This window comes from Mesorhizobium sp. WSM4976, from assembly GCF_029625685.1.
GTDB lineage: Bacteria > Pseudomonadota > Alphaproteobacteria > Rhizobiales > Rhizobiaceae > Mesorhizobium.
Genome location: NZ_JARTVT010000029.1, coordinates 1 through 56,397, shown reverse-complemented (window position 1 = coordinate 56,397; position 56,397 = coordinate 1). Strand labels below are relative to the sequence as shown.

The window sequence follows — 56,397 nt, the reverse complement described above, 5'->3', positions numbered from 1 at the left end:
GTCGGACGCAGGAAGGATGGATCGACTTTTCCGATGAAGCTGTCTGTCGGCGAGATGAAATCCGCCGCGGGGAGGTTCTTCACCGGCTTCATTCAAGACCTCACTGAACGTGAGGAATCTGAAGCGCGGTTGCAGGAACTCCAAAGCGAACTGGCCCGCCTCGCCCGCCTGAACGAACTCGGCGAAATGGCCTCGACGCTCGCCCACGAGCTCAACCAGCCTCTGTCGGCCATCGCCAACTATTCGCAAGGCTGCGTTCGCCTGCTGAAGGCATTAGATGACAAGACGGCCGAGCCTTTAGGGGATGCACTTGAGGAGATTGCAAAGCAGTCGCTTAGAGCCGGAGGTATTATCCGCCACCTGCGCGAATTCGTCACGCGCGGCGAGACGGAGAGGTCGCCCGAGGATCTGCACAAGCTGATCGAGGAGGCAGGTGCTTTGGCGCTCGTCGGATCTCGCGAGCAAGGCGTGCGCTCGGTGTTCGAATTCGCTCCTGATACCGGTGAGGTTCTGGTCGACCGGGTGCAAATCCAACAGGTCTTGATCAACTTGATGCGCAATGCCATGGAGGCGATGCGCGACAGCGCCAAGCGCGAGTTGATCGTCCGCACAACGCGCGACGACGGACATATGTTGATCGAAGTCGCGGACACCGGGCCGGGAATCTCGAACGACATCGCGGCTAATCTGTTCCAGCCTTTCGTCACCAGCAAGGCCAGCGGCATGGGAATCGGGCTTTCAATCTCCAAGCGCATCGTCGAGGCGCATGGCGGCGAGATAGGGGCTCGCAGAAACGGAAACGGCGGCGCGACGTTCCGGTTGTCCCTACCTATCGCGACGGAAGAGGCGCCAAGTGCAAACTGACACCTATGTGGTCCACATCGTGGACGATGAGGAGCCGGTCCGCAGGTCCCTCGGATTCCTGCTGAGTGTGATGGGTTTCAACGTGCGTGTTCACGATTCAGCAACGAGCTTCCTTGCTGCCGCCCCCAGCGCCGGCAACGCATGTCTCGTCACCGATCTGGGCATGCCCGACATGAACGGTGTTGAACTCCTGGAGCGGCTTAACGAGATGGGGGCAATGATGCCCTCAATCGTCGTGACAGGTCGCGGCGATGTACCGATGGCCGTTGCAGCGATGAGAGCAGGTGCCATCGACTTCATCGAAAAACCGTTCGAGGACGATGTGCTGGTCGATGCCATCAAACGCGCGGCAAGCAGTTTCGACGGAACTGCCAAGGACGGTGATGACACTTCAGCACTTCTGTCCCGACTCGAGCAATTGTCGGAGCGGGAGCGTGAAGTCCTGTCGGGCCTAGTCGGGGGACTGTCGAACAAGACCATTGCCTATGATCTCGACATCAACCCGCGAACTGTCGAGATTCATCGCGCCAACGTCATGTCGAAGATGCAGGCCAAGAGCCTCCCAGAACTTATAAGGATGGCGATCGCCATGGATTTGCCCGATGAGCGCGGGTGACTTCGTCGAATTCTCAATCCCCGCTTCGCTGTAGGACCGTTTCTCTTTTCTGGTGATCGATGTGATCGCGCGAGCAGAACAACCGATTGCCTGCGGCAGTCGCTAAGTCTGCGTTTCCCAGTTTGCACTCGTTCAGTGCGACACCAACACCGGCAGCGAGAATTGCTGGAGCAAGGATTTGGTCATTCCGCCGAACAAGGCTTCGCGGAACCGAGAATGACTGTAGGCCCCAGCCACGATAAGATCTGCCTCCTCCAATGCAGGAGAGGCAAACAGTGCCTCGATCGGCGACAGGTCGCCAGCGTTAGACCACTTGTCGATATCGATCTTGACCCCATGAGCAAGCAGATGCTCACGAAGCATCTCAAGGTCCGCGTCCTCCCTGTCGGCGGGCGGGTCGAATGCAAACGCCGTCACTTTCTGCGCGCTGGCGAGGATCGGCATGGCATCGTGCACCACGCGCGTGGCCTGAGCGCTGGGCGACCACGCGATTACGATTTCCTTGCCGATGGGTCGAGGCTTCCACCCTTGCGGCAGCACGATCATCGGCACCCCCGCCGACATCAGGACCTGCTCGGGCACTCCGGAGAGGACTCTGCCAAAAGCCTCCTGGTTGGGCTGCGTTGCGATCAGCAGATCCGCATAGTGCGCGTAGAAGTCCTTCCATCCCGCCGCATCCCGATCCGCGATCTTGTATCGGACGCGCACGTCCGAGCGATTGGCGCTGACATGGAACGTCTCTGCAAGCGATTTCGCGCGCTCGGCCCACTCACCCTCAAAGGCAGCAGCCGCATCGACGTCGACACCCGTTAGCCTTGCGCCATGAACTCGTGCCAGCGAAAAGGCAAACTCCATTCGCGCGTTGTTGTCGGTGGAACCGTCGAGAAAGACCAGAATATCCTTGTAGCTCATCACTAGCTCCCATCCCGCCTTTAGACGTCTCAGAGGCATCCGGCATTGAACCGCCAGACTACCGGAAGCGCTTTGAGTTGGATCAAACCGCCACATCCGTGCATACGACGCGCTACTTCAGGTAGGTACTGAACCAGCCCGTCGGCGATCAGACTGACATAGCGTCTTGCACATTCGGAGGGTTCGGTGCTTGCGCCCCATCCGCCATTGCAACCAAGAAAAATGATTTGGATCAAGGCGCGACTCCGCGTCGATCGTCATCGATTGCGGCAAACTACTCTCAGAATTCCCTGGCCCGAAGGATTGCCGTCGTGCGCCTGTCCGCATTCGTGCTTGCTTTGATGGTTGCGGTGTGGTGCCCTCGCGCCGCTCACGCGGCACAACTCGGCATCCTGATCGATCTCTCCGAGCAAACCATGACCGTGAAAGTCGACGGTCGCTCTACCTACAGATGGTTGGTGTCCACCGCCCGGCGCGGGTATCGGACCCCGATCGGGCGATTCCATCCCATCCGGCTTGAGCGGGTCTGGTATTCAAGCAAATACGACAGTGCTCCGATGCCCTACTCGATCTTCTTTTACGGCGGGTATGCAATTCACGGCACTTGGGAGATCAGACGACTGGGCCGCCCGGTTTCACACGGATGCGTCCGGCTTCATCCAGACAATGCCCGAATCCTGTTTGGTCTGGTGAGATCGTATGGCCGGAGATCAACCGTGATAACGATCAGGCGCTGACAGTATGCACAGCACGAATGGCCTTTGATATGAATCAAGGTGGCGCTGTGTGCCTGTATTAGCGTTTCATCCGGTATGGTCTAGTCTTGGCGAAACGCGCCCGCCAGCATGATCGTACCGTAATCTTGGATCGAGCACGGCAATCATGGCTTCCACCATCAAATCCCGCACTGCCCTTGTGGCCGACATAGGCGGCACCAACGCGCGGTTTGCGATCGCGGATATCGACGAACTCACGATCGACCATTTCGCCGCCTTTCGGTGCGACATGTTTCCTTCGCTCCAAGCCGCCATCAAAGCCTATCTGGATTGCATCCCGCACCGGCCATCCCTTGCCGGCTTCGCGATTGCCGGCCCTGTGTCGGGCGAGACCATTCGGATGACCAACCTGCCCTGGTCTTTCTCGCGCAAGGATCTGTGCCTGGCGACAGGCGCGAAATACGTCCATGCGGTCAATGATTTCGAAGCGCTCGCGCTTGTCCTGCCCTTTCTGGGCCCACACGATCTTCTCAAGATCGGAGGCGAAGACCCGGTTGATCACGCGCCCAAGGTGGTGCTCGGACCAGGCACTGGCCTTGGAGTTGCCGGCCTTGTCTTCTCTCCATCGGGGTGGATCGCCGTTCCCAGCGAAGGCGGCCACATTTCCTTCGCAGCCGAAGATGCGGATGAACTTTCACTCATCAAGCTCATCGCGAAGGACGAGACACACATCTCGGCGGAACGTCTGATTTCCGGTCCGGCACTTGTCAGGATTTACACGGCATTGGCGGAGACGCGGGGTGTCGCGGCGGAACTGACGTCAGCGCCTGAGATCGTGGAACAGGCGCTGCACGGCGAGGATCGTCTCGCGCTTGAGTCCCTTGGCTACCTCGAGAAATGGCTGGGCCGCTTTGCCGGGGACATGGCCCTTGCCTATAGCGCGCGCGGCGGCGTCTATCTCGGCGGTGGCATCCCCGCAAGAGTGTTCGACCCGTCGGAAGCTACGGCTTTCCGTCTGGCATTCTTCCACAGGGAGTATCAATCAAAGGGCCGCCTTTCGTCCTTCCTGGCACCGATACCGATATATGTGATCAAGGCGCTTGACGCGGGCCTGCGTGGGGCAGCCGTCGCATTGTCCCGGGCAGAATTCTTGTCGTGAAGATTCGGGCGGCGTCCTGCACGCCCGCTCAGTGCGTTTGGCTCCTGGCGACGGCGGATAAGGCGGCCGCGTTGAGAGCCAGGACTTCCTCCCGGCGGCAAAGCTCAAAGCCCGGTTTCATGACGGCGGCGGCTCCAGCCGCAATGCCCAAGCGGAATGCCTCCTCCGGAGTCCGCCCTTCTGAAAGCGCCCAGACCATCGCCCCCAAGAAGCTGTCGCCCGCGCCGAGGGCGGAGCGCATCCGCACATGAATTGCCGGTACGCGCAGGACCCCCAGTGCGCTCGCGAGTAGTGCGCCATCAACCCCCATGGTGATCGCAACCAGCTCGGCCGCGCCGCTGGCCACGATGTCGGATGCAGCCTGGCGAACGCCGGCCTCATCGAGCTTGCGGCCGACGAACTGCTCCAATTCCCCAAGGCTCGGTTTCACAAGGTACAGCCGCGACTGCTTCAGCGTCGTTTGAAGCCCCAGGCCGGAACTGTCGAGAACGAATTTCGCGCCGCGAGCAGATGCCAGCTTCGCCATTCGCGCGTAGATGTCGGGAGGCGCGTCCGTGGGGAGGCTGCCGCTCGCGATGACGTACTGTCCCTTATGGGATGCAACGATATCCAGACAGCGCTCCAGTTCCCGAGGCTGCACGGGAGGTCCTTCGGGGACAAAACGATATTCGAGGCCGGTGCTGTGCTCGCGAACCATGAAGCTGATCCTTGTCTGACCCTGGATCGGCATGAGGTGGCTGTCGATTCCTTGGGCTTGAAGCAGGCGGTTCAACAGTGAGCCCGTTTCTCCTCCCGCCAGAAAATAGGCTTCGGCCTCTCCTCCCAGAGCTGTGATCACGCGCGCGACGTTGACGCCGCCGCCGCCGGGATCATACCTGACATTGGAGGTTCTGACCTTGCGGACCGGGCGCACCGTCTCCGTCTCGCTCGAGACATCGACCGCAGGGTTGAGCGTTATGGTCAGAATTGGAGCAGGACGTGCAATGCTCATGAGCTTCTTGTCCCCTGCGGCTGCACGCTGCTGGTGAGATAGGCGACGACCCCGTCGATGGTGAACAGCTTGGGATAGTCTTCCTTGGGAATCGCAACGCCGGCGCGCTTGCTCATCGCGATGATGAAGTTAAGGAAGTCCATCGAATCGATGTCCAGCCCCTCGCGGATGTCCCTGCCGCCGGACAGCATGGCGGGGTCTGTTTCCGGTGCGATGTCGGATAGGATGTCGCAGACAAGCTGGCGGATTTCGGCTTCGGTCATAGGCCTTCAGGCTCCTGCAGGAAGCGGTCGACCGCGGAAAGGAAGAGACCGCCAAGATGGCCATCGCTTGCTCGGTGGTCGGCCGCGAGCGAGGCGATGATTAGGGAGCGTGCGGTGACTTGCCCATCCACTATCCACGGCCGCTCGATCACTCGCCCGAAGCCCATTATGGCTACCTGGGGCGGATAGATGACACCCAGCACCGACTCTGCCCCACGATCTCCGACGCTGGTGACAGTGAAGGTGGGATCCATCATTTCCGATCCGCGGATACCGCCGCTGCGGGCGCGGCCCACGAGATCGCGCAGTGCCCCCATAAGGCTTTGCAATGAATGCTTGTCGACCTCGTGTATGGCAGGCGCAATGAGGCCGCCACCGCGCAGCGAGATCGCCCAGCCGATATGGACGCCGTCCGCGGGCCGGAACCTGCCATCTTCCCAGAAACCATTGAGCTGCGGATACTCACGCAGCGCCAGCGCGGTTGCCTTGAGCAAGAGCGCGGCAGGCAGCAGCCGCTCCTCGGGTTTGCGCTGCCTGTTGAACGACTCCAGCCAGGCAAGCGGCCGACTCATGTCTATAGTGCTCGCGAGATAGTAGTGCGGGATTTCCCGCTTCGAGCGCGACATGGCCGCCGCGATGGCCAGCCGCATCTCGTTTGGATCGAACCCTCTGCGGCGTGTGGCAGGGGCCGCGGCAGAGGAAGGGGCCTTCGGCGGCGCACCTCCTGCTGCCGCCAATTCGACATCGGCAAGGGTTACGGATCCGTCGAAACCTGTGCCCTTCAGCGTGTTCAGGTCGATGCCGAGCTCACCTGCCCTGCGGCGCGCGGCCGGACTTGCCCTTGGCCGGGACGAAGGCTGTACGAACGAGGCTAAAGGTGCGGCCTGTGTTCCTGGGGCCCGCCCCACCTCGACGGCTAGTGGCACCGAGACCGGGATGGCTTCAGGCGCAGCTTTGGGAGCCTTCGGAACGGACTGCTCCCCCGGCCTTGTCAATCGCGCGAGAGGAGCGCCCACCGGAAGTTCCTCCCCTTCCCTGGCACATAGTTCGGAGACGACGCCTTCCTCGAATATCTCGATTTCGAACGCGCCCTTGTGCGTTTCGACGACGGCGACGACGTCGCCCTTCTTGACCACGCTGCCGGGCTTGACGAGCCATTGGACGAGCCTGCCGCTCTCCATGTCGGCGCCTAGCGACGGCATCGTGAAATCGCTCATCGCGGCTTCACCAGACTGCGCGCAGCATCGACGATCTGCGGGGTTTGCGGAAGTGCCGCCTCTTCCATATGCGCCGCGTATGGGACCGGGACCTCGCGGCTGCAGATGCGCCGGATGGGAGCGTCGAGTTCGAAGAACTGATCTTCTGAAAGTCGCGCCGCGATCTCGGCGGAGATCGACCCGCTCTTCCATCCCTCGTCGACGACGATGCAGCGCCGCGTGCGGGCGACGGATTCGAAAAGGGTCGCGTTGTCCAGAGGGCGCAGCACGCGCAGGTCGACGACCTCAACCTCAATACCTTCAGCGGCGAGCACCTCTGCAGCCGCCAAGGACTTCGGCAGGCTGTTGCCGTAGGTCAGGATGCTTATGTCGCGGCCATGCCTTCGAATCCTCGCCTTGGCGATGTCGACACTGGTCACGTCGGGATCCAAGTCACCCTCGGCGTTGTAGAGGACGATGTGCTCGAAGATGATGACTGGGTTCGGATCGGCCAATGCTGCCTTCAGCATGAAGCGTGCGTCCTCGATCGTGCCGGGTGCCAGGACCTTCAGGCCGGGGATATGGGCGAACCAGCCTTCCAGGCTGTGAGAGTGCTGGGCGGCAAGCTGCCGTCCGGCGCCCGTAGCCATACGGATCACCAACGGAACAGCGAACTGACCGCCCGACATGTGGGGGATCGTGGCGGCGTTGTTCATGATCTGGTCGAGCGCGAGCAGGCTGAAGTTGCAGGTCATGATCTCCACGATCGGCCGCAGGCCCGCCATCGCGGCGCCTATGCCCGCTCCAACGAAGGTCGCCTCGGCAAGCGGCGTGTCGCGGATACGCTGGGGCCCGAACTCGGCGAGCAGACCTTTGGAGACGGCATAGCAGCCGCCATAGAGCCCGACATCCTCGCCCATCAGAAGGGTGCGGGGGTCGTCAATGAGAGCTTCGCGGATGGCCTGACGGCAGGCCTCCCGATAGGTCATCCGGTTCGTGCTCGCATTCGCGGCTAACTCTTTCATTCGGGCACCTCGTCGACCAGCACGAAGCGTTCTAGCTCCTCGATCTTTTCCCATTGCCCCTGTTCCGCGAAGGCCACCGCCTTGCCGATCTCGGCCTCAACGTCCGCCTCGATCCCGCGCAGTTCCTGCGGCGAGAGCATATGGGTTTCCTCCAGCCACTTCTGCATGCGCGGAAGGGGGTCGCGTTCCTTCCACAGCTCGATCTCCTCGCGGGTGCGGTAGAGCTGCGCATCGAACATGGAGTGAGCACGGAAACGATAGGTGCGGCATTCCAGGAAGTAGGGACCGTTGCCGCCCCGAATCGAATCGACCGCCCTCCTGGCAGCAGCCTCCACGGCGATTGGGTTCATGCCGTCGACCGCCTCGTTCGGGGTGCGATAGGCAGCAGCCTTGCGCGAAATATTCGTTTCGGCTTCCGCCAATTCGAGCGGCATACCCATGGCATAGAGATTATTCTCGCAGACGAAGAGCACGGGCAAATCCCACAGCTCCGCGAGGTTGATGCTTTCGTGAAACGCGCCCTCACCGGCGGCACCTTCGCCAAAGAAACAGGCTGTCACGGCTCCAGGGCGAAGCTGTTTGTCGGCCATGGCAATGCCGATGGCGAGCGGCAGGCCGCCGCCGACGATCGCGTTACCGCCATAGAAGCGTCGGGCGCGATCAAAGAAGTGCATCGAGCCGCCACGTCCGCGCGAGCACCCTTCCATCTTGCCGTACATCTCCGCCATGAGCGTGGCCATGGGCAGGCCTCGAGCGATCGCGTGGCCGTGATCCCGATAGGTGGCCACGACCGCATCGCGATCCTCCAGCGCCTGCATGACGCCGACGGCAACCGCCTCCTCGCCGTCATAAAGATGCAGGAAGCCGCGGATTTTCTGGGCCTGATAGAGTTCGGCGCACTTGGCCTCGAACCGCCTGATCCGCAGCATCTGTTTGAACAAGTGCCGGCCGGACTCGCGGTCGATGTGCGGCTTCTGGCTCATTTCTCGTCGCTTTCGAGCGTCGACAGGTCCCCCTCGGGCAGACCGAGTTCGCGCGACCTCAAGAGCCGCCGCATGATCTTGCCGGAACGGGTCTTAGGCAGGTTGGCGCTGAAGTCGAGCTCCTTCGGTGCGACGGCGGGACCAAGCCGCTTGCGGCCATGACCCAGGAGTTCCTTGCGCAGGCTTTCGGAAGGCTCGTAACCGGGCTTCAGCGCCACAAATGCCTTGACGATTTCGCCGACAGTGGGGTCGGGTTTGCCGATCACGCCTGCTTCGGCGACAGCCGGGTGCTCCATCAGCGCACTTTCGACCTCGAATGGGCCGATCAGGTGCCCAGCCGACTTGATAACGTCGTCGGCGCGCCCGACGAACCAGTAGTAGCCGTCGGCGTCGCGCTTGGCGAGATCGCCCGTCAGGTACCAGTCCCCGACGAAGCATTTTTGATAGCGTTCCTCCTCGTTGAGATAACCGCGCATCATTGAGGGCCAACCCTTCCTCAGCGCCAGTTCGCCCTCGACCATCGGCTCCATGATAACCTCGACGTTGCGCCCTTTCTCATGACGCAGGATAGCGGCCTCTATGCCCGGCAATGGGACGCCCATGGAACCAGGTTTGATGTCGAGCGCGGCCAGATTGGCGATCATGATGCCACCGGTCTCGGTCTGCCACCAATTATCGTGAAAGGGCAGACCGAAGGCTTCCACTCCCCACACGACGGCCTCCGGATTGAGCGGTTCGCCAACGCTTGCTGCGAAGCGAAGGGCGGACAGATCATACCTTTTGGCGGCTTCCGCGCCGAGGCGCATCATCATGCGGATAGCGGTCGGCGCGCTGTACCAGACGGAGATCCGCTCGCGCTCAAGCGTCGAGTACCATGTCTGAGCGTCGAACTCGGCTTCGACGACGATGCTGGTCACGCCATTGGTCAGCGGCGCCAGGATGCCGTAGCTCGTGCCCGTCACCCAGCCCGGATCGGCGGTACACCAGTATATGTCGTCGTCGTGCAGGTCGAGCGCGTAGAGTCCCGTCACATGATGCGCCACCACAGCGGCGTGCACGTGGATTGCCCCCTTCGGCCGTCCCGTCGTGCCGCTGGTGAAATGCAACAGCGCCATATCCTCGGGATCGGTTGGGCCGATCCGGTAATCCGGCGAAGCCGCGTTCATGAGCACGGACCAGCGATGCAAGCCAGGACCGTCGACCTCGCCGTCGCCGACCAGGATGACATCCGACAGTGTCGGCATCCGGTCGCGGACTGGCTCGACCTTCAGACGATAAAGCTCTGGCGTCGTGACGAGGACGCGCCCCTCGCCGATATTGATCCGGGTCGCGATCGGCTCGGGTCCGAAGGCGGAAAAGAGCGGCGAGGCCACGCAGCGCGCCTTCAGCGTGCCCAGCACGGCCGTATAGAGCTCGGGGAGCCTCCCCATGAGGATGAAGACCCGTTCGCCGGGCTTGATGCCGAGGCTGGCCAGCACGTTGGCAAAGCGGCTCGTCTCGTGACGGAGGTCTCCGTAGGTGAACTCGCGCCGCTCACCCGTCTTGCCGATCCACCGGATCGCCACTTTCCCGGCGCGAGAGCCCGTGGCGTGGCGGTCGACGGCTTCATGGGCGATGTTGTAACCCTTGCCGGCGGGCAAGCCGTCGAGCAGCTTCCAGGCGTTGGCCCACTCGAAGTGCGATCTTTCCGCCTCATAGTCGAACAGGTTGGGGCGAGGAGAAAAGGCAAGGAGATCCTTTGCGATACGTCGCTCGGACATCTCGGATGCAGCGTTTCGGTTCATCGTGTGCCAGGCTTTCCCATCAGCAAGGCCGTGCTGGCCCAAATTGCCCTTTCGGGTTGCACCTCAACGAAGAAGACTTGAGTACCCGCCTGAGGTCGACCGACTGCCGATCCGAGATGCCGCTCCGGTGGAAGTGCATTTGCCCGCGCACCGCGGTCGCAGGAAATGCTAGCGAAACGTTGGTCACGTGAACGTCGACTTCCATCCGGATTTCCATGACACCCCCATCATGATAAAAATACCGTTCCGCGCCGAAGGGGGGTTTGACGCCGATCAAACCGGCATCCTTGCGCAAGGAATCGCTCAGCGTCACCGACCGCGCAGCGTCGAGATTCCTGTGTTCTCAAGAGCCAGCGAATGCACCCCTGGATAAATGGCTCGCCAGCTACGCCATACTTGCCTGCTGGGACCATCGCGGGTCGCCGGAATGGACAATCGACGGACTATTGCTACAGATGAAGACCTGTCGCCGGATCGAACATCTTGGCCCGGCTCATATCGACTTCGAAACGGAATTTGGTTCCCACTGACACCTTGTCCTGCGGGTCGACCCGTCCGATCGCCTCGATCCCGCCCAGCGTGAACACGAGCATAGTGTCTGGACCGGTCGGTTCGACGACGTCGATCATCCGGTCGAACGAGAATGTTTCCGATCCAGGTCGGTGCGCGCCCTCTCGAACCATGGCCTCCGGCCTTAGGCCGAGTATAAGCTCGCGGCCGAGAAAAGGCGATGCCGCATCCTGCAGGTTCTTCGGGATCGGAAAGTGGACTACTCCCGCCGGATCTTCCACTTGCAGTCGGAGGCCGCTCTGTTCGGTCACGCGTCCTTTGAACAGATTCATCGAAGGAGATCCGATGAAGCCGGCGACGAAAAGATCGACGGGCCTCTCATAGATATCCTCGGGCGACCCGAACTGGCGGATATGGCCGTTGTCCATCACGGCGATGCGTGAGGCCAGCGTCATCGCCTCGATCTGGTCATGGGTCACATAGACGATCGTCTTGCCGAGGCGCTGGTGGAGCCGCTTGATCTCGGTGCGCATTTCGATGCGCAGCTTGGCATCCAGGTTCGACAACGGCTCGTCGAACAAAAAGACCGCCGGCTTACGCACAAGGGCACGGCCCATCGCAACCCGCTGGCGCTGGCCGCCGGAAAGCTGGCCCGGCTTGCGGTCGAGCAAGGTTTCGATGTGGAGCAACTCCGCAACCTCAGCCAGCGCGGCTGCTTGCTCGCCTTGCGGCACATGGCGTGTCACCATGCCGAAGCTCATGTTGTCGCGCACGGACTTGGTCGGATAGAGCGCATAGGATTGGAACACCATCGCTATGTCCCTGTCCTTGGGCGGAATGTCGTTGACCAGATCGCCGCCGATGAATATCCCGCCGCCGCTCAGGGTTTCGAGGCCAGCGATCAGGTTGAGCAACGTGGACTTCCCACATCCCGAGGGGCCCACCAACACGATGAACTCGCCTTCGCGGATCGACATGTCGATGCCCTTGATCACCTCGGTCGTGCCGAATTTCTTCCACACCTTGTCGAGCCGGATGCTGGCCATGATCTATCCTTTGACGGCTCCCGCCGCCAATCCGCGAACGAAGTACTTCCCGGCCAATACGTAAACGAGCAAGGTCGGCAACGCAGTGATGATCGCGGCCGCCATGTCCACGTTGTATTCCTTCACGCCCGTTGAGGTATTGACGACGTTGTTGAGCGCGACAGTCACCGGATTGCTGTCTCCGACGGTGAAGGCCACGCCGAAAAGAAAGTCGTTCCATATCTGGGTGAACTGCCAGATGACCGTGACAACGATCGCCGGCAGGGCCATGGGCAGAACGATTCGGGAAAAAATACCGAAGAACCCGGCGCCGTCGATCTTGGCGGCCTGCACGATGCCGTCCGATACCCCCATGAAGAAGTTGCGGAAGAACAGTGTCGTGAACGCCAAGCCGTAGACGGTGTGAACGAGAATGAGCCCAGAGACCGAGCCGGCAAGCCCCAGCACGCCCAGCGTGCGGGCCATCGGCAGCAGCACCACCTGGAACGGGATGAAGGCTCCGAACAGCATCAGCGCAAAGATCGTGTTGGCGCCTGGGAAGCGCCATTTGGTCAGCGCGTATCCGTTGACGGCGCCTAGCGCGGTCGAAATCGCTACCGCGGGAACCACCATCAGGACGGAGTTCCAGATATAGGGCTTTAGCCCGTCGCACCGCACACCGACGCAGGCCGAGCCCCAGGCCTTCAGCCAGGCGTCGAAGGTGATTTGCCTGGGCAAGCTCACAAGTGTTCCGGTTCGAATTTCGTCGAGCGACTTCAGTGAGGTGGCCATCATGATGAACAGCGGCAGCAGATAATAGAGGCAGAAGACGCCGAGCACCGCGAACAGAAGGATTCGCATCAAGCGGTGACGCAATCCCTTCCGCCTCACGATTCCAGCAGGCGCTGTCTGGGTCATTTGTTGGCTCCCCGCAATTCGGAATAGAGGTAGGGGACAATGACCGCGAGGATCGTCGCCAGCATCATGACGGCACTTGCCGCGGCGGTGCCGAGCTCGCTGCGCTGAAACGCAAAGGAGTACATGAAGGTGGCCGGCATGTCGGTGGCGTATCCTGGTCCGCCGCCGGTTAGGGCGACGACAAGGTCGAAGCTCTTGATCGCCAGATGGGCCAGGATGATGAAGGATGACAGGAATACCGGCCGCATGATCGGCAGCACGACGCTGGCATAGGTGCGCAAAGGTCCGGCCCCGTCGATTGCCGCGGCCTTGATGATCTCGTCGTCGACCGAGCGAAGGCCGGCCAGAAACAGCGCCATCACGTAGCCCGATGACTGCCAGACGCCGGCGATGACGACCGTGTAGATCGCCATTTTCGGATTGACCAGCCAGTCGAAACGGAAACCGGCAAATCCCATGCTGTGCATCAGCCGCTCGATGCCCAATCCGGGATTGAGTATCCATTTCCACGCAGTGCCTGTGACGATGAAGGAGAGCGCCATGGGGTAGAGGTAGACCGTCCGGATGGCCCCCTCGATCCGGATGCGCTGGTCAAGCAGGATCGCGAGCAGCACCCCGATGGCGGTGCAGAGCGCGATGAACAAGGTGCAGAAGATGAAGAGGTTGCCGAGCGCCACTTGCCAGCGCGGCGTGGCCCAAAGGCGAATGTATTGGCTGAGCCCGTCAAGCGTGTAGCTGGGCAGCACTCCGGAGCGGGTGAAGGAGATGTAGACGGTCCACGCGATGAAGCCGTACACGAAGAACAGGCTTGCCGCGAAGAGCGGCGAGACGACGATCCTCGGCAACAGGCGCTCGAAGAGACGACGCGCGGCCAATCCCCGCTTGGCTGCCTGTGACATTCCTCAAATTCCCCGCTCGGTAGCTTTACGATCGGCGATTTTGCGGGATCGCCGGCGGTGTTGTTTCGATATCGTACCGCAGCCCATGAGGACCGGGCCGCGTCCGCGGCCCAGCCCTGCCTGTCATTACTCGGTCTGTGCCCGCTTGACGGCCGCCGCCAGTTCCTTGACCGCATCCGCCGAGCTCATGTCCGAGTTGAAGAATTTCGTCACGAGATCGAGGAACTCGCCGCGTACGCTGCGCGGCACCGCCATTTCATGCGCCATCGACGGAACAAGCGTGTTGTTCTTGATGGCCGCAAGCAGGTCCTCATGCGACTTCACGGCGCAAGCATCGAACTTGTCGAGGCTCACGTCCGTGCGAGCCGGGATGGAGCCCTTCGCGAGATTGAACGTCTCTTGGAAGCCGGGCGACATAATCAGGCTCGCCAGCACCTTTTGACCCTCCAACCGGTCTGCGCCGTGCACCTTGAAGAAGGTGAAGCTGTCGGCATTCAGGTTGAATGCGCCACCAGGGGTGGGAGCGCAGACGAAATCGACGCCCGGCTTCTTGCCCGCCGCCAGGAACTCGCCTTTGGCCCAATCGCCCATGATCTGGAACCCAGCCTCGCCTCGCATGACCATGGCAGTGGCGAGATTCCAGTCGCGGCCCGAGAAGTTCGCGTCGACATAGCCGCGCAGCTTGCGCAGTTGGTCGAACGACTTGACCATGGTATCGCTCGTCAGCGCGTTGGGATCGAGTTCGACCATTGCCTTGCGGTAGAAGTCGGCGCCGCCGACGCCGAGCACTACGTTCTCGAAGATAGTGGCGTCTTGCCAAGGCTGGCCACCGTGGGCCAGAGGTGTGATACCGGCAGCCTTCAACTTGTCAGCGTCGGCGTTGAATTCGTCCCATGTCTTGGGCATCTCGCTGATGCCGACCTTGGCCAGCACCGCCGGGTTGGCCCAGAACCAATCGACCCGATGGATATTCACGGGCGCGGCGACATACTTGCCGTCATATTTCATGATGGCCGCCAGAACTGGCGGCAGGACCTTGTCCCACTGCTCCTTTTGCGCGACCTCGTCAACGTCGTTGAGCACATCCTGCCGTGCCCATTCCTGAATGCCTGGCCCCTTCAGCTGGACGGCTGCAGGCGGATTGCCGGCGACCACGCGGGCGCGCAGCGCTGTCATCGCGGCATCGCCGCCGCCGCCGGCAATCGGCGAGTCGATCCAGGTTCCGCCTTGGCTCTCGAACGATTTCTTCAGTTCGCCGACGGCCTTCGCCTCGCCGCCGGACGTCCACCAGTGAAGCACCTCGACGGTGCCCCCCGCATACGCGGCCGCAGTTGTCATCAAGAGGCCGATCCCAAGCGTGATCGCCCTGGTCTGTTTGAGAAGACGCATTTATACCTCCCTTCAATTGGAGCCTTTACATTGCCCTTCTCAGGTACGTGTCGCTTTGATTTGAATCAGATTGGCGACAGCCGCCGCGAGGGACATTGCTCGGCGACTGCCGGACGGGATGGCGTGCGAAGGCGGAGCGATGAATCGCACCGAGCACGGCGGTACATGCGCGCGTTTCGCCTATCTACCCCACGCGCAGATTGCCGTTCTTCTCGCGCCACCTCGGCCCGGGGCCGCGCATATAGTGAAGCTCGGGCCGGTAGGGATCGAACAGGTCTCTCACGAGCTTGCGCAGAGCAGATGAAGCACGCTCGCGACCGCAGGATATGCTCGTGCCGATTGTCGTTACCATGCCTCGTGACGCGGAATGCAAGTAGAGGATCATCAACCCTCTCCTTAAGTATGCCGTTGCGATGACCGTTGCCGACGCTCGATTTCGATATCGGCAGGTCTCAAGTCTCGACGCAAAGAGGGCTTTCAAACAATCCGGTTTCTCCCCTAGGCAATTCTCCTAAGTAATCCCACGCACTGGAGAAGATATCGGCATGGCAGTGCCGAGGTATGGGTTGCGGGCCGCGCTTCGGCCGACGGGAGCGTTTCCGGGGGCCGGTTTTGCGGCTTGGACAGTCCGCAGCCGGGTAGGAGGGCCGCCCCGCAGGACTGATAGCCACTGGTTCAATTGTGGGAGACCGCATGACCAATGTGGGCCGAGCCACGCCGCCCGTAGGGGTTCGGCGTAAAGTGCTCGTGTGACGAAGGCTCAACCAAGCGCAGCGAGTTGCCGCTGTCCTCCGCTGTCTCCAGCTCGGCAACATCGGCATATAGGGTCCAGTTGCAGATTTTTTTTGCGCGTTCGTACCGTCGCTCAGCGGCCTGGAATGCGCGGTCCAGATTGCGCGCCCGCCGAATTTCCACTGTGCCTTGCGGGCACTTGAATTGATGGCCATTGGAATTGACGAGGTTCTTGAAGAACGTCACGCGATAGCTGGTCATGGGATTATCCCTAGTCGCTCACCGAACCGAAAACTGATCGACTGATAGCGAACTGCCGAGGGTCCGTTATTGATTTGAAGCAAATACTCTCGAGATAAGCTTCTGGCGCGAATGGGCAGCACATGCGAATTGTCCTTGGGCCGCGCCCTCAATCCAACAACGGCAAATTTCCGCGGAAGAATTCGCCACTTCTCGTATCCAGCGCGAGGTAGCCATCAATAACGCCGTGGTCGAACTGGTCTTTGTCCGCGGTCGTCACCACGACTTGGAATTCCCACGCCAGCGTGGCCAGGTCCTGGCAAGCCTTCACCGGGCTGCGGCCCGAGCTGAATGTCCTTGATGGCGCGTGCGACCTGCGCGCTGGTGCGGCCGTATGGATCGCCTTTCAGGAAAGCTACGGCCTTCGAGCGTGCGCGCTGCTCGCTCATTCAAAATAATCCAATTCTGCCTTTTGGCGGAGGATCTTGCATGATGCGATTTGTCGGACCGCAGCCCATCGACGCCTCTCGCACTGTCGCTATGGTTTTGATCCCGGTCAATTGCCGGGCACCCAGATCGTGAGAAAGTTCCGGGTCAATTCATCAGGTGTGTAATTGCCATGCAGATTGAGCCGCAGATACGGTTCCGCGGGATGGAACCTTCAGCTTCGATAGAAGAGGTAGTTCGCGAACGGATTGGCCGGCTGACCCGCTTCCATGATCGGATAACGTCGTGTGCGGTCCTGGTAGAGGCTCCGCACAGGCACGGCCATAAGGGGCGCATCTACCGCGTGCAGGTCGACGTCACTGTTCCGGGACTGGAAATCGTGACCGGGAGGGAACACGAGGAGAACCGCGCTCACGAAGATGTCTACGTCGCGATCAGGGACAGCTTCAACGCGGCACAACGCCAATTGGAAGATCACGTCCGCAAAAGCAGTGGCTATCGGGTCAAGTTCCATCCCGAAACGCTACGCGGCACGATTGCCCGGCTGGTGCCCGAAGAAGGCTATGGATTCATCGCGGCACAGGATGGACGGGAGTTCTTCTTTCGCCGCGAGAGCGTGGCGTCGGAAAAGCAATGGTCTGCGTTGACCAAGGGAGTGGAAGTTCGTTTTTCGGAGCACGCCGGCGCACAGGGTCCCCACGCGTCGGCTGTGACCATTGTATCGTAAAGCCGAGCCCGCCGGACAGGGGAGTTGAACGATGAAACCAACGATTACCTGGGTACTGATCGCTGATGGCGCTCGCGGTCGCATCGTGCGCGATCTGGAGGTAGCTGGCGACGCTGCAGATCGGTTGCATGATCTGATTTTCGATGCCCATCAGAAGCAATTGCGCGAGATCATGGCTGACCGACCGGGGCGCAGCTTCGCCTCCGAAGGGTCGCGCCGTTCCGCCATGGAATATCATTCAAATCCCGTTCGTGAGCAGGAGTCGGCCTTTGCCGACATGTTGATCGAACAACTGGAGCACCGCCATGCCGCCCATGAGTTCGACAGATTGGCGATCGTGGCAGAGCCGCGAATGCTAGGGGTGCTCCGTCAGAAGCTCTCTCCGAAGCTCAGCGTTGCGGTCATCAAGGAAGTTTCAAAGGATTGGACAAAGCTGTCCCCCGCAGGGTTGCGCAGGGCGATCGTCGATCTCGGCGTCGCTGGTCCCGCAGCATAGCGCGGCACCGCGAAGGGTCGGATCTTCGTTATCGGAGCATCGCTCAGCATCGACGCCTTGGCTGGTGTCCAAATTGTCCAGCGCGTTCTCGGCCCCTGTCGCTGAGCATGCCCAAGTTGCTGCTCGTCACCGCTCCTTGATCGGCAGCACAGACAGCGAGGGCGGCATCATGGCACGACAACGACAGTGCAAGGCGCCAAGCTCACCAATTTTTGCGAGACGCTCCCCATAAGCAATCCGGTCAGTCTGCCGCGGCCGCGCCGACCAACCACGATCGCATCCACCTTCTCCCGCTGTGCGAATTCAATGATCACCTCGGCGGGATCACCCCAGCCTGATTGGGTGTGAATGACCGAAACGCCCGCCTTTGCGGCGACAGTCCTTGCCTGCCGCAGCAGCCAATCCGAAAATCCTTCGATCGCGTCGGCGACGTTTCCTTCCGCTCGTGCGAACTGCTTCACGTCTTCGGATAGGGATTCGCCAACCGTGAGAATGGACAGCCTGCTCCCCATGGCTCGCGACAGATTCGCGGCCACGCTCGTTGCCCGGCCCGCGCTCTTCGAACCATCCGTCGCAAGCAGAATATGCTGCATCGATCGTCCTCCGACCTGCGCCCGATCAGCATTGCCGCTGGTCGGCATCCATTCCTTTGGCCGCATTTTCCGGGAAATTGCCGATCCGGCATTGATAAGCATCAAGTCGCAGATGGCCGGTGATCTTCATTGCCGAAGCGCAACCGACCGGCTGAGGCATGACATGAGTCCAGGGCTAACGCGTGCCTTGGCCTCCGTCACGCACACTGAGCACCGCAGGTTTGATTTCTGCCTTTCTTGACGCGCATCAATCAAGATGGCGACGAGTGCGGATATCCTTTTCAGCCTATTTTACGAAAGGGAAGGCGTGATGAGGTCCCTGTTCGCCCGCGCGGCACTTATCGCTGGCTTGGCCGGGATGAATATGCCGGTAGCTGTCGCTGGGACCATCGTGCCTGACGCCATCGGCTACACCTACAATCTTGACGAGACCGATGACGCAAAGATCTGCGAAATCATACTCGACATGCAAAATCCCGCGACGCCGGAATTGGTCGAGTTCACCGCATTCGCCGGCTACGACAAGTCGAACGAGTCCGTCGCAATCGGCTTCATAACGATGGCCGCGCACCAACCACTGTCGGGAGAGCTACAGCTCTTGGATCTCTCGGCTGCAACATTCACATCCCCCACTTTCCGGTCCGTGAACGATATGGACTACGAAGTCCACAAGGACGGTGGGATCATGGCAGCGACACTCGACCGGGTCGCAGCCAGCAACTTCCTGCAAGCGTTCATCGGCGGCGACTTCGAGCTGACATTGGCGACCGCGGGGCCGCAAAGCACCAACTTTTTCTACAAAATCTACACGGCTCCACCAGCCGAGGTACAGAATGGCTTTGCAAGATGTCTGGAGGATCTGCTGCGGCCATCCTTGTCGCTCCTGCATGGAGCGGAGGATCTCACCGCCCTGTGACACACCACCGAACGGCAGACTGCAGCATTGGCGAATGCTCCACGCATTCGGCAAGCCGCCGCTGATCATGGGGCCGCTCCGGAAAGCAGAGCCGAGGGGGTGTAGGACCGCGTGAAAATGCGACGCTCGGTGCGTCCGTTTCCCGTGTTCCAAATCCGTATCGCGGTTTTGATCTTGGACAAAGAAACCCTGGGCAACTTATGGTAAATGATTGATTAAGCTGCTTTTTTGTAAATTGGGAAGGGCGTAGCCATGTCAAGTGTAAGTCTTGTCCCCATGGGCGGGAAATTGGTTGCCTCGCTCGTTTTGCTCGTGACGGTTGCCGGGTGTTCGCAGACCACGGGCTCTATTGGAACCTCCAGCAACTCGCACACAGGCGTACCTCAATGTCATCGCTCGGTTCCACTGGGCGAATTCGACCCAAACTGCGACGAGCCGCGAGTTGGGTTCAAGAACTTCTCGCCGCCTCCGATCGTCACCGGCTTTCAGATGCAAACCTATGCCTCGCCCTCTAGGGCTGGGCGCCCTTGAGCGGGGAAACTTCCCTCCAGCATCGACAGGACGCAGCCCAGCCTCCCAAAGGAGAAGGACAGGTCATCCATCCCGAATCCATGCCTGGCCTTCCCGACGTCGAGCTTCCGGGCATCGGCATTGCGGTCGGCTGGCTGTCCGGCCTGCTTCTCTTGGGTGTGATTGTTAGCTTTACACTTCACTTCGGCGACCTTCAGGTTTTCCTTTCCACCCTGAAATCCGCCGATCCCCTCTGGCTTGCCGCAGCGGTTGCATTTCAGATGTCCACCTATGCCTGCGCCGCTGCCGTCTGGTTCAGGATTCTTTCCCGTGCCGGAATCCGGCAGTCGTTTGCTGGCCTGTTCAAGCTCGCGGTCGTTCAGCTTTTTGCAAATCAGGCGCTCCCCTCCAGCGGCTTGAGCGGCACTATGATCGTCGCGAAAGGGCTGGCGCGGCGGGGAGTGGCCCCGTCGCTGGTCATGACAGCGCTCCTGGTCGACGGGTTCTCGTACTATGCGAGTTACCTGATGGTCGGCCTTTTGGCCTTCGTGGTCTTGTGGCACAGCGGCGACTTGGGCACGGCCTGGCTCCCGCTTGCGATCGCTTTTGTCATCGTTCTACTGGCGCTGGTCCTCGCCACCTTCCTCTTGATCCGGCGACAAGGGCGAATTATCCCGAAGGCCGCGCTTCGCTGGGCGCCGGCGGCAAGTATGGCTGCGATCCTCGCCAGCGCGCACACAGACATGCTGCGCGACGGGAAACTCATCCTTGAAGCGTTCCTTCTGCAGATTGGCGTCTTTCTACTGGACGCGGCGACATTATGGATCGCCGCCCGCTCGATCGGGCTCGCCGTTGATCCGATCAGCGCATTCCTGAGCTTCGTCCTGGCTTCAGGGGTGGCAACGCTCTCGCCAATCCCCCTCGGCCTGGGCACCTTCGAGGGAACCTGCACAGGCCTGCTCCACGTTATGGGAAATGGCATCGAAGGCAGTCTTGCCGCCACCTTGATCCTGCGCGGTTTCACACTCTGGCTGCCGATGGTGCCAGGCCTTTGGCTGATGCGAAGCGAGCTGGTCGAGACGACCCAGCATGGTAACGGGCAGTGATACTGCTACTTAGTCCAAGGGGGCAGCCATGCGGCGGTAACACCAAAACCGCAGTCGCCTCACGCTTGCCCCGGCCACATGTCAGGATTCGGCGACAACGCGAATATTGTCCCAAACCCGAACTGTACCGGGTGCGTTCTCGGCAACCACCCGCACGGCATCTTTTACATGGTGGGCCCTGGCCGTTCCGTTCAGCGTGACGACACCATCGCGAACGGCAATGTCGACCGTGGCACCCGGTGCCCACAGCTGTCGCGCAATCTCGTCCACAATCTTCTTGCGAATTGTGAGGTCGTCCAGGACTGGTTGGGAGGGCTCGCCTGTCAGCCGAGCCAAGGTCGATAACAGATTGGCGCGGCTGACCATACCGATCACCTGCCCGTCGCGAACGACGGGCACCCGTTTGATCCCCCTGGTTTCCATGATCTCAACGATCTCGCTGACGGGGGTATCCGGACCAACGCTCACTAGGTCGCGGCTCATCACGTCTTCCACTTTGCGTCCATGCTCGCGCGCATAGTGATGCGCCAGCTTGTCCGCATCGAGCCAAAGACCGAGCCAACGCGAGCGATGGTCCGCTGTACCGAGTTCCTTGCGGTGCAGCAGGTCATGTTCGGTCATCATTCCGACGAGCTTTCCGTTCGCAGTGACGACCGGCAGTCCGCTGATCCCGCGCTCAACCATCAGGCGCGCCGCATGGGCGACGGTGCTGTCTGGGCGCACTGTTATCGCGCCGATCGTCATGATGTCGCTGGCTTTCATTGTGCCTACTCCGGTTTGTGTACTGCTTCGGCTGCAGCGATCTGGCGTTTTACGGCGATGAAACTGTCGGGACTCACGGAGATCGAATCGATGCCGCACTCGACGAGGAAGGCGGCAAACTCGGGATGGTCGCTAGGTGCCTGACCGCAGAGACCGATCTTGGCGCCCGCCTTTCGTGCCGCGGCGATGACGTTGGAGATCATCCACTTCACCGCCTTGTCCTGCTCGTCGAACAACGCAGCAAGGTCAGCCGAATCCCGGTCGACGCCGAGAGTAAGTTGCGTAAGGTCGTTCGAGCCGATCGAGAATCCGTCGAAGCGTGTTGCGAACTCGGCCGCAAGGATCACATTCGACGGAACCTCGCACATGACGAAGACCTCGAGCCCGTCCTCTCCGCGACGCAAACCGTTCTCGGCCATCACTTCCAGCACACGGTCGGCCTCGTGCGTCGATCGGCAGAACGGGATCATCACCACGACGTTGCGGAAACCCATGTCGTTGCGTAGGCGACGGACAGCACGACATTCGAGCGCGAACCCGTCCCGATAGCGCGGCGAGTAATAGCGGGCGGCGCCCCTGAAGCCGATCATCGGGTTTTCTTCTTTCGGCTCGAACTGTGCGCCACCGATCAGCCCGGCATATTCGTTCGTCTTGAAATCGCTCATGCGAATTATGACCGGTTTGGGGTAGAGCGCGGCGGCAATTCGCGCCAAGCCGCGCGCCAGGCGGTCGACGAAATACTCGGCCTTGTCCGGGTAACCGACCGTCAACTCGGCAATTTCGCGCCTTGCGGCCTCGTCCTCGAGCTCGTCGTAGTGCAGGAGCGCCATCGGATGAACACGGATGTGGTTGCTCACCACGAACTCCATGCGGGCGAGGCCGACTCCGTCGGCAGGCAGGCGCCACCAATGCATGGCCGCCGCGGGATTCCCGAGATTCAACATCAGCTTTGTGTGGGTCAGCGGGAGATTGCCCACCTCGATGGTTTCGGCTTCGAACGTCGCCGTCCCTTCATAGACAAAGCCCTGATCACCCTCCGCGCAGGATACCGTCACTTCCTGCTCGCCGTGGAGCAATGCAGTGGCGTTACCGGCGCCGACGATCGCCGGCAGCCCCAATTCACGGCTGACAATTGCCGCATGCGACGTGCGCCCACCATGATCGGTGACGATCGCGGCCGCCCTCTTCATCACCGGCACCCAATCCGGGTCCGTTGTGCGGGTGACGAGTATCGCACCGTCAACGAAGTCGCCGATATCGCGGGGGTCCTCAATCAGGCAAACACGGCCCGCTACGACCGCGTCGCCAACGGCAAGTCCGCTCAGAATCCTCCGCCCTGCCTTGACGATCCTGTAGGATTTGAACGCCGCCGCCTGACGGCGCGACTGGACCGTCTCCGGCCTGGCCTGGACTATGAAGATCTCGCCCGTCTGCCCGTCCTTGGCCCATTCCATGTCCATCGGGCAGGCATAGTGGGCTTCAATCGCGGCAGCCCATCTGGCGAGCGTCAGGATTTCCTCATCCGTCAGCACGAAGCTCATGCGCTCCGCCTTTGAGGTCGGAACATTGCGCGTCGGCTTTTCGCCGGCGGCGTAGATCAGCTTTTGCTCCTTGCTGCCGCGTTTCTTGCCAATGATCGGCACCACGGCAGGATCCGCCAGCAGAGGCTTGAAGACCTGATACTCATCGGGGTCGACGATGCCCTGCACGACGTTCTCGCCAAGCCCCCAGCTGGCGTCGATCAACACCACGTCCTTGAAGCCTGTCTCCGTGTCGATCGAGAACATCACTCCCGATCCGCCGATGTCAGATCGGACCATATGCTGAACGCCGATCGAGAGGGCGACGCTCATATGGCCGAAGCCCTGCGCCTTGCGATAGCTGATCGCTCGGTCGGTGAAGAGCGAGGCGTAGCAGCGGCGGCAGGCAGCGAGCAATGCCCTCTCGCCGCGAATGTTCAGGAAGGTTTCCTGCTGACCGGCAAAACTGGCGCCCGGCAGATCTTCGGCTGTCGCGCTGGAACGGACGGCGACGTCGACTTCCGGCTTGCCGGCGCGTTCGCAAAGCCGCCGATAGGCAGCAGCAATTTCATCCGCTATTTGCTCGGGCCAGTCACCGTGCAAGAACAGCTCTCGAATGCCCCTGCCCGCCTCATCAAGGGAAATCTTGCCCCCGTCCAGATCGGCAAGAAGGCGCTGCATTCGCTCCTCGAGGCCATTGGCCTGGACGAACGTCCAATAGACCTCGGCCGTAGTCGCAAAGCCGGGGGGAACGCGAATGCCCTCCGAACTCAATGCCCGGACCAACTCGCCCAATGACGCATTCTTGCCGCCAACATGGGCAACATCATCTCGTCCGATGTCTTCGAACCAGACGATCCCTGGATTGGGTTGCGTAGCCATCACGTCACCTCCGAAACCGAAGTTCACTGTGCCGGTTCTCGGTTTTGGCGACTTTGATCTCCGTCAAGATGAGCCGCCAGACACAGGAACCTTCAGTCGGCGTCGGGCTCGACAGGGCAACAAAAGGGGGACGCTGCCAGGCCTGCGTGAAAGGAAACTGAACCGGTCTCGGTGCTGCCATGAGCCAATTTGATCATCGTCAATGCATCGACGCGCGGTTCGTGCAGGAAAATCTTCACAGAAAATTACTTGGCCGCGTCGCTATCGACGCCGGCAGCTATCACGGAGGTTTTGATGACCACCGTTCAGCAAATCCTCGACGCCAAGGGTCACGACGTCTATTCCGTCCGCCCTGAAGATACGGTGCTTCACGCGTTACAGCTCATGGAAGCAAAAAACGTGGGCGCGGTGCTGATCAAGGACGGAGACCGCCTCGTGGGCATCTTCACCGAGCGGCACTACGCTAGGAACGTCTTCTTAAGGGGTAGATCGTCGCCGAAGACACTGGTTCGCGAGGTCATGGAAAAGCACGTCGTCTTCGTGGAACCGTACCAGACAGCTGAATACTGTATGGCGCTGATGACTGAGAAACGAATCCGGCACTTGCCCGTCATACGCGAAGGGCGCCTGGAGGGAGTGATTTCCATCGGTGACCTGATGAAGAGCATGATCGCCGATCGGGAATTCAACATCGATCAGCTTGTTCGCTACGTGAGCGGCTGAAGTGGATCGAAAGCGGTGCGGACTACCGCCCGTATAGCGACCGGCTTAAACGCGATGAGGACTGAGCGCGGCTGCGCCGACTTCACATCATAGCGGCGCTGATCCTGCGGAAACGCATGATGGAGAGGGCGAAGAATACGCCGCCGACGATCCCGACGACAGCAAACTGCGGCCAGACCACGTCAATGCCAGCGCCTCGATAAAGAATGGCCTGCGCAAAGCTTACGAAATGGGTCGAGGGTGACAACTGCATCACCGCTCGTAAGAATGCCGGCATGCTGTCGAGCGGCGTGTTGCCGCCGGACAGGATGTTCATTGGCAGGGCGACAAGGACGAACAGGAGCCCAAGCTGCGGCATCGAGCGAGCCACCGTGCCCAGGAAGATGCCGATGGCGGTTGCGAAGAACAAATAGATCGTGACGCCCGCCATGAAGAGCGGAATGGAGCCGACGATCCGAAGTCCGAGCAGCGTCTCTATCACCAGCCAGAGCGATAGGCCGACCGCGACGGTGATCACCAGGCCGTTCGCCCACACCTTGGCAGCCGCGATCTCAAAAGGCGTGAGCGGCATGATCAGCAGATGATCCATCGTGCCGTGCTCCCGTTCGCGGATGATTGCCGCGCCTGCAAGTATGATGGCCAGCATGTTGACGTTGCCGATGATGGCCATGACCGCGTTGAAGAGTTGCGTGGTGAGATTGGGATTGAAGGCGACGCGGACAGCGAGTTTCGCAGGCTCCGCCTGTGAAGGCTCGGCATCCGTGGCAGAGCGAGCGATTTCGCGAGCAATGATCTGCTGCAGATAGCCGGCGCCGATGCCGGCTTGCATCATGGCGGTGGCGTCGACATTGACCTGGATAGCCGGTCGTCGGCCTGCCATGATGTCGCGTTCATAATGCGGTGGAATATCAAGGACAAACGTGCTGCGGGCGGTGTCCATCTGCTCGTCAACCTGACCGGCGACGATCTCGGTCGGGGCGCTGAAATAGGGCGGCAGCAATGCCGCGGCGATTGCGCGCGAGAGCGCCGAATGGTCCTCATCGACGATCGCGACGGAGGAGTTGTGGGCCTCCTGCGCCGGACTCTCCGCCTGCGCATAGACCGCCAGCGTGAAGGAGTAGACGACGAAGCCGAAGAGCACGAAATCGCGAGAGAAGCTGCGCAGTTCCTTGGTGCCGAGCCAGAAGATGTTCGCCAGATGCTCCATGGCGTCATAGCTCCTGGCGGCGCAGGAACGCCAGGCTGATCAAGATGAGGATCGGGATGAAGACCGCGAGCGCCAACAGGCTTCCGGCAAGCTCCTGGAAGCCGAGCGCCTTGGTGAAGGTGCCGACCGAGATGCGCAGGAAATACATGGCCGGGAAAGTATGCGCCATGAACGCCGGAAAACCCACCAGCGAGGAGACGGGCGCCAACATGCCGGAAAACTGCACGGCGGGCAGCGAGGTCATGATCCCCGCAACGAAGAGCGCGGCAATCTGGGTTCGCGTGAATGCCGATATCACCAAGCCATAGCCGGTCATCGCCGTCAGGTAAAGCAGCGCGCCGAGAAGAAGCACCCAGAAGCTTCCTTTGAGCGTCACTTCGAATAGCAAGACAGCCATTACGAAGAGGACAAGGAAGGCGATCAGGCAAAGGATGACGTAGGGCAGTTGCTTGCCCAGTAGAAACTCGAGCCGCGTGACGGGAGTGACATAGAGATTGACGATCGAACCCAGTTCCTTCTCCCTGACGACGCCAACAGCCATCAGCATTGCTGGCATGAATGCGAGCAGCATGGCGATCGTCCCGGGCACCATGGCGAAGATGCTCTTGAAGTCCTGATTGTAGACGAATCGAGTCTCAATAACCGGCGACGCTGAGCGATCGCCCGCCTTGGCCGAGAGACCGGCGACGTATTGCTGATGCAGGCCGGTGAGGTATCCGCGGACCGTTTCGGCACGGAAAGGCATGGCGCCGTCGACCCAGGCGCCAATCTCGGGTGCCGCCCCGCGTCGGATGTCCCGGCCGAAGCCCGGCGGCACCTCGATGGCCAGCGCGAAGGCGGCGCTGCGCAGCGCCCGATCAAGGTCGTCATAGCCGGCCAGTGTTTCCCGTTCTGCAAAATAGGGCGATCCGCGGAACTCCTGCAGATAGGCTCGACTTTCCGGCGTGTTGTCGCGGTCCAGTGCGGCGAAAGTCACCTGATTTACGTCGGTATTGATGCCTAGTCCGAAGACGACCATGAGAAATGCCGTACCGAGAAGTGCGAAGCCGAGCCGCACCGGATCGCGCCAAAGCTCCAGCGCCTCACGCCAGGAATAGGCGAAAAGCCGTCCTGGGCTGAAGCCGGCCCTGGGTACCACGCGCGCGTACGGAGAGGTCGCGGCGCGCTCCGGCTCAGGTGGGCTGCTGACCGGGCTCGAGCTTTCGCCCCCTGCTGACTGCAGATAGGCAATGAAGGCATCTTCTAGATCGGCTGCCCTCTTGGCTTCGCACAATTCGGTCGGCGTGCCGGCGGCAACCACCCTGCCGCCATGCATGAGCGCAACGCGATCGCAACGCGCAGCCTCGTTCATGAAATGGGTCGAAACGAAGATGGTAACCCCTCGCCGCCGTGAAAGCTCGACGAGAAGCTCCCAGAAGCTGTCGCGAGCAAGCGGATCAACTCCCGAAGTGGGCTCGTCGAGGATAAGGAGCTCCGGCTCGTGCACCACTGCAACAGCGAGCGAGAGCCGCTGACGAATGCCGAGGGGCAGCTGCGATGCCCGCTGGTCCACATAGGGGCCGAACCCGAACCGCTCGATGAGCGCGGCGATGCGCGCTCTCCCCTTGTCGGCGGCGATATGGAAGAGACGGGCATGCAGATCGAGATTCTGCCTGACGGTGAGTTCGGTGTAGAGCGAGAACGACTGGGACATGTAGCCGACACGCCTGCGCAGGCGCATGTTGGTGGCATCGATCGGCTGCCCCAACAGCCAGGCCTTGCCCTCTGAGGCCGGCAGCAGCCCGGTCAACATCTTCATCGTGGTGGTCTTGCCGCAGCCGTTCGAGCCGAGGAAGCCGAAGATCTCGCCGCGTTCGATAGCAAAGCTCACACCATCAACCGCTACGAATTCGCCGAAGCGCCGAGTGAGCCCATCAGCTATGATGACTGCCTCGTGTTCACCAGCCGGCCGCGGCGGAATGGAGAGCGCGCGACGCCCGGCGCGAACCGCCTCGGGCAAAAGCGCAATGAAGCTTTCCTCCAAGCTCCCCATCCCTGTCAGCCGCTTCAGTCCAGCCGGCGGGGCCGAAGCGAGGATCCGTCCGGCGTTCATCGCGATGAGCTCGTCGAAGCGTTCCGCCTCCTCCATGTAGGCAGTGGCTACGACCACACTCATGCCGGCCCGCCTCGCCCGCATGCGTTCGATCAGTTCCCAGAATTGCCGGCGCGACAAAGGGTCGACGCCTGTGGTCGGTTCGTCAAGAATGAGTAGGTCGGGGTCGTGAACGAGCGCGCAACAGAGGCCGAGCTTTTGCCGCATGCCGCCTGAGAGTTTCTTGGCCGGGCGGTCGGGAAAGGGCGCCAGGCCGGTCGCCTCGAGCAGGGCGTCAATGCGCCGGGCGCGCTCGCCAGCCGGCTCGCCGAAGAGGCGTCCGAAGAAATCGATATTCTCTCGGACGCTGAGATCGGGATAAAGGTTCTTGCCGAGCCCCTGCGGCAGAAAGGCGATGCGCGGACACACGGCGGAACGATGGCGTTGGTCGGCCATATCACGGCCGAAAACCTCCACGCGGCCGGTCTGAATGCGTTTGGCCCCAGCGATCAGGCTGAGCAAGGTCGATTTGCCAACCCCGTCGGGGCCGATCAATCCAACGAGTGCGCCGGTTGGGACCCTGAGCGTTACGCCGTGGAGCGCGAGCGTGCGACCGTAGGAGTGAGAGAGCCCATCGACGGCGATGACTTCAGCGGGATGCATCATCCGTATGCCCTAACGCGAGAAAGGGCGGCCACTCGGCACCGCCGTCGAGGCGCACATAAGCGAGCCCGGGAAGGCCCGAACTCATCTCCGCCGCGTGACCGCGCAGATAGTCGGGGTCAACGCGCGCACGGACCCGGAACACCAGCTTGTCGCGTTCCGCCTTGGTCTCCACTGTCTTCGGCGTGAACTGCGCCTCTCCGGAGACAAAGACGACCTTAGCCGGGATTGGCGATTGAGGCGCGGCGTCAAGCACGATGCGCGCGGCGCTGCCTACCGTCGTGCGACCCGCTTCTGCCGTGGGCAGGAAAATGTCCATATAGACATAGCCGGTGTCGATCATGGTCAATACCTTGCCGCCGGCGCCGATCACCTCGCCGATATTGGCGAGACGATATTGAACGCGGCCGTCGCGCGGGGCGACGAGCGAATTGTCGGCGATGTCGATCCGATAGAGATCGACATCGTGATTGGCGGCCGCAAGCGTCTGTTCGGCTTGCCCGACGCGCGCATTGGCTGCGGCGAGCGCGGCATTGGCAGCGCTCATCTGCTGCTGGCGCTGGTCGAGAATCTCGGCTGTCGCATAGCCTTTGTCGACGAGGACAATCGAGCGGGTGAGTTGCTGCTCGGCGAGCTTGGCCTGGGCCCTCTGTTGCTCGACGCCTGCGCGCGCCTCGTCGAGCATCCGATTGGCCCCCAGCACCTGTGCCTCGGCTTTGCGGAGCGACATCTCAAGGTCTTGAGTGTCCATCCGCGCGACCACCTGGCCGGCGTGAACGACATCTCCCTCATCAACGAGGAGCGCAGCGATACGACCGCTAAACTTGGCCGCGATGTCGATCTCGTCTGCCTCGACCCTGCCGTTGCCCGAGGCGATACCAGCGGGCAGCCCAGGAGCGGCATGCAGCCACCAATATCCGCCTATCGCTGCACCAGTGACCGCGACCAGCGCCAGTGCAAGCCAGAGCCGGCGCCCTCGATATACGGCGGCGGGAACGGTCTCCGGAAGGCTGGGTTCAGGCTGGCTCGGCACGAGCATTCGGCTCGTCGAACGGTCATTCGGAGGGAGCAACTCAGTACCGTCATCGATGACGTCAATGTTGGGCATTCGTCGATTCCTACTATCCAAGAAGACGACGGGCGCCAGCGCCTTGCTATTAATCTCATCCGGATGTGGCGGGCGAACGTTGATCTGCGTCAAGGCAATGGCGCCGATCCGCGTCAACCAAGCTATATCTGACGATGCTCTGCGATCGAAACTCGGCCGGCTGCAAGCGGAGCCGTTGCGGTTCTTGATCTCAGATCGGCCTTCTTCGGGCTCGTTTGATATTGTCAGGCACTGCTTCGGCTAAGGATTGTCTATCGCCGGCAGGCACAGGAGCAAGTTGTAGCTGATCAGTTCGACAGGAGCCTGTGCAATGAGCCGGCATGGAGCAGCGATCGCGTCGCGCCGCCGAACGCCCATTCGCGAAACCTGCTATGGCCGTAGCCGCCGGCGACGACGAGATCCGCTCCGATTTGTTCGGCCGTGGCGATGATGGTGTCACCAACGGAGGAATCTCCGCGTTCCAGCACCTGGGATTGGGCATTCACACCGTGCTTTATCAAGAAACGGACGATGTCCGCCGCCCCTTCCCGAGCAGCGACTGTCCCTTCCTCGGTAGCACTGAAAACGGTCACCTCCTTGGCCTCGCACAAGAAGGGCATGGCATCGACCACCGCCCGCCGGGACTCGCGGCAGTCCTTCCAGGCAACGACGATCCGCTCGCCGCCAAAGGGTCGGAGATCGTCGGCCGCGAACAGCACCGGCCTGCCTGCCGAAAGTACCAGCGCGCCCGGATCCACAGTCCTTTGGAAGTTGCCGGCGGCAGCCGCCGCGGGCGCGCCGGTGATCACCAGATCGGCCGCTCTAGCGTGCAGGGCAACAGCACGCGTCGGATCGTCAAGCTCGGCGCGCCATGATGCGCGCTCGTTGTTGCCGACGACGGCAAGGAATTCTTCCTTGAGCTGCTTGATACGATCCTCGATATCGAGGGCCCGCTGACGCAAGACCTCTGCCGCAGCCAGCGAGGCTTCGCTCGGCGACACCAGCATGGAAGCTTCGGCTGCCGTCACAGCGATGAGATCTGCCTCGAATTTCCTGGCGATCTCCTGCGCGAAAATCAGCCTCGGCGTCGCCGGTGCATCGATGTCGAGCTGAACCAGTATTGTCGTGTAGATCATGCCTGGACTCCATGACAGGCCGGTAGATCAGCACCGTCGAGAACTTCGCGCTTTGATGCACATCAAGTTCGGTCAGTCGGAGCAAGACAGGCCGAGAGCATCAAGTCCGGCCTCCAGGTGATCGCCAAGAAGCGGATTGCCGCAGAGGTAGTCAGCCGTGTGTTCGTTGTGAGCATAGGCGGCCTGCTGGCGGACCTCTTCCCAATCGACTGCCTGACCGTCATCCCTGCCGAGCCACATCAAAGCCACGAGGTCGATCTGCTCATCGAGGGAAAGTTCCGAGATCAGTGAGCCAAGCTCTTCGCGCACGGGGTCGTCAGCATGGTCCTGCAGCACCGCAATCTCGTTGTCGTCCGTCGGATTGGATCCCGCGTCCGGCTCCATCACGGCAACCTTGACGTCGAATGCACGGGCCTTGGCGATTATGAAGCAGACTTTCCGGAGGGGAATTGCCAGCTCGGGCGCCTCGCTGTCATTTCCAATTCCGCGTTTCATTCGATATCTCCTCTTCGTCTTCCGGTTCTCTTCCGCGGACCACGCGTTGCCCGAGCAATGGCCTGCGTGTGGCGGTGACCACGGTGCAGCGACCATCGGGCTGGCCTTCCTTGTGATAGTAGATGACGACCCAGTCAGCCGTTTTGTTGAGTTGGTGGGCGAGCTGGGTGTTCGAGAACAGGGCCGTGAAATGCCAGTCGCCGTGGCGGGCATGCAGGATGGGAAGCCAAGCATCGCCGGTGGGATTGAAACGCTTCGGCGCTATCTTGCGCAGCTGTCCCGCGGCCGCGCGCTCGCGATACATCCGGTCCACCTGCAAAAGCATGGCGACAGGCGGGCGAGCCACCGTGGTCTCGGTAACGAAAAACGGCCGCCCGAGGCGTTCCGCGATGGCTGCGGCGATCATCCGCCGGCGTCGCGGCCCGATACCCCTCACAGCAACCTTGCCGAACCGAACAGCGTGTTCTAGCTCTTCCAGGCTCTCCAACTGGCCATCCTTGGCAAGGAGATCGGCCAACTTCGCGCCGATGCCTGGGATCGTCCGGAACAGAACCTCCGGCGCAAGGTCTCCCCGCAGCCTGTCCATTTGCGACCAGCGCCCGGTGGTGACCATCTCGGCAATCGCGCTGGCGATACCCGTTCCGACGGCGGGCAGCGCAGTCAGTCCTTCACGGCCATGCTGCGAGAGAATCTCCTCAACCGGCCGGTCGAGAGCCGTGATCACATCGGCGGCGCGCCGAAAGGCTCTGGCTCGAAAGCCATCCTCACCTTGCTGGGTCAGGAGATCGGCGTAGTCACGCAGCCTGCCTGCGATCAACAAGTTGACGGCCGGCGGATCTTGTGAAGCGATAGTCGGCGCGGGAACAGTCTGAACGCCGGTCTGAATGGTCATCCTGAAGCACCTCGTCGGATCGGTCCGACAGGGCACAATACGCGAAGGAGCGCCGGCTTCGTTGACACGCATCAAGGCGCGGCACGCCGTTTGGTCGATCTGTTTCGATGTATTGCGTAAGCGATTGCAAGAGTGATTGTCGATGATCGATCTGGCGACAAAGGTACGCTTCCTGAGCGATGCGAGGTCGTATACTCACGCCGCATCCTTTGTTGAGGCCCGGGAAACGCATATGTCCTGGGTCTTCCTGACTGAGGACCGCGTCTACAAGCTGAAGAAGCCGGTCCGATATCCCTTCCTCGACTTCAGCACGCTCGGCCGGCGCAGGTTCTTCTGTGAGGAGGAACTGCGACTGAACAAGCGGCTTGCGGCCGATACTTATTGCTCCGTTGTTCCACTACGATGCACCCGTGAGGGGAGGCTCAATCTTGGCGGACAAGGGCGGACCGTAGATTGGCTGGTCGAGATGAAACGGCTGCCTCGGGCCGACTTGCTGGACGTCAGGCTTCGCGAAGGCGTTGTGACCGAAGGAGACATTCACAATATGGCCGAACTGATAGCTGGCTTCTACTCCGCCGCTCCGCCAGAGATCGACGACGGCAATCTGTATCTGGAAAGCGTCATCAAAGAGCAGACTGTGAATCGAGCCATCCTGGGTCAGCCGACGCTCGGCGTCTCGGATGCCGCCCTGCCCGTACTTGACGTCGCCGACACGCGCCTCAGGCAGCTAATCCCGAGCATCAAGGCTCGCATCGATGCGGGTCGCATTGTCGAAGGACATGGCGACCTACGGCCTGAGCACGTGTACATCGGCACGCCCATCCAGGTCATAGACTGTCTCGAATTCGATCGGTCCCTGCGCATCATCGATCCCTACGACGAGATCAATTATCTGGGCCTGGAATGCACGATGCTGGGCGCAGGTTGGGTCCGCCCTCTCCTGGTCGATTTGCTCGAGCTTCGCCTCGGCGGACGTCCCGACGATGAAGTCATGGCTTTCTATGGTGCGTTCCGGATGCTGGTGCGTGCACGGCTTTGCCTGGCGCATCTGCTCGACCCGATCGTGCGTGAGCCCTGCCGGTGGCCGCCTCTGGCGCGCTCCTACATCGCCGCCGCGAAGGAAGAACTCAGCTCTCCATCCCGGCCAGTTCGGAAATTGAGCCATTCGCATGCAGGCGCTTGATCGCCTGGGCAATCAGCGGCGCGGTTGACAGGACCTGCAGCTTTGCTTCGTGGCCGGCTCCAGCCTTCGATGCCGACGCCACGCTGTCGGTAACGACAATGCGCCCAATGGCCGGGTCCATGAACAGGGCTTCCGAACCCTTGCCCAACAGACCGTGGGTGGCGATGGCGTGGACTTGCTTGGCGCCGCGTTCCCGGCAGGCGCGCGCGGCCCTCAGCATCGTACCGCCAGTGCTGATCATATCGTCGACAAGAAAGACGGTCTTCCCGCTCACATCGCCGGCAAACAGGTCGCCCGAGACGACCCCTCGGCTCCGGCGCTTCTCCATGAAACCGAACCCGACTTCATTGCCCATTGCCGTCTCGAACCTTTCCTTCACCAACTGCGCGCGCTTCACGCCGCCGCCGTCGGGAGAAAACACCACAATAGGCCCGGCGCCGGCGAGCTCGCGTAGCGCTGGCACAAAGAGGGCGCCCGTATCGAGTTGAAGCGTTCGACAACGGAAGGCATTTTGAAACGCCGAGAAATTGTGAACGTCGAGGGTAATGAGGCACTCGGTACCAACCGCCTCGAACAGCTGCGCCACGTAGCGCGTGCTTACGGGGTCACGCGCTTTGGTCTGCCGCTCCTTGCGCGCATAGGCAAGATAGGGCGCGATCGCCGTGACGCGCGCAGCGCCGTTTTCCCGACAGGTCGCGATGAAGAAGAGAAGCCTGAGGAGCTTATCGTTAGGGGACGCCCCAGGCTCGCCTGCGAGGCTATGGAGTATATAGACGTCTTCACCGCGCACACTCACAAGGGGTCGAGCCTTGTGCTCGCCATCCTCGAATTCGCGTTCTTCATGCGAGCCGAGGTCAACGCCCAAGGCTTGCGCGACACCTCCGCCCAGTTGATCAGTCCCTTTCAAGGCGAAAAAGCGCATAGTTATCTCACCAATGCGGTTGCCATGGGACGTCGTCCTCCGCGACACGCCGCCCTCCACTTCCCAGGAGCCGATCTGCCTGATTTAAAACGAGACCGATGCGAGGAAGTCTCGGACAACTATTCGCCCGACTCCCGCCGCACATCATAGCGGACATGGAATCGGTTGTTTGAAACCCTTGTAGCCTTTCTTCGGACAATCGCAGTCGGGATCGAACTTCGAAGGGGTTTCATGGCGCTTACAGCCAGGTTCGGTCTTGTAGGCATGACCCGGAACGGAGACATAGCGACTCTCATTGACGCAGCCGGCAAGCACCAAGCCTAGCGAAGCGACGATAAGCACTTTCATCTGCTTTTACTCCTGACGGATTGACAATAGACGGAGATACTATGGCATTCCGCCAAGGCAATGGATTTGTCCAAGATCAAATCGACAGAAACAGCGCCGCAACACGGCTGCGCCCAATACGTGGCGATGGCAGCGAATATATGCGGTTCGGCAGACATGCCATCATCTTGGTTGGAAAATTTTGAACTCGGTCAAATATCGCTGAACCAGCCGATGGCAGAAATTCTTGTCAATAGTTCGATCTTCCTTAGTCTTCGAGAAGAGATGGCCATGGTCATTGGAAACGTATGCGCAGCATACCGCTGGGCATCGCAGAGCGAGATACCCTGGCCAGCGCGGCGATAGACGCATCGTCGCTGCGCGCGAAACCTTCGCGCCTGCCAGTGGTATGTGTCTTGCTGGTGTAGACGACATTGTCTAGCTTCTTCATGTTACTGTCCCGATGTTGCAATATCGACCGCGCCCGTGGCGGATAATTCGCAATGTCCTTCATCAATATATCGCGGATGTTTCCGGGAACGGGACGAAATGTATCAAAGCGTAGCCATCGCTCCACGACCTGCCATGGCGGGCTCATGGATGCTGACCTCCGCCGCCAGCCCGCCACCGGCCCGGTTATAGAGCCTGACCGATCCGCCGATCGCCCCCGCCAGTTGCTGGGCTATCGCCAAGCCGAGCCCGCTGCCTCCGGTTTCGCGGTTACGCGATTGCTCAAGCCTGAAGAAGGGCTGCATCGCGACCTCCAGCATCGCTTCGGGAATGCCCGGGCCGCGATCGGCCACTGTGATGGCAATGCTGTTGGATTTCTGCTCCACGCTGATCTCGGCCGCCCCGGCGAATTTGATCGCGTTGTCTATGAAGTTGGTCAGGATCCGGCGCAGCGCATGCGGCTTCGTGGTGGCCGTGCCGTGCACGGTTCCAACGACGGAGACGGCACTACCTGTGTCCTGATAGTCATAGGCAATGCTGTCGATGAAGGAGGCAAGATCTATCCGCGACAAGCTCTCGCCGTTGCTGTGCGAACTGCGGGCATAGGCTATGCCATCCTGCACCAGGCGCCCGATCTCTTGCAGGTCACTGACGAGCTTTTCCTTCTCCGGAGAGTCCTCGGCCATATCGGCGCGCAGCCGCATACGCGTAATCGGAGTCTGGAGGTCGTGCGAAATGGCGGCAAGGATCTGGACGCGCTCTTCGAGGTAGTGGTCGATCCGGTCGCGCATGGCGTTGAATGCACGAGCCGCGTGGGTGACCTCGCGTGGGCCGCTTTCGCTCATCAGAATGCGCTTGCTGGTAGGATCCAACCCATCAGCCGCGGCAGTGAGTTCAGCGAGCGGGCGCACGGCCTGGCGCATGGCTAACCAGGAACACAGCAACATAAGCGCCATCTGCACCATGAAGACGTAGGGAAGCCAATGGGCGACCGGCATGATGCCGGTCGGAGTGACATCGATGGTGAGCGGCGAGCCGTCCGAAAGGGTCAGGTGGCCCTGGAGCCTGTTGCCGCCCGAGGGGATGGATTCGATGCGCAGCGGGTATTTGTGACCGGCCGCATCCTCGATCCGCTTGGCGATTTCCGCGCCGCGCTTCGATGTATCGGGTATGCCGTTCTGGCCCGGGCCAAGCACGAGCCGGTAGTTGCCGCGGCTCAGACGGTCGAGCCAGATCGACCGCTCCGTGGCAGGCAGACGATCCAGGACGGCTATCGAGGTCGCCAAGTCGCTTTCCAGTGTGCCGAGCATGATGGCTCTGGCAGACATGTAGCGTTCGGCATAAAGCAGGCCGAAGGAAAGACCATATGCAAGCGCGAGGCCCGTGAACATGATCACAAACAGGCGCGCGCGCAACGTGCCCGGCCACCATGCCCGCCAGGTCACGTGCGCGGCTCCGTGATCTCGACCGGCACCGAGAAAACATAACCTTCCGCCCGCACGGTCTTGATGTAGACAGGCTCTCGGGCATCATCCCCCAGCCGCTGTCTTACCCTGCTGACGAGAAGGTCGATCGACCGGTCGAAAAGCTCGGCATCGCGGCCTTGAGTAAGATTGAGCAATTGGTCCCGGCTCAGGACGCGTTGCGGGTGATCGACAAAGACGCGCAGCAGCCGGTACTCGGCACCGCTAAGCGCGATCGCCACGCCTTCCTTGTTCAATAGCTGGCGACCGACGGTATCGAGCCGCCAATCGCCGAACGACACGATCTGCCCTGCTTCGCTGATCTGGAGATTGGGCGGGAGCATCCTGGTGCGACGCAGGACCGCCTTGATGCGGGCCAGGAGTTCGCGCGCGGCGAAAGGCTTTGACAGATAATCGTCGGCGCCGATTTCCAGTCCAAGGATCCGGTCTACCTCGTCGTTGCGCGCCGTCAGCATCATCACAGGCGTGGCTTTGTGCTTGCCCGAGCGCAATTCGCGACAAAGCACGATGCCATCATCGCCCGGCATCATGACGTCGAGCACGATCAGATCGACCGTGTTTGCGTCCAGAAAGCTGCGCATTTGGCGGCCATCGGCGCAAACGGTGGTGCGAAGCCCGTTTTTCGCCAGATAGCTCGACACCAGCTCCCGGATTTCGCGGTCGTCATCGACGATCAGGATGTGATCGACATGGTCCATTCTCGCTTCCAGACCTCCGTGGCATGCGGCCATGCGGATCATCATTAGCCCCAGCATGGTCTGCCGCGAAGCCGGTATCTTCGCGGCAGACGGTCATGTCGCCTAGAATTTCGCGACATCCATCACTGCCTGGGCGAAAGCCTGCGGGGCCTCTTGCGGCAGATTATGGCCGATGCCGCCGCTGATGTTGCGATGCTCGTATTTTCCCGAGAACTTGTCGGCATAGGCCGACGGATGGGGATGCGGCGCGCCGTTGGCGTCGCCTTCCATGGTGATCGTCGGGATCGTGATCGCCGGCGCCATGGCGAGCTTCTTTTCGAATGCTTTGTATTTTGCCTCGCCTTCGGCAAGGCCCAGCCGCCAGCGATAATTGTGGATGGTGATGGCGACATGATCTGCGTTATCGAGCGAGGCCGCCGAACGGTTGAAGGTGGCGTCATCGAACTTCCAGGTCGGAGAAGCCGTCTCCCAGATCAGCCTGGCGAAATCATGCGTGTGGGCCGCGTATCCGAGCCGGCCACGCTCCGTGGCGAAGTAGAACTGGTACCACCAGTCAAGCTCGGCCTTGGGGGGCAGCGGCTTCTTGTTGACCTCTGGATTCCCGATCAGATAGCCGCTGACGGAAACCATCGCCTTGCAGCGCTCCGGCCAGAGTACAGCCATGATGTTGGCGGTGCGCGCGCCCCAGTCATAGCCCGCCACAATCGCCTTTTCGATCTTGAGGGCATCCATCAGGTTGATCATATCGGCGGCGAGCGCCGACTGCTGTCCATTGCGCGGGGTCTTGGCCGACAGGAAGCGGGTGGTTCCGTAGCCGCGCAGATGTGGAACGATCACGCGGAAGCCGGCCGTCGCCAGGATCGGGGCGACGTCGACGAAACTGTTGATGTCGTAAGGCCAGCCGTGCAGCAGGAGGACGGCGGTTCCATTGGCGGGCCCGATCTCGGCATAACCGATCTCGAGCACGCCTGCCTTGACCTGCTTGATCGCATCGAAAGACTCTGACGCGCCGCTCTTCGCCGTCGTTATCGCGGAGCCCGACTCTGCATTGGCCAGGGTCGCGAGGCCAAGCTCGGCGGTCGCGACAGCAAGCGCGGCGACGCCGAGGAAGCGTCGGCGGGTATGATCGATTTCGTTGGACATGGGTTGTCTCCGGGTTGCGTGAAGGACGGCAAAAAAGCCGGCGCGATGTATCCCCGGTGTGTCCGACGGCGGCCGCAATTGAATGCGGATGTAGCCTGGGGCGTGCAAGATACAGTCTGTTACAAAGCCAGGTCGCTCGCCCTGGCGACGATCAGATTTGTGTCGCGATGTAGCGCCAGGGCCAGTCTGTACACTTCAATACAGTTTGCAGCGCATTTGGACATATCCCGGATACGTCATCGAGATCTTTTCGGCTGCGTGGCTGGCGCCTCTGCACCTTGCCAGGACTCCACCAAAGGAAACGACGATCCCGCTTATCGCTATACCCTATCTGGGAGGAGTGCTGACTGTCGTCAGTCCCTGCATGCTTCCCATCCTGCCCTTCGTGTTTGTCCGTGCCTGGCACAGCTTCGTGCGCAGCACGTTGGCGATGCTATATCGGCTAGAAGCAGGCAACGGCCTTTGCTTCGAACGAGACCGTGCTGCCCGATATCGCGCAAAAATATTCCCTAGTGGAGCCTCGCTTAAACCGCTGGAGTCTTTCTGGAAACTGGATCGTGGGCGGGGAGCAGGCCACGCTCGATCAGGCGAACGGCGCCATCGCCCACCGCTTCAGCGCTCGTTGACCTGCATCTCGTGCCTGGACCGGACTAGACGACAAGCCAATCCGCTTCGAGATGACCGTGGACGGCAAGGCGCCGGGAGAAAATCACGGCGTCGACATTGATGCGTATGGCAACGGCACCGTCGCCGCGGCCAGGCTTTACCAGTTCGTCAGGCAGGCTGGCGACGTCAGGGCCAGAACCTTCGAGATCCGCTTACCGGATCCCGGCGTCCAAGCCTTCGCCGTCACCTTCGACTTACACAGTCTTTTTGCAAAAGTCTTTTACCGCAACCAGCTCAAGCAAAGGAGCTCTATCATGCATCGTGCCTTCATTTTCGCAGTCGCATTGACCACAAGCGCCATCGCATTTGCCGCGCAGGCGGCCGAGATCAAGAACATGGTGATCGTCCACGGCGCGTTGGCGGACGGATCCGGATGGCGCAAGGTCGCCGAGATCCTCCAGCAGCGGGGCTTCAACGTGACGGTCGTCCAGGAGCCTATCACCTCACTCAAGGATGATGTCGCGGCCACCAATCGCGTGCTCGATCTGCAGGACGGGCCGTCGCTCCTGATTGGTCACAGCTATGGCGGCATGGTGATCACCGAGGCCGGTAATCATGCCAACGTTGCCGGACTGGTTTATGTCGCGGCGTTCGAGCCCGACAAGGGTGAGAGCCTGGTCAGCCTGGCATCCTCAAAGCCGGCGGCCGGCACGCACATTCGCGAAACCAAGGACGGCAACTACCTCTATCTTGACCCGGCCAATTTCGCGGCCGACTTCGCAGCCGATCTACCGAAAGAGGATGCGGCCTTCCTGTCGAGATCACAGGTCTTTGCTTCCAAGGAAGCGTTCACGAGCAAGGTCACCGAACCGGCGTGGCAGACCAAGAAGAGCTGGGCAATCGTTGCGACGCAAGATCGCTCGATCAACCCCGACCTTGAGCGCGACATGGCAAAGCGCGCCGGCAGCGAGACGATCGAGATCGAGGCGAGCCACGCGGTGTTTGCTTCTCAGCCGGACAAGGTTGCCGACGTGATTGCCAAGGCGGCTCAGTCCGCTCAGTAGGCGGTCGCAAGGCACAAGAAGTTAGCCAGGCGGCGGTGGGTCTGCCGCCGTCTGGCGAAGACCTTCACATGCTGGCGCGAACTCCGGCTAAGGCCGTGCTGCTAACAGCGCAATGACGGCTTGCTGCGTGTCGCAACCCACCGTTCCTTGACCGTGAGTGAGCTGCGCCCAATTGAGATGAAGTGGAGCGTCGGATCGTCGAACCAGAGTCCCACGTGCTTTTGCCGGACGCAGTCCGGCAAAAGCCCATCCAAGTTTCGAGGCGGCGAGCCGGGCGACAGGAGGATGAAGAACAGGCTGAGATCATGCGTTGCGAAGACCGGGTCTGCAACGCACTGAGCCGCTTGCATTTGCTTTCATACTGCCGGCGATCCCAGCTGCCGGTCGCCTTCGCTTCGATCGTGACGATGGTTTGGTCGAACACGATCAGGAAATCGAAATCCTGCCGGGATCCCTGGATGGGGTATTCGGGTTCAGCATCTGCACTCGAGATGGTCGGGTGGACCGAAATGTCCGTGGATGCCGCGCGATTGTTCGGAGCACGGGACATGGCCGACCATGTCCGGCTGTGAGTTCCCTGTGCAGAGGCAGGTCGGCTCAGGAACGGACGTTCGTGAGCCGCCGAAGCAGGGCGTAATCGTCAAGGTCCTTGTATGGTGTGAGGTCCAGGTCGGCAGGGACCTTCTTCAATGCTTCCTCGTCAATTGCCTTTTCGTGACGCTTCATGAAACGTTGATAGTCTATCCACCTTATCCCGCTCGTTCTAACGGAATCCCGTTCGATGCGTGAGGCAATCTGGTGCGCGTGAAGGTAATGCAGTCGTAACTCATCCAAGAGCGCTTTCTCGACTATCTCATGAACCACTAAGAAAGGCTCGATCCGAACATCTTTGTTCCTCACCTTTAGTGTGCGGGGTAGATGTCGGTCGATGTAGACCGTCTTGGCGTCGACGCTGTAACCAGCGATGTAGGGGATGTCGAACTCGTGAGAGATGGTGACTCTGCGGTTGAGGGCAGCCATAACATCAGACAACACGCGGGCATCAACACCTTCTGACTTATGATGAATTTCACTGTCAGCGAGCAATCGTTTCTCCATAGGTGAATGGGCGTCGAGATGCCGAAGCGGCTGCCACAAAAATCAGGCGAGCGACAAAATGTTCCACGAGGCTCCAGGCGCCAGCGGCGCGCTGGCTCCGCTCGGTTTCCGCCGTGTGTTCCGCAGCAGTAGGCGGTGCATCACTCCTGGACGGTACATTCGCTACACACATATCGTCCGGGCCTCTCTGCATTGTGGTCTTTCCCAAGTTGTTGGCGCGAGGCTTTGAATGGTCAACCCTGCCGGATCGGTCGTCCGGCTTGAGTAACGTTATCGCGACCCGGGTCTGGCCAGGGGAACAATCGGATCGAGCACCGGTTCGGATCCGGCTCAAAGGCCTGAGCCAAACACACTGACCAAGGGAGTGATGCAATGCGATACGTACGACGAACGACGGCCGCTGCGGCCGCCTTGATGATCGCCGCCTTTCCCGCGCTCGCGCAGACAACCGGAACGCCGGCGCCCAGCCCGACGACCGAACCCTCCCCGGCGGGGCCGTTGCCGGACGCCAACGGACCAGCAAGCGGTCCATCGCGTGAAATGATCCGCCAGATGATAGAGCAAGCCGTGCAAGAGAGGATGCAACAGGAGCGCGGTTCCGACGAAGTTGGCCGCCACGACAGTCAGGGCGATCGCTGGCAGAAGCACGGTGACCGCAGCTCTGACCAGGGTCGAAGAATGGCGGGCCACCCAGGCGCACGGATGATGCGTGGTGCCGGGATGCGACTGATGTTCGCTCTCCTGGATACCGATGGAGACGGAGCGCTGTCCGAAAACGAGGTGCAAGACACGGTCGGCAGAATCTTCAATACCATCGACCAGAACGGCGATGGGAAGATAGACCTGGACGAAATCCAGGCATTCTTGCACGGTTCGAGCACCGACGAGATGCCATGATGGCGATTGAGCGCAATCGTGTGAAGCTAAAAGGGTGGCGAGCGCACTAGGGCTTAAGTCGCACTCCGACAACGAATTGGTCGCACACCGAAGTTTCGGCGAAACATCGATCCCCCGTGACCATTGGATACATGGAACGCTGAAGACAGTCCCCATCTGCGTTCCGCCGGCCATGTGCCAGCATATGGGCGGGACACATACCGAGGAGTGAAGAATGAAATCGCTAATCGCCAATACCGTGGCTGGCCTGCTGCTCTTGTCAGGCGTCAGCGTGGCAATCGCGGATACCGTGGTCCTGGCACCGGAGCAGGAAACCACCATACGCGAATATGTGAAGAAGGAGCCTCTTGCTTCGATCAAGTTGCCTGGCGTCGAACTTAAGGTGGGTTCGACCGTGCCTGAGAAGGTCGAACTGCACAAAATCCCAAATGTGAAGTACGAGTATACGGTGATCGACAACCGCACCGTGGTCGTCGATCCAGAAACGCATACAGTCGTCAAGGTGCTCGACTGACGGCAATTTCCAGTGGGAGAGCCGAAGCGCTCCCCACTGGAAGATCTCAGCAAGACTCCTGGCCCGAGTTCAATTTGGCTATCTTCGCTGAATCGGCTTAAATCGCATCGATCGTCCTAGCCAGCGCGCTGTCAGGCGACTCGCTCGAGCATGTCTCTTCATTCAGTGTGCCAGGAACGCCGCTTGCCTACTCGTTGCTTGAGCGCCAGATAGGTAAGGATGTTGTTGGATATCTGAGCCACATACCCCATGGCCCTGGAAATTGCGATCGGCCCGCCGCGCTTGGCGATCAATCAGGGCCTCAACTTTTTGGTGACGCAGCAAGATGGCCAAATCACTTGGCCCACGCATCAAGGCCTCTACGCTTCGGACACCCGTCTCGTATCCAGTTGGCAGATATACGCCAATGGGGAGCCCTGGGATCTTCTCAACTCGGGCAACATTGCTCACTTCGCTGCCAAAATCTATCTCGTGAACCGTGCTTTCGGCACCGAGGCCGGTCCGGTGAGGTCTGGCGATTTAGGGCTTCTGATCGGACGCGCGTTGGATCAGGGAGGGCTGCATGAAGACCTGGATCTGGTCAACCACGGTCGCGACACCATCCAGTTCAATCTGGAGGTCGGAATTCGCAGCGATTTTGCCGATCTGTTTGAGGTAAAAGCCGACGACATCGTCCGTCGGGGTCGCATCATCACCGATTGGGACCAGAGAAGCTCACGTCTCAGGACCACCTACGCCAATCAGGATTTTCGCCGGGCTATCACAATCACGGTCCGTCGGACGCTGACCCGGCCTGTCTACGCCAATGGGCGGATCAGCTTCGATATCAAGCTTGAGCCTGGCGCCACCTGGCACACGTGCCTGCTCTATGACTTTGGCCAGGATCATACGACCCGGCGGGCCCCACGCGCCTGTGTCGACAGATGCCTAAGCTCGAAAGCGGCCAAACGAGTAGCGGGGTGGCGCCGCACCGGGTGCAAATTGAGCACCTCGAACGAGCAATTCCGCCAGCTCTACAATCAGGCGATCGAAGACATGGCAGCGCTTCGTCTTCCTATCGAAGGCACGGACGAAATGGAGTACGTTCCAGCCGCGGGATTGCCCTGGTTTGTAGGGCTGTTTGGCCGTGACAGCTTGATCGTCTCCCTTCAGAACGCCTTGATCTATCCCGACTTCGCCCGAGGTGCCTTAGATGTCCTCGGTCGGTTTCAGGCTACCTCGCGGGACGACTTTCGGGATGCCGAGCCTGGAAAGATCATGCACGAGCTCCGCACCGGCGAGCTTGCTCATTTTCATCTCGTTCCGCATACGCCTTATTACGGCACTGCCGACGCAACGCCTCTGTATCTGATCGTCCTCCACAACGCCTGGCGGTGCACAGGCGACGGCCGATTAATAGATCGGCACATCGAAACCGCTGAGAGATGCCTGGACTGGATCGACCGCCACGGCGATCGCGACGGCGATGGTTTCCAGGAATATGAAACCCGTTCGAGGCTCGGCTACGAGAACCAAAGTTGGAAAGATGCGTCTGACGCAATCGTGTACCCTGATGGCTCAGTGGTGAGGGGACCGAAGGCGCTTTGCGAGTTGCAAGGCTATGTCTATGACGCTTGGCAGCGCATGGCAGAGATCTATGACGCCAGAGGCAACAAACCTCGCGCCGAGCAGCTTAGGGGCAAGGCCAGGACGCTGTTCGACCGATTCAATGACGTATTTTGGGATGAAGCTTCCGGGTTCTATGCTTTTGCCCTGGACGGAAACAAGAGGCCCGTTCTGAGCATAGCCTCCAATCCCGGTCATTGTCTCTGGTCGGGCATTGTTCCGCAGGAACGCGCGGCAAAGGTAGTCCAACGGTTAATGAAGCCGGATATGTGGAGCGGCTGGGGCATCCGGACCTTGTCGGCCGATCACCCCGCCTACAATCCGAACTCCTATCAGAACGGCTCTGTCTGGCCCCATGATAATGGCCTGATCGCGTTAGGCTTTAGACGCTACGGCTTCTTTGAGGAGGCTGCTCGCCTGGCCGGCGACGTCAGCGGCGCGGCAAGCTATTTCATGCAGCATAGAATGCCCGAACTCTACGCCGGGTCCTCCCGAACGCCCACCACCTTTCCCGTGCAATACAAGAGGGCCAATGTGCCTCAAGCTTGGGCAGCCGGGTCCTGCTTTGCTTTGCTGCAAGCCATTATCGGCTTCCAGCCCGACGCTCCGAATGGAAAACTCTACCTTGATCCCGAACTCCCGGATTGGATGCCGGAACTGATGTTGAAGGACATGCGCGTCGGCAGGAAGCGGATGGACATCCAGTTCTGGCGCGAGAAGGAGAGGACTTTTTGGAAAGTCGTCGCCGGCGACCCCACGACAGTGGCGGCGCGAACTTGCGCGACCGGCCCTCGGTTGGCATGACAATTCAAGAAGGGATCGAAAGCCCGCAATTTCAGGGCGCAAAAATACCCGGCGACGTGAAGATGCAATTGCTCGAAGCGCTCCGTCCACCTCGAGGTTCCGCGCGCCCCCGACCCTCCCCTTCGGTCCGCGGGCACTACGGGACAGATCTCTGCCCCATGTCATTGGAAGCTCTCCTGGCCCGAACAAGAGGCTCAGGCAAAATGCCTACGCCAAGCCTGTCCGGCCCAAGCCGTTATAGGGCATCGCGAACGCAGTCGGGACTGGGTATCGAAAAGTGTGCCGCATAAAACATGACCGCCGTGAACTCCCAGCCGGTACTGCGGGCTACTGATGTCGACAACAGCTATCGCCTCAAGGCCAAAACAGAACGGATGCCGCCTCGCCCGTTGAACAATTGGCCTTGAGCTTTCACGCCTTCTCCACCTTCTTCATGAAGAGGGTGAGCTCGTCCGGGTCCATATGCACGATATGCCTGTCTTCCGGATAGGCGCCGCTGTTGACGTCGGCGACATATTCCGAGAATGCCGCGATGCGCTCTTGCTGCAGCCGGTCATATTCGGCGGCGAAGTTGCGGTAGACTTTCGAATGGCGCGGCATGTGACCGCGATTGGTGCCGAGAATATCCTCGGCGAACAGATACTGCGCGTCGCAGCCCGTGCCTGCGCCCATCGACAGCATGATCAGCGGGGTCCGCTCGGAGATCGCCTTCGCCACTTCCACCGGCACGACCTCGATCTCGGCGCCGATCGCGCCGGCGGCTTCCAGTTGCTTGACCGCTTCGAACACTTGCATGGCGGTATCCGCGGTCTTGCCGACCGCCTTGAAACCGCCGGTCCAGGTCGCGCGGGAGGGAATGAGACCGACGTGGCCAATCACAGGTATGGCGTCGTCGGCCATCCGCTTGATCGTAGCGTAGCCGGCGCTGCAATAGACCGCGTCGGCGCTGGCCTTGTAGAGGCGGAACGACCACCGCACGAAATCGTCAGCCGTGCCGATCTCGAAGAAATTCTCGCCCGGCATGGTGAAGAGGCTGGGCGCCGCGTCGCGGTACTGCGGATTGAGCACCAGTTCCGGCGGCACCGAGACGATGTCCACCCCTGCCCGCTCGGCGGCCTCCGCCTCTTCCAGCGTCAGCACGCGCAGCATGGTCAATTGCCGCTTGCCCTTCATGGCGCGCAGATCGGCGACGGTCGGTCTCTTTCGGCTCATCGGACTTCGGTTCCCTCTATGTGTTGCGGCGAGTTGCTGTCAGCCGATATCGATCATCACCTTACCGGCCTCGACCCGGATCGGATAGGTTTTGAGGTTGACGCAGACCGGCGCGCCCTTGGCCTGGCCGGTCTTGTAGTTGAAGCGGCCGTTGTGCTTGGGGCATTCGATGATGTCGTCCATCACCAGCCCGTCGGCGAGATGCGCCCTTTCATGCGTGCAGAAACCATCGGTGGCAAAGAAGGTGTTCTCCGGCGACCGGTAGATCGCGAAGCTGCGGCCGCCATGGTCGAAGCGGATGACGTCCTCCTCGTCAACGTCGTCGACCGCGCACGCTTCAACCCATTGAGCCATCATCTTTCTCCGGCTGTCTTTCTTCGGATTTGCAGCGAGGCTGCCTATTCGGCCGCCGCGGCCGTTATGTCGAGATCATGGAACTCGCCGCGATACGGCTTGGCCGTCGGCGGCAATTCGCGCTTGAGATAATAGTCCTCGTATTTCAGCTGTCTGAGCAGAACCGGCCAGACCTCGCGATAGGCGTGCCACATCGATGGGTTGGCCACCGGCAGATCGTGCTTGATCAGCTCATGCAGCTTCGGCAGCGCGTGATAGGGTACCATCGGAAACATGTGGTGCTCCACATGATAGTTCATGTTCCAGTAGATGAAGCGGCTGACCGGGTTCATATAGACGGTGCGCGTGTTCAGCCGATGGTCCGTGACGTTGTCGGCCAGCCCGATATGTTGCAAAAGCCCGGTCAGCACCATGTGCCAGGTGCCGTAGAGGCGCGGCAGGCCGATCAGCACCAGCGGTATCCATGATCCAAGCGCGATCGCGACAGCGATCGTCGCGGCATAGACGGCCATGTGCCAGCGCGCCGCGGTCACCGCCTTGTGCTGCTCCATCTGCGGGATGTAGCTCCTCTCGTCGTCCGACAATGTGCCGAACGCCTGGCGCACCAGCGTCGGCAGCGAATAGCGGAAGTCGAGGATGCCGGTGAAGGCCAAAGCCGCCTTGAGCAGATCCGGCGGCCGCATCACCGCGATCTCGGCATCGCGGCCGACGATGATGGTGTCGGTGTGATGGCGCGCATGGCTCCAGCGCCACTGCACCGGATTGCGCATCAGCATGAAGGAGGCGATGTGATAGACGACGTCGTTCATCCAACGCGTGCGGAAGGCCGTGCCATGGCCGCATTCGTGCCAGCGCGAGTCGCTCGACGAGCCGTAAAGCACGCCATAGACGAACAGGAACGGCACCACCCACCATGTGCCCCAATACCAGACGATGCCCGCCGCCGAGCCGAGGATCGCGACAATCCAGACGAGTGTATCGCGGATCGCTGGTCCATCCGAGCGCTGCATCAATTCCTTCATGGTCTTGCGCGCCACATCGGTGTGGTACCACTCGGCCGAGGCCAGTCCGGTCTCGATCGCCATGCGCGTGCTTTCGCCGACAAGGCTGTAATCGCGCTTCTTTGCCATCGTCACATTGGCCTCCAATTTTCACTGAGCGCTGGCAATCCGGTCCGCCGGCCGGAGAGCTTGCTGTGGATGTCTGTCCCGCTCATGCCATGCCGCCAGTCTTGGGAAATTGCCGGAGGGTTGGGGGTAATCCTGCTCCGGCTGACGGGCGATGGCCGCGATCCTTTGTTCCGCATTAGCGATCGCCTCATTGCCGTCGAGAACGCGGAACACCGCGTCATAGGCGCGGGTCTCTCCATGCTCCAGCCAGATCATCTCGCCGCGCTCCCGCGCGGCAAGATTGCCGAGCACATGGTGGGTCGAGGGCTCGATGCCAAGCGTATACTGCCCGGCCTGGAAATTCTGCCACTCATAGCAACAAGGCAGTTGGTCCTTGCGGGTGACAACTTCGAAGCCGAGTCCAAGACGGTCATTGACGACAGCGACCGGCACCTCGCCCTTGACGTCGGCGCCAAGCTCATGCTGCCAGACCTGCTCGCTGAAGCCCAATTGCGGTGCTGGCACGGTGCGGTAGCCGACCTTCTGCGCCTCATAACGCTCGCCGGCATGCGAGACCCAGACCACGTCGCGAATCGGCGCCAGGTAGCGCGCGCCGTCGTCGAGCAGCGGATGCCCGACATTGACGTGGTAGAAATACATATGCGGCGTTCGATGGAAGCCATGGTTGACGACGCGATCCGAGAGCCGGATCTCGCTGCCGCCGACATTGGCCTCGATGCGGCGGATGAGATGCAGATCCTCGCCGAAAACGCTGGCCTGTTGGACGATGCCTTCCGCCCACAAAATGCAGCGGTCGCCGTCCCAGCTTTCGCCATAGCCGGTCAGTCGGGCGGGGATGGTGCCGACGCGCCCGTGCAGCGAATGCGTCACCGTCTTGCGTCCCGGATAATTGTAGTTCTCGGCCGGCACCTCGTTGCGGCCGAGAATGTGGTCGAGGCCGCAGGTGACCAGCAGCCCGGAAAAGGACCGGCCCCATGCAAAGCCGTCCTCGCCTTCATAGTCGTGCAGGCCAGGGTTGCGAAAACCGGTCGGCGAGTGCCAGCCGATCGCCTGGCCCTTGTACTCGCAATCGGCGATGTCGAGCGCCCGGTCGACCAGCGCCGTGAAACGCAGGCCCGAGCCTGTGCGGAATTCGAGCATGCGGATGCCGCGCTCGACGCCGTCGCCGAGCGTCATCAGCCGCACGCCGGCGAATTGCGACAGCATGCCGGAGCGTTCGGCGACCTGCCGGCGCGAAAGCGTCTGTCCGTAGAGCTTCACCATGCCGTCACTGGGCCCTTTTCATCAGGGCCGACAGGTCGGCCCCGGTTATCAGGCTTTCCACGCTCAGGAGGTCGGTATCGGCGACGGTCTGCTCGGCGACGATCTCGCCGCGGCGCATGACGATGATGCGGTCGGCGACCTCGAAGACGTGGTGGATATTGTGGGTGATCAAGAGCACCGAATGCCCCGCCGCCCGCATCTCCTTGACGAAGCGCAGCACGCCATGCGTCTCCTCTACGCCGAGATTGTTGGTCGGCTCGTCGAGGATGATCACCTTGGCGGCGAACTGCATGGCGCGCGAGATCGCAATCGACTGGCGCTCGCCGCCGGACAGCGTCGAGACCAACGCATCGGCGTCAAGCTTCTTGGAGATGCCGACACGCTTCAGAAGCGCCGAGGCAGCATCGCGCAATTTGGCGAGGTCGAGCGGCGCGAACACGCCGAGCCATTTGAGGTTGACCGGCTCGCGGCCGAGGAACAGGTTGCGTGCGATGCTGAGGTCGGGCGCAAGCGAGGTGTCCTGGTGAATGGTCTCGATGCCGAGGTCCATGGCCTCGCGCGTGGTGCGGATCGAAACCTTCTCGCCGCGCACATAGATGTCGCCGCGGTCGATCGGGAAGACGCCCGAGATCGCCTTGATCAGCGTCGATTTGCCGGCGCCGTTGTCGCCAAGCAGCGCCACCACCTCGCCCTCCCTGAGCGTCAGCGACGCATTCTTCAGCGCGCGCACGCTGCCAAAGGATTTTTGCAGATTCTGCAGCCGGAGCACTTCCTGCATCGTTACCAGCTCCTTGCGGCGCTTTTCTGCAGCAGAGCGTGCAGGATGAGCATGGCGAGGATGATGACCCCGACGAAGATGTTGTAGGCGAGCCCGGGCACGCCGACGAGCACGATGCCGTTGCGGATCGCGCGCAGCATCAGCGCACCGACGATGGTGCCGAGGATCGTGCCGCGCCCGCCGGTCAGCGCCGTGCCGCCGACCACGACCATGGCGATCACCTCCAGCTCATAGCCGGTGCCCGCTACCGGCGAGGCCGCCGAGATGCGGAAGGCGCTGATCATGCCGGCAAGCCCGGCGAGCACGGAGGTCGCGATGAACAGACAGATCTTGACCGCATCGGCCGGCACGCCGCGCGCCACCGCCGCGTTGCGGTTGGAGCCGATGGCGCTGATCCAGTTGCCGAGCTTCGCGTAGCGCAGGATGTAAACCGCAAGCAGCGACAGCCCGATGAACCACCAGAGCGAAGTGTAGAAGCGGAACGCGCCGATGTTGAAGCTGCCGGCAAGCAGCGTGACGAAAAAGCCCGGCTGGTCCCAGGACTTCAGCGGAAAGCCCTGCGTGATGTAAAGCGCGGCACCGCGCACGATGAGCAGCATCGACAGCGTCACCAGGAAGGACGAGATGCCGATCTTGGTGACGATCACGCCGTTGATCGCGCCGATCGCGATGCAGAGCAACAGCCCGGCGAGCAGCGCCACGCCGATATCGATGCCGGCGTTCTGCACCAGGAGCATGACCACCACCGGGGCCAGCCCGAACACCGCGCCGACCGACAGGTCGAATTCGCCGGCGGTCAGAAGCAGCGTCATGCCGAGCGCGATGATGCCGAGCTCCGGCAGGAACGCCATCATGTTGGAGATGTTGAGCGGCGACAGGAAATTGCCGTCGGCGAGCGCGAACACCACAAGAAGCACGACGAGGATGACGAAGGAGGAGAATTGCGGCGAGCGCATCAGGCTCGACCTGCCTTTCGCGCGCCCAGCGCCATGTTCCGCTGTAACTGCCATGACTTGCTGAACCATGCTTTTTTGCATGGCGCCCGCCACTCACTCGGCGGGCGCCACTTCTCTCACTTCTTCTCGTAGAGCTTCAGGATCGGCTCAACGCTGGAGGCGTCGTAGAGGCCGAAGGTGTGGACGTCGTAGCCGATCGGCTCGCCTGAAGCCGCGAGTCCGAGCAGCGCGACCGGCATGAAGCCTTGCGCCGAAGGATACTGCCAGGCGGCGGCGTTGACGAAGCCCTCCTTGACCGCCTGCGCCGTCTCCTTCGAATTGCCCCAGCCGACAACCGGGATCTTGCCGGCCGGAATGCCAGCGCCGTCGAATACGCGCTTGACGCTGGCTGCCACGGAATCGCCCAGCGCGATGATCGCCGGCGGATTGTTGGCAACCATATAGTCGGTCATTTTGGCGATGATGCCGGCCGGATCGGTGCCGCAATCGACCACGTCATATTTGATGCCGAGCGGATCGAAGACACTGGCGATGCCTTCCGTCTCGAGTTGCTGGTAGCTGGCGCCGGGCACCTCGACCGGCAGGAACACCTTGTCGCCCGGCTTCAGCATCTTGTGGTCGACGAGATACTTCGCCCAGATCGCGCCGGCTTCCTTGAGGTCTGCGCCGACATAGGCCTGGCGTCCGGTCGCCGGGTCGTCTGTGTTGAAGAACACGATCGGAATGCCGGCCGCCTTCGCCGCCTTCACTTCCTCTGTCCACAGCCCGGGCTGCGCTGAGGTGGTGGCGATGCCGTCCGGCTTGGCGGCGAGCGCGGAGTTAAAGGCCTCCTTCTGCGCCGCCATGTCGCCGCCGCTGAAGGAGATCTTGCAGGTCACCTGGAGCTGGTCGCAAGCCCTGGTCGCGCCGGCGTTCCAGTCTATCCAGAACGCGTCGGACGGGCCGCCATGCGACAGGAGGTAGAATGTCTTCTGACCGCCCGCGGCCTGCGCCGCCGAGCCGAAGCCGACCCCGACGAATACGGCCGCCGCGGCAGCCAGCTTCAATCCAAACTTGAACATCTCGTTTCCTCCACTCTATGTTGTGCAAGTGGGCGCCGTCGCGAACCGGTGGCGCCCACGCCATCTCAGAGGCCGTTCTCGCGGAACTTCCCGTCGAGGAACTTCTTGGCGCGCGGCACGTCATCTTCCGACAGATGCTCGATGATGACCGGGATGTTCGGGTGCTTCTCGGCGAGCCGCTTGAGGTAGAGATCGTAGTTCAGCGAGCCGAGGCCGGGTGCCGGCAGTTCGATCTCGCCGACACCGCGGAAGGTGTGGCTTTCCATCGCGTCGGCGTCGCCGATATCGGCATGCTTTTCGGACTTGTCGTCGCCTGAGCGCTTCACATCCTTGGCGTGGGCGATCTTTATCTTGTCGGTGAGCGTGTCGAAGACCTGGTTCAGGATCTGGTCCATCCGGTCGATATTGTGGGTCTCGAAATAATTGGTCGGATCCATCAGCAGGCCGAGGCCAGGATGGTCGACTTGCGCGAACATCTTCACTGTCTCCTCGACCGAGCCGACGACGTTGTTGACATAGGTTTCGAGCAGGAAGACCGCGCCGTGATCGTAGGCTGTCTGGGCAAGGTCGGCGATCACCTTGCGGCACTCCTCGAAACCTTCCTCGGTCTTGTTCTTTGGATGATGCACCCAGTCGGATTCGGTGTTGTAGGTGCCGGTCTCCGAGATCACGTAAGGCGAGCCGAAATGGCGGGCGTTGCGGATGATCTCCTTGAGATAGCCGACCCGCTTCTCGCGCTCCGCCTTGTCCGGATGGATGATATTGGTGTAGCCCGAGACGCAGCAGATCGGCAGGTTATGATCGCGGAAGGTATCCCGCACCCTCTTCGCCTTGTCCTTGGTGATCTGGCCGGCCGACAGATCGATATCCTTGAAGTGCAGATCGAGCTGCACCGTGTTGAAACCAAGCCCGCGGATCTTCTTCGCCGTCTCTTCGAGGCCGTACGGGAAATAGCCCGTGAAAATACCTGCCTGCATCATGATCTTGAATTCCTCCCTTTAAGCGATTCAGTTGATTGGGTTGATTCAGTTGCCAGCGTGTTCAGGTGATCGGGATCTCGGAGAGCCTGACCGTGCGGCCCGATGCCATCGAGCGATAGCCCGCCTCGACCAGCGCCATAGTCTTGACGTTGTCGGCGACTGACAGCGCCGGCGGCGTGCCGGTCTTCACGGCGTGCTGCAGCTGCTCCATGACGCCGATGAAGGCATGCGGGAACCACATCGTCTCCCAGCTCGGGCTCACCCATTCGCCGCCCGTCGTCTCGGTCGAAGCGTAGGTCAGCGTCGAGGCGGCACCAGTCGGCCAGCCGATCGTGCCCTTGGCGACGCCCTTGGTGCCGTCGACGCGCCAGTTGATGTGCTGGTCGTCCTTGTAGCCCTCCTGGCGCGGGCCGGACCAAACGTCCTCGAGCGACACTGCGAGCACGCCCGATGGGAACCGCAGCGTCGACACGGTGATGCCGTCGGAATGCTCGAACTTGGTGCGCGGGTCCTTGCGCGTCAGCGTGGTGATCTCGTCGGGATCGCCGAACAGGAATCGCAGCACGTCGAGGTGGTGCACGCTCATATTTGCGAGCGTCAGTCGGTCATAGCCTTGCAGGAAGGTCTGCCAGTGCGGGATAGCGTGCATGTCGATCTGTGCGAAGACGATGTCGCCGAGCGCGCCGCTGTCGATGATCTGCTTGAGCACACGAATCGACTGGTCGTAGCGCATGTTCTGGTTGACGGAGAGTATCTTGCCGGCCTTCGCCGCCTCGTCGCGCAACTTGACTGCTTCTTCCACCGACAGCGCGAGCGGCTTCTGCGCCAAAATCGCCTTGATATGCTTCTGCTTGAGCGCGTGGCGGATCAGCGCCGGCTGCTTGTCCGGCGGAAAGGCAAGATCGATGATCTCCACGCTGGGATCCTCGATCAGCTGCTCCGGCGTGTCATGCACCGTCGGGATGGCCCAGCGGGCAGCGACCCTCTCAGCATTCGCCTTGGTGCGCGAGGCGATCGCCACCACCGGAAAACCGGCCTCCTTGTAGGCTGCCAGATGGCACTCGGCCATGATCATGCCGGCGCCGACGCAGCCGATCCGGTATTCCCTGGTGCGAATCTTGACGTCCGGTTCGAAGTTTCTTTCCGCCATGTCTTCCTCCCGAAATTCTGTCCTTGCCGCCGCCGTCACAGCGCGCCTCCGTCCTGACCGAAATAATGCACGCGACCCGGCTCGCAGGATATCGCCACCATGGCGTCGGGCCTGATGTCAGGCTGGCCGCGCAGCAGTGCCCTGAGCCGCGCCTGCCCGGCAGCGAGTGTCACCACGGTGTAGCCGCCGAGCGGCTCGACCTCGAACACCCGTGCCGGGCTGCCCGGCCGCCCTCCCGCCGTCTCTTGATCCGTCCAAGGCCGGACCTTGATGTCTTCCGGCCTGACCCCGATCTCGATCGCCTCGGCAGGCGCCTTGGCATCGGCAATGCGGATTGCACCTTCGGCCGCCTCGATGCCACCCGCGCCGCGCACCGAAGGCAGGATGTTCATCATCGGTGAACCGAGCATGCGCGCCACGTAGGCGCTTGCCGGACGGTCGTAGATCTCGGCCGGCGCGCCGATCTGCCTGATGCGGCCGTTCTCCAGGATCGCCATGCGGTCGGCGACCGACATCGCTTCTTCCTGGTCATGCGTGACATAGATCAGCGTCTTGCCGAGCTCGCGCTGGATTCGTTTCAGCTCGACGCGCGTCTCCTCGCGCAGCCTGGCATCGAGCGCCGAGATCGGATCGTCCATCAAATAGGCCACCGGGTCGCGCACCAAAGCGCGCGCGATCGCCACGCGCTGGCGCTCGCCGCCGGACAGCTGCGCCGGCGGCTTGTGAAGGATGTGGCCGATGTGCAGCCTTTGCGAGACGTCAGCCAATCGCTTCTCGATCTCGGCTTCCGCGATCTTCCGCTCGACCAGGGGGAAGCGGATGTTATGGCGCGCACTCATATGCGGGAACAGCGCCAGGTTCTGGAACACCATGGCGACGTTGCGCTCGGCCGGCGAGACGCTGTTGACTGGCCTGCCGGCGATCAGGACCTCGCCCTGATCGGGCACTTCCAGCCCGAGCACCAGGCGCAGGATCGTCGACTTGCCGGACAACGGCGGACCGAAGAAGCAGAAGAACTCGTTGTCGTTGACGGTGAAGGAGGCGTCGTTGACGGCAAGCGTGTTGCCGTAGCGCTTGGTCACATTGCGGAAAACGATATCGGCCATGGCTCAGCCCGCCCTCACTGCAAGCCCGGTGGTGGCGTCGAAGACGCGCACCGACGAGGCAGGCGGCGCCACAATTGCCGTCTGCCCGACCGACAGCCCGACATGGTTCTCGAACACCGCCTTCACAGCGCTCTCGCCTTCGCCGAGATGGACGATGGTGCGTGCCCCGATCCGCTCGACGAAGCTCACCGGCATCGAGAGGCCGCGTTCGGTAAGCGCTATCTGCTCGGGCCGGAAACCGTAAAACACCTCGGCTCGCGCTGCTCTCACGGAGAACGCCAGTTCGTCCGGCAAGGGCGGCGTGATGCCAAGCGGTCCCAAATCGATGACCAGCCCCCGATCGCTTTCCGCAGGCTTTCCCCTGAGCAGGTTCATGCCCGGCGCGCCGATGAAGCGCGCGACGAAGACATTCGCCGGATTGTTGTAGACCTCGAGCGGCGTGCCGACCTGCTGCAGCACGCCATGATCCATCACCGCGATGCGATCGGCCATGGTCATGGCTTCGAGCTGGTCATGCGTGACATAGACCATGGTCTGTCTGAACTGGCGCTGCAGCTGCTTGAGTTCGGTGCGCATCACCGCGCGGAACGCTGCGTCGACATTTGATAACGGCTCGTCGAGCAGGAAGATCGCAGGCTCCATGATCGCCGAGCGGCCGATCGCCACGCGTTGCAGGATGTTGACCGACAGCCTGTCGGCCTTGCGGTCGAGCAGCGGGGAAAGCTGCAGCATCTCGGCGATGGCGTCGACACGCCGGTCGATCTCGGCCTTGGCGGCGCCGCGCATCCTGGGACCGTAGGCAAGATTTTGGCGCACGGTCATATGCGTGAAGATGGCATAGTTCTGGAAGACGAAACCTACCCCGCGCCGCCCCATCGGCACGCCCGCCATGTCGCGCTCGCCGAACAGGATTTTTCCGCTCGTCGGCTCCTCCATGCCGGCAATCATGTTCATCGTCGTCGACTTGCCGCAGCCGGAAGGCCCGAGCAGCGCCATGAACTCGCCGTCGGCGATTTCGAGGTCCATCGCCTTCAGCGCCCTGAAGTCGCCGAAGCTCTTGGTGAGGTTCTTGAGGTGGATGTCGCTCATCAGGCAACCTCACGATTGCGTTGAATCAGTTTAAGAGCTGATTGGGCGTTGGTCCCGCGCCACCGTGA

55 protein-coding genes and 1 pseudogene (1 of these 56 only partly in view) are annotated in these 56,397 nt (G+C 61.3%); 15 read left to right on the top strand and 41 right to left on the bottom strand.

Features of this window, described 5'->3' with window-relative positions; all coding sequences use genetic code 11:
- On the top strand, positions 1 to 864 hold the 3' portion of the coding sequence (locus P9272_RS29000) for a PAS domain S-box protein (protein ID WP_278163209.1). The gene continues 549 nt to the left of window position 1, outside the view; the window shows 864 of its 1,413 coding nt (coding positions 550-1,413); its start codon lies beyond the left edge, outside the window; it ends in the stop codon at positions 862 to 864.
- A complete protein-coding gene (gene fixJ, locus P9272_RS28995; RefSeq protein ID WP_128255909.1) occupies positions 854 to 1,480 on the top strand; it encodes a response regulator FixJ in 627 nt (208 codons plus the stop codon). Before P9272_RS29000 ends, fixJ begins: the two co-directional genes overlap by 11 nt.
- Before the next feature lie 132 nt (positions 1,481 to 1,612).
- Here the strand turns inward: fixJ and P9272_RS28990 are convergent, their stop codons facing one another.
- Positions 1,613 to 2,392: a universal stress protein gene (locus tag P9272_RS28990; protein ID WP_278163186.1), complete on the bottom strand. Its 780-nt coding sequence runs from the start codon at positions 2,390 to 2,392 to the stop codon at positions 1,613 to 1,615.
- A 341-nt stretch (positions 2,393 to 2,733) separates the two neighbouring features.
- Between P9272_RS28990 and P9272_RS28985 the strand changes: the two genes are divergently transcribed.
- Positions 2,734 to 3,129, top strand: a complete 396-nt coding sequence (locus P9272_RS28985) for a L,D-transpeptidase (protein WP_128256322.1) — start codon at positions 2,734 to 2,736, stop codon at positions 3,127 to 3,129.
- Between the two features lie 145 nt (positions 3,130 to 3,274).
- On the top strand, positions 3,275 to 4,267 hold the full coding sequence (gene glk / locus P9272_RS28980; protein ID WP_278163185.1) for a glucokinase: 993 nt from the start codon (positions 3,275 to 3,277) through the stop codon (positions 4,265 to 4,267).
- 28 nt (positions 4,268 to 4,295) lie between these two features.
- On the opposite strand, the gene P9272_RS28975 is transcribed toward glk, so the two are convergent.
- From P9272_RS28975 to P9272_RS28920, 12 genes are all read right to left on the bottom strand, one after another.
- Positions 4,296 to 5,258 (bottom strand): 1-phosphofructokinase family hexose kinase, encoded by a 963-nt coding sequence (locus P9272_RS28975; protein ID WP_278163184.1) that lies wholly within the window; start codon positions 5,256 to 5,258, stop codon positions 4,296 to 4,298.
- A complete protein-coding gene (locus P9272_RS28970; protein WP_278163183.1) occupies positions 5,255 to 5,521 on the bottom strand; it encodes an acyl carrier protein in 267 nt (88 codons plus the stop codon). The genes P9272_RS28975 and P9272_RS28970 overlap by 4 nt, the downstream gene beginning before the upstream one ends.
- Positions 5,518 to 6,738, bottom strand: a complete 1,221-nt coding sequence (locus P9272_RS28965) for a dihydrolipoamide acetyltransferase family protein (protein ID WP_278163182.1) — start codon at positions 6,736 to 6,738, stop codon at positions 5,518 to 5,520. The genes P9272_RS28970 and P9272_RS28965 overlap by 4 nt, the downstream gene beginning before the upstream one ends.
- A complete protein-coding gene (locus tag P9272_RS28960) occupies positions 6,735 to 7,742 on the bottom strand; it encodes a pyruvate dehydrogenase complex E1 component subunit beta (RefSeq protein WP_278163181.1) in 1,008 nt (335 codons plus the stop codon). Before P9272_RS28960 ends, P9272_RS28965 begins: the two co-directional genes overlap by 4 nt.
- The gene (gene pdhA / locus P9272_RS28955; RefSeq protein ID WP_278163180.1) at positions 7,739 to 8,725 is read right to left on the bottom strand and encodes a pyruvate dehydrogenase (acetyl-transferring) E1 component subunit alpha; all 987 of its coding nucleotides are present in this window, start codon (positions 8,723 to 8,725) and stop codon (positions 7,739 to 7,741) included. The genes P9272_RS28960 and pdhA overlap by 4 nt, the downstream gene beginning before the upstream one ends.
- Positions 8,722 to 10,485 carry an acetate--CoA ligase gene (acsA, locus tag P9272_RS28950; RefSeq protein ID WP_278163179.1) on the bottom strand — a complete coding sequence of 588 codons (1,764 nt, stop codon included), beginning with the start codon at positions 10,483 to 10,485 and terminating at the stop codon, positions 8,722 to 8,724. Before acsA ends, pdhA begins: the two co-directional genes overlap by 4 nt.
- 473 nt (positions 10,486 to 10,958) lie before the next feature.
- Positions 10,959 to 12,065, bottom strand: coding sequence for a sn-glycerol-3-phosphate ABC transporter ATP-binding protein UgpC (ugpC, locus tag P9272_RS28945; protein WP_278163178.1), 1,107 nt, complete (start codon positions 12,063 to 12,065; stop codon positions 10,959 to 10,961).
- Between the two features lie 3 nt (positions 12,066 to 12,068).
- Positions 12,069 to 12,905, bottom strand: coding sequence for a carbohydrate ABC transporter permease (locus P9272_RS28940; RefSeq protein WP_278163177.1), 837 nt, complete (start codon positions 12,903 to 12,905; stop codon positions 12,069 to 12,071).
- Between the two features lie 53 nt (positions 12,906 to 12,958).
- Positions 12,959 to 13,861: a sugar ABC transporter permease gene (locus P9272_RS28935; RefSeq protein WP_128255920.1), complete on the bottom strand. Its 903-nt coding sequence runs from the start codon at positions 13,859 to 13,861 to the stop codon at positions 12,959 to 12,961.
- Positions 13,862 to 13,987: 126 nt separating this feature from the next.
- Entirely contained in the window at positions 13,988 to 15,250 is a 1,263-nt protein-coding gene (locus P9272_RS28930; RefSeq protein WP_278163176.1) for an ABC transporter substrate-binding protein, read from the bottom strand.
- A gap of 184 nt (positions 15,251 to 15,434) precedes the next feature.
- Positions 15,435 to 15,635: a hypothetical protein gene (locus P9272_RS28925; protein WP_128255921.1), complete on the bottom strand. Its 201-nt coding sequence runs from the start codon at positions 15,633 to 15,635 to the stop codon at positions 15,435 to 15,437.
- 290 nt (positions 15,636 to 15,925) lie between these two features.
- On the bottom strand, positions 15,926 to 16,243 hold the full coding sequence (locus P9272_RS28920) for a hypothetical protein (RefSeq protein WP_278163175.1): 318 nt from the start codon (positions 16,241 to 16,243) through the stop codon (positions 15,926 to 15,928).
- Positions 16,244 to 16,841: 598 nt separating this feature from the next.
- Between P9272_RS28920 and P9272_RS28915 the strand changes: the two genes are divergently transcribed.
- Both P9272_RS28915 and P9272_RS28910 read left to right on the top strand, forming a co-directional pair.
- Positions 16,842 to 17,396: an HPF/RaiA family ribosome-associated protein gene (locus P9272_RS28915; protein ID WP_278163174.1), complete on the top strand. Its 555-nt coding sequence runs from the start codon at positions 16,842 to 16,844 to the stop codon at positions 17,394 to 17,396.
- 31 nt (positions 17,397 to 17,427) lie between these two features.
- Positions 17,428 to 17,892 carry a host attachment protein gene (locus P9272_RS28910; RefSeq protein ID WP_278163173.1) on the top strand — a complete coding sequence of 155 codons (465 nt, stop codon included), beginning with the start codon at positions 17,428 to 17,430 and terminating at the stop codon, positions 17,890 to 17,892.
- Positions 17,893 to 18,059: 167 nt separating this feature from the next.
- Here the strand turns inward: P9272_RS28910 and P9272_RS28905 are convergent, their stop codons facing one another.
- Together P9272_RS28905 and P9272_RS28900 are read right to left on the bottom strand one after the other, a co-directional pair.
- The gene (locus P9272_RS28905) at positions 18,060 to 18,485 is read right to left on the bottom strand and encodes a universal stress protein (RefSeq protein ID WP_278163172.1); all 426 of its coding nucleotides are present in this window, start codon (positions 18,483 to 18,485) and stop codon (positions 18,060 to 18,062) included.
- A gap of 25 nt (positions 18,486 to 18,510) precedes the next feature.
- Positions 18,511 to 18,645 (bottom strand): hypothetical protein, encoded by a 135-nt coding sequence (locus P9272_RS28900; RefSeq protein ID WP_278163171.1) that lies wholly within the window; start codon positions 18,643 to 18,645, stop codon positions 18,511 to 18,513.
- A 150-nt stretch (positions 18,646 to 18,795) separates the two neighbouring features.
- Here P9272_RS28900 and P9272_RS28895 point away from each other — a divergent pair, with 150 nt between their 5' ends.
- Both P9272_RS28895 and P9272_RS28890 read left to right on the top strand, forming a co-directional pair.
- On the top strand, positions 18,796 to 19,401 hold the full coding sequence (locus P9272_RS28895; protein ID WP_278163170.1) for a hypothetical protein: 606 nt from the start codon (positions 18,796 to 18,798) through the stop codon (positions 19,399 to 19,401).
- A 527-nt stretch (positions 19,402 to 19,928) separates the two neighbouring features.
- The gene (locus P9272_RS28890; protein ID WP_278163169.1) at positions 19,929 to 21,017 is read left to right on the top strand and encodes a lysylphosphatidylglycerol synthase transmembrane domain-containing protein; all 1,089 of its coding nucleotides are present in this window, start codon (positions 19,929 to 19,931) and stop codon (positions 21,015 to 21,017) included.
- 81 nt (positions 21,018 to 21,098) lie between these two features.
- On the opposite strand, the gene P9272_RS28885 is transcribed toward P9272_RS28890, so the two are convergent.
- Both P9272_RS28885 and ppsA read right to left on the bottom strand, forming a co-directional pair.
- A complete protein-coding gene (locus tag P9272_RS28885; RefSeq protein ID WP_128255927.1) occupies positions 21,099 to 21,779 on the bottom strand; it encodes a CBS domain-containing protein in 681 nt (226 codons plus the stop codon).
- A 5-nt stretch (positions 21,780 to 21,784) separates the two neighbouring features.
- Entirely contained in the window at positions 21,785 to 24,181 is a 2,397-nt protein-coding gene (gene ppsA / locus P9272_RS28880; RefSeq protein ID WP_278163168.1) for a phosphoenolpyruvate synthase, read from the bottom strand.
- A 294-nt stretch (positions 24,182 to 24,475) separates the two neighbouring features.
- Here ppsA and P9272_RS28875 point away from each other — a divergent pair, with 294 nt between their 5' ends.
- Positions 24,476 to 24,904, top strand: coding sequence for a CBS domain-containing protein (locus tag P9272_RS28875; RefSeq protein ID WP_128255928.1), 429 nt, complete (start codon positions 24,476 to 24,478; stop codon positions 24,902 to 24,904).
- An 82-nt stretch (positions 24,905 to 24,986) separates the two neighbouring features.
- Here the strand turns inward: P9272_RS28875 and P9272_RS28870 are convergent, their stop codons facing one another.
- From P9272_RS28870 to P9272_RS28845, 6 genes are all read right to left on the bottom strand, one after another.
- Positions 24,987 to 26,111, bottom strand: a complete 1,125-nt coding sequence (locus P9272_RS28870) for an ABC transporter permease (RefSeq protein WP_278163167.1) — start codon at positions 26,109 to 26,111, stop codon at positions 24,987 to 24,989.
- A gap of 4 nt (positions 26,112 to 26,115) precedes the next feature.
- Entirely contained in the window at positions 26,116 to 28,845 is a 2,730-nt protein-coding gene (gene rbbA, locus P9272_RS28865) for a ribosome-associated ATPase/putative transporter RbbA (protein ID WP_278163208.1), read from the bottom strand.
- Positions 28,832 to 30,070 carry an HlyD family efflux transporter periplasmic adaptor subunit gene (locus tag P9272_RS28860; RefSeq protein ID WP_278163166.1) on the bottom strand — a complete coding sequence of 413 codons (1,239 nt, stop codon included), beginning with the start codon at positions 30,068 to 30,070 and terminating at the stop codon, positions 28,832 to 28,834. The genes rbbA and P9272_RS28860 overlap by 14 nt, the downstream gene beginning before the upstream one ends.
- A 170-nt stretch (positions 30,071 to 30,240) precedes the next feature.
- Complete coding sequence (locus tag P9272_RS28855) at positions 30,241 to 31,068, bottom strand: universal stress protein (protein ID WP_128255931.1); 828 nt, start codon at positions 31,066 to 31,068, stop codon at positions 30,241 to 30,243.
- 72 nt (positions 31,069 to 31,140) lie between these two features.
- Positions 31,141 to 31,563 carry a DUF3775 domain-containing protein gene (locus P9272_RS28850; RefSeq protein ID WP_278163165.1) on the bottom strand — a complete coding sequence of 141 codons (423 nt, stop codon included), beginning with the start codon at positions 31,561 to 31,563 and terminating at the stop codon, positions 31,141 to 31,143.
- Positions 31,541 to 32,455 (bottom strand): DNA-binding protein, encoded by a 915-nt coding sequence (locus P9272_RS28845; protein WP_278163164.1) that lies wholly within the window; start codon positions 32,453 to 32,455, stop codon positions 31,541 to 31,543. Before P9272_RS28845 ends, P9272_RS28850 begins: the two co-directional genes overlap by 23 nt.
- A 142-nt stretch (positions 32,456 to 32,597) precedes the next feature.
- On the opposite strand from P9272_RS28845, the gene P9272_RS28840 reads away from it, so the two are divergent.
- A complete protein-coding gene (locus P9272_RS28840; protein WP_128255933.1) occupies positions 32,598 to 33,638 on the top strand; it encodes a hypothetical protein in 1,041 nt (346 codons plus the stop codon).
- On the opposite strand, the gene P9272_RS28835 is transcribed toward P9272_RS28840, so the two are convergent.
- The 6 genes from P9272_RS28835 to P9272_RS28810 all read right to left on the bottom strand — a co-directional run bounded on the left by P9272_RS28835 (position 33,583) and on the right by P9272_RS28810 (position 38,662).
- Positions 33,583 to 34,560, bottom strand: a complete 978-nt coding sequence (locus P9272_RS28835; RefSeq protein ID WP_278163163.1) for a ribose-phosphate pyrophosphokinase — start codon at positions 34,558 to 34,560, stop codon at positions 33,583 to 33,585. The two genes, P9272_RS28840 and P9272_RS28835, sit on opposite strands and share 56 nt — an antisense overlap.
- Positions 34,561 to 34,704: 144 nt before the next feature.
- Complete coding sequence (locus tag P9272_RS28830; protein WP_128255935.1) at positions 34,705 to 34,908, bottom strand: hypothetical protein; 204 nt, start codon at positions 34,906 to 34,908, stop codon at positions 34,705 to 34,707.
- A gap of 274 nt (positions 34,909 to 35,182) precedes the next feature.
- A complete protein-coding gene (locus tag P9272_RS28825) occupies positions 35,183 to 35,338 on the bottom strand; it encodes a hypothetical protein (protein WP_278163162.1) in 156 nt (51 codons plus the stop codon).
- A gap of 103 nt (positions 35,339 to 35,441) precedes the next feature.
- Positions 35,442 to 36,728: an ATP-binding protein gene (locus P9272_RS28820; protein ID WP_278163207.1), complete on the bottom strand. Its 1,287-nt coding sequence runs from the start codon at positions 36,726 to 36,728 to the stop codon at positions 35,442 to 35,444.
- A 50-nt stretch (positions 36,729 to 36,778) separates the two neighbouring features.
- Positions 36,779 to 37,519: a response regulator gene (locus tag P9272_RS28815; RefSeq protein WP_128255936.1), complete on the bottom strand. Its 741-nt coding sequence runs from the start codon at positions 37,517 to 37,519 to the stop codon at positions 36,779 to 36,781.
- A 102-nt stretch (positions 37,520 to 37,621) separates the two neighbouring features.
- The gene (locus P9272_RS28810; RefSeq protein WP_278163161.1) at positions 37,622 to 38,662 is read right to left on the bottom strand and encodes an alpha/beta hydrolase; all 1,041 of its coding nucleotides are present in this window, start codon (positions 38,660 to 38,662) and stop codon (positions 37,622 to 37,624) included.
- A 461-nt stretch (positions 38,663 to 39,123) separates the two neighbouring features.
- Between P9272_RS28810 and P9272_RS28805 the strand changes: the two are divergent.
- Positions 39,124 to 39,507 (top strand): annotated as a pseudogene (locus P9272_RS28805) (cytochrome c biogenesis protein DipZ); the annotation flags it as partial.
- Between the two features lie 75 nt (positions 39,508 to 39,582).
- Positions 39,583 to 40,332, top strand: coding sequence for an alpha/beta hydrolase (locus P9272_RS28800; RefSeq protein ID WP_278163206.1), 750 nt, complete (start codon positions 39,583 to 39,585; stop codon positions 40,330 to 40,332).
- 597 nt (positions 40,333 to 40,929) lie between these two features.
- Here P9272_RS28800 and P9272_RS28795 read toward each other — a convergent pair.
- Complete coding sequence (locus tag P9272_RS28795; protein ID WP_278163160.1) at positions 40,930 to 41,418, bottom strand: hypothetical protein; 489 nt, start codon at positions 41,416 to 41,418, stop codon at positions 40,930 to 40,932.
- Between the two features lie 384 nt (positions 41,419 to 41,802).
- Here P9272_RS28795 and P9272_RS28790 point away from each other — a divergent pair, with 384 nt between their 5' ends.
- The 3 genes from P9272_RS28790 to P9272_RS28780 all read left to right on the top strand — a co-directional run bounded on the left by P9272_RS28790 (position 41,803) and on the right by P9272_RS28780 (position 45,250).
- The gene (locus P9272_RS28790; RefSeq protein WP_278163159.1) at positions 41,803 to 42,327 is read left to right on the top strand and encodes an EF-hand domain-containing protein; all 525 of its coding nucleotides are present in this window, start codon (positions 41,803 to 41,805) and stop codon (positions 42,325 to 42,327) included.
- 214 nt (positions 42,328 to 42,541) lie between these two features.
- Positions 42,542 to 42,841 (top strand): DUF1236 domain-containing protein, encoded by a 300-nt coding sequence (locus tag P9272_RS28785; RefSeq protein ID WP_128255941.1) that lies wholly within the window; start codon positions 42,542 to 42,544, stop codon positions 42,839 to 42,841.
- Positions 42,842 to 43,090: 249 nt separating this feature from the next.
- Positions 43,091 to 45,250 carry a glycogen debranching N-terminal domain-containing protein gene (locus P9272_RS28780; RefSeq protein ID WP_278163158.1) on the top strand — a complete coding sequence of 720 codons (2,160 nt, stop codon included), beginning with the start codon at positions 43,091 to 43,093 and terminating at the stop codon, positions 45,248 to 45,250.
- Positions 45,251 to 45,661: 411 nt separating this feature from the next.
- Here P9272_RS28780 and P9272_RS28775 read toward each other — a convergent pair whose 3' ends face one another.
- From P9272_RS28775 to P9272_RS28725, 11 genes are all read right to left on the bottom strand, one after another.
- Positions 45,662 to 46,462: a 3-methyl-2-oxobutanoate hydroxymethyltransferase gene (locus P9272_RS28775; RefSeq protein ID WP_128255943.1), complete on the bottom strand. Its 801-nt coding sequence runs from the start codon at positions 46,460 to 46,462 to the stop codon at positions 45,662 to 45,664.
- Between the two features lie 39 nt (positions 46,463 to 46,501).
- Positions 46,502 to 46,816, bottom strand: a complete 315-nt coding sequence (locus P9272_RS28770; RefSeq protein WP_128255944.1) for a MocE family 2Fe-2S type ferredoxin — start codon at positions 46,814 to 46,816, stop codon at positions 46,502 to 46,504.
- A gap of 44 nt (positions 46,817 to 46,860) precedes the next feature.
- Positions 46,861 to 47,946, bottom strand: a complete 1,086-nt coding sequence (locus P9272_RS28765) for a fatty acid desaturase family protein (protein WP_278163157.1) — start codon at positions 47,944 to 47,946, stop codon at positions 46,861 to 46,863.
- Positions 47,947 to 47,967: 21 nt separating this feature from the next.
- Positions 47,968 to 49,209, bottom strand: coding sequence for an aldose 1-epimerase family protein (locus P9272_RS28760; protein ID WP_278163156.1), 1,242 nt, complete (start codon positions 49,207 to 49,209; stop codon positions 47,968 to 47,970).
- A 4-nt stretch (positions 49,210 to 49,213) separates the two neighbouring features.
- On the bottom strand, positions 49,214 to 49,987 hold the full coding sequence (locus tag P9272_RS28755) for an ATP-binding cassette domain-containing protein (RefSeq protein ID WP_128255947.1): 774 nt from the start codon (positions 49,985 to 49,987) through the stop codon (positions 49,214 to 49,216).
- Positions 49,988 to 49,989: 2 nt separating this feature from the next.
- A complete protein-coding gene (locus P9272_RS28750) occupies positions 49,990 to 50,997 on the bottom strand; it encodes an ABC transporter permease (protein WP_278163155.1) in 1,008 nt (335 codons plus the stop codon).
- Positions 50,998 to 51,059: 62 nt separating this feature from the next.
- Positions 51,060 to 52,004, bottom strand: a complete 945-nt coding sequence (locus tag P9272_RS28745) for a substrate-binding domain-containing protein (RefSeq protein ID WP_278163154.1) — start codon at positions 52,002 to 52,004, stop codon at positions 51,060 to 51,062.
- 65 nt (positions 52,005 to 52,069) lie between these two features.
- Positions 52,070 to 52,984: a sugar phosphate isomerase/epimerase gene (locus tag P9272_RS28740; protein WP_278163153.1), complete on the bottom strand. Its 915-nt coding sequence runs from the start codon at positions 52,982 to 52,984 to the stop codon at positions 52,070 to 52,072.
- 61 nt (positions 52,985 to 53,045) lie between these two features.
- On the bottom strand, positions 53,046 to 54,134 hold the full coding sequence (locus P9272_RS28735; RefSeq protein ID WP_278163152.1) for a Gfo/Idh/MocA family oxidoreductase: 1,089 nt from the start codon (positions 54,132 to 54,134) through the stop codon (positions 53,046 to 53,048).
- Positions 54,135 to 54,169: 35 nt separating this feature from the next.
- Positions 54,170 to 55,240: an ABC transporter ATP-binding protein gene (locus P9272_RS28730; protein WP_278163151.1), complete on the bottom strand. Its 1,071-nt coding sequence runs from the start codon at positions 55,238 to 55,240 to the stop codon at positions 54,170 to 54,172.
- 3 nt (positions 55,241 to 55,243) lie between these two features.
- Entirely contained in the window at positions 55,244 to 56,329 is a 1,086-nt protein-coding gene (locus P9272_RS28725; RefSeq protein WP_278163150.1) for an ABC transporter ATP-binding protein, read from the bottom strand.
- Between the last annotated feature and the right edge of the window lie 68 nt (positions 56,330 to 56,397).

Coding starts and splice junctions, on each gene's coding strand:
- P9272_RS28990 (WP_278163186.1), bottom strand. CDS start 2,392: ATGAGCTACAAGGATATTCTGGTCTTTCTCGACGGTTCCACCGACAAC.
- P9272_RS28985 (WP_128256322.1), top strand. CDS start 2,734: ATGGTTGCGGTGTGGTGCCCTCGCGCCGCTCACGCGGCACAACTCGGC.
- glk (WP_278163185.1), top strand. CDS start 3,275: ATGGCTTCCACCATCAAATCCCGCACTGCCCTTGTGGCCGACATAGGC.
- P9272_RS28975 (WP_278163184.1), bottom strand. CDS start 5,258: ATGAGCATTGCACGTCCTGCTCCAATTCTGACCATAACGCTCAACCCT.
- P9272_RS28970 (WP_278163183.1), bottom strand. CDS start 5,521: ATGACCGAAGCCGAAATCCGCCAGCTTGTCTGCGACATCCTATCCGAC.
- P9272_RS28965 (WP_278163182.1), bottom strand. CDS start 6,738: ATGAGCGATTTCACGATGCCGTCGCTAGGCGCCGACATGGAGAGCGGC.
- P9272_RS28960 (WP_278163181.1), bottom strand. CDS start 7,742: ATGAAAGAGTTAGCCGCGAATGCGAGCACGAACCGGATGACCTATCGG.
- pdhA (WP_278163180.1), bottom strand. CDS start 8,725: ATGAGCCAGAAGCCGCACATCGACCGCGAGTCCGGCCGGCACTTGTTC.
- acsA (WP_278163179.1), bottom strand. CDS start 10,485: ATGTCCGAGCGACGTATCGCAAAGGATCTCCTTGCCTTTTCTCCTCGC.
- ugpC (WP_278163178.1), bottom strand. CDS start 12,065: ATGGCCAGCATCCGGCTCGACAAGGTGTGGAAGAAATTCGGCACGACC.
- P9272_RS28940 (WP_278163177.1), bottom strand. CDS start 12,905: ATGCGAATCCTTCTGTTCGCGGTGCTCGGCGTCTTCTGCCTCTATTAT.
- P9272_RS28935 (WP_128255920.1), bottom strand. CDS start 13,861: ATGTCACAGGCAGCCAAGCGGGGATTGGCCGCGCGTCGTCTCTTCGAG.
- P9272_RS28930 (WP_278163176.1), bottom strand. CDS start 15,250: ATGCGTCTTCTCAAACAGACCAGGGCGATCACGCTTGGGATCGGCCTC.
- P9272_RS28925 (WP_128255921.1), bottom strand. CDS start 15,635: ATGATCCTCTACTTGCATTCCGCGTCACGAGGCATGGTAACGACAATC.
- P9272_RS28920 (WP_278163175.1), bottom strand. CDS start 16,243: ATGACCAGCTATCGCGTGACGTTCTTCAAGAACCTCGTCAATTCCAAT.
- P9272_RS28915 (WP_278163174.1), top strand. CDS start 16,842: ATGCAGATTGAGCCGCAGATACGGTTCCGCGGGATGGAACCTTCAGCT.
- P9272_RS28910 (WP_278163173.1), top strand. CDS start 17,428: ATGAAACCAACGATTACCTGGGTACTGATCGCTGATGGCGCTCGCGGT.
- P9272_RS28905 (WP_278163172.1), bottom strand. CDS start 18,485: ATGCAGCATATTCTGCTTGCGACGGATGGTTCGAAGAGCGCGGGCCGG.
- P9272_RS28900 (WP_278163171.1), bottom strand. CDS start 18,645: ATGCCTCAGCCGGTCGGTTGCGCTTCGGCAATGAAGATCACCGGCCAT.
- P9272_RS28895 (WP_278163170.1), top strand. CDS start 18,796: ATGAGGTCCCTGTTCGCCCGCGCGGCACTTATCGCTGGCTTGGCCGGG.
- P9272_RS28885 (WP_128255927.1), bottom strand. CDS start 21,779: ATGAAAGCCAGCGACATCATGACGATCGGCGCGATAACAGTGCGCCCA.
- ppsA (WP_278163168.1), bottom strand. CDS start 24,181: ATGGCTACGCAACCCAATCCAGGGATCGTCTGGTTCGAAGACATCGGA.
- P9272_RS28875 (WP_128255928.1), top strand. CDS start 24,476: ATGACCACCGTTCAGCAAATCCTCGACGCCAAGGGTCACGACGTCTAT.
- P9272_RS28870 (WP_278163167.1), bottom strand. CDS start 26,111: ATGGAGCATCTGGCGAACATCTTCTGGCTCGGCACCAAGGAACTGCGC.
- rbbA (WP_278163208.1), bottom strand. CDS start 28,845: ATGCATCCCGCTGAAGTCATCGCCGTCGATGGGCTCTCTCACTCCTAC.
- P9272_RS28855 (WP_128255931.1), bottom strand. CDS start 31,068: ATGATCTACACGACAATACTGGTTCAGCTCGACATCGATGCACCGGCG.
- P9272_RS28850 (WP_278163165.1), bottom strand. CDS start 31,563: ATGAAACGCGGAATTGGAAATGACAGCGAGGCGCCCGAGCTGGCAATT.
- P9272_RS28845 (WP_278163164.1), bottom strand. CDS start 32,455: ATGACCATTCAGACCGGCGTTCAGACTGTTCCCGCGCCGACTATCGCT.
- P9272_RS28840 (WP_128255933.1), top strand. CDS start 32,598: ATGATCGATCTGGCGACAAAGGTACGCTTCCTGAGCGATGCGAGGTCG.
- P9272_RS28835 (WP_278163163.1), bottom strand. CDS start 34,560: ATGCGCTTTTTCGCCTTGAAAGGGACTGATCAACTGGGCGGAGGTGTC.
- P9272_RS28830 (WP_128255935.1), bottom strand. CDS start 34,908: ATGAAAGTGCTTATCGTCGCTTCGCTAGGCTTGGTGCTTGCCGGCTGC.
- P9272_RS28825 (WP_278163162.1), bottom strand. CDS start 35,338: ATGAAGAAGCTAGACAATGTCGTCTACACCAGCAAGACACATACCACT.
- P9272_RS28820 (WP_278163207.1), bottom strand. CDS start 36,728: ATGTTCACGGGCCTCGCGCTTGCATATGGTCTTTCCTTCGGCCTGCTT.
- P9272_RS28815 (WP_128255936.1), bottom strand. CDS start 37,519: ATGGACCATGTCGATCACATCCTGATCGTCGATGACGACCGCGAAATC.
- P9272_RS28810 (WP_278163161.1), bottom strand. CDS start 38,662: ATGTCCAACGAAATCGATCATACCCGCCGACGCTTCCTCGGCGTCGCC.
- P9272_RS28800 (WP_278163206.1), top strand. CDS start 39,583: ATGCATCGTGCCTTCATTTTCGCAGTCGCATTGACCACAAGCGCCATC.
- P9272_RS28790 (WP_278163159.1), top strand. CDS start 41,803: ATGCGATACGTACGACGAACGACGGCCGCTGCGGCCGCCTTGATGATC.
- P9272_RS28785 (WP_128255941.1), top strand. CDS start 42,542: ATGAAATCGCTAATCGCCAATACCGTGGCTGGCCTGCTGCTCTTGTCA.
- P9272_RS28780 (WP_278163158.1), top strand. CDS start 43,091: ATGGCCCTGGAAATTGCGATCGGCCCGCCGCGCTTGGCGATCAATCAG.
- P9272_RS28775 (WP_128255943.1), bottom strand. CDS start 46,462: ATGAGCCGAAAGAGACCGACCGTCGCCGATCTGCGCGCCATGAAGGGC.
- P9272_RS28770 (WP_128255944.1), bottom strand. CDS start 46,816: ATGGCTCAATGGGTTGAAGCGTGCGCGGTCGACGACGTTGACGAGGAG.
- P9272_RS28765 (WP_278163157.1), bottom strand. CDS start 47,946: ATGGCAAAGAAGCGCGATTACAGCCTTGTCGGCGAAAGCACGCGCATG.
- P9272_RS28760 (WP_278163156.1), bottom strand. CDS start 49,209: ATGGTGAAGCTCTACGGACAGACGCTTTCGCGCCGGCAGGTCGCCGAA.
- P9272_RS28755 (WP_128255947.1), bottom strand. CDS start 49,987: ATGCAGGAAGTGCTCCGGCTGCAGAATCTGCAAAAATCCTTTGGCAGC.
- P9272_RS28750 (WP_278163155.1), bottom strand. CDS start 50,997: ATGGCAGTTACAGCGGAACATGGCGCTGGGCGCGCGAAAGGCAGGTCG.
- P9272_RS28745 (WP_278163154.1), bottom strand. CDS start 52,004: ATGTTCAAGTTTGGATTGAAGCTGGCTGCCGCGGCGGCCGTATTCGTC.
- P9272_RS28740 (WP_278163153.1), bottom strand. CDS start 52,984: ATGATGCAGGCAGGTATTTTCACGGGCTATTTCCCGTACGGCCTCGAA.
- P9272_RS28735 (WP_278163152.1), bottom strand. CDS start 54,134: ATGGCGGAAAGAAACTTCGAACCGGACGTCAAGATTCGCACCAGGGAA.
- P9272_RS28730 (WP_278163151.1), bottom strand. CDS start 55,240: ATGGCCGATATCGTTTTCCGCAATGTGACCAAGCGCTACGGCAACACG.
- P9272_RS28725 (WP_278163150.1), bottom strand. CDS start 56,329: ATGAGCGACATCCACCTCAAGAACCTCACCAAGAGCTTCGGCGACTTC.